This is a genomic window from Mycobacterium hackensackense (genome assembly GCF_025822555.1).
Classification (GTDB): Bacteria; Actinomycetota; Actinomycetes; order Mycobacteriales; family Mycobacteriaceae; genus Mycobacterium; species Mycobacterium fluoranthenivorans.
In genome coordinates this window covers 55,206-111,581 of sequence record NZ_JACKUC010000038.1, presented here as the reverse complement: position 1 = coordinate 111,581, position 56,376 = coordinate 55,206, and the positions used below count along the sequence as shown (strand labels likewise).

Annotated in this window: 56 protein-coding genes and 2 pseudogenes (1 of these 58 cut by a window edge); 29 read left to right on the top strand and 29 right to left on the bottom strand. The window is 65.2% G+C overall.

What is annotated here, in order from left to right; genetic code table 11:
* The first annotated feature begins 83 nt into the window (after positions 1–83).
* The 3 genes from H7J86_RS29235 to H7J86_RS29225 all read left to right on the top strand — a co-directional run bounded on the left by H7J86_RS29235 (position 84) and on the right by H7J86_RS29225 (position 3,020).
* A complete protein-coding gene (locus H7J86_RS29235) occupies positions 84–944 on the top strand; it encodes an SAM-dependent methyltransferase (protein ID WP_267295218.1) in 861 nt (286 codons plus the stop codon).
* Positions 945–1,004: 60 nt separating this feature from the next.
* Positions 1,005–1,859, top strand: coding sequence for an SDR family NAD(P)-dependent oxidoreductase (locus H7J86_RS29230; RefSeq protein WP_267295217.1), 855 nt, complete (start codon positions 1,005–1,007; stop codon positions 1,857–1,859).
* A 450-nt stretch (positions 1,860–2,309) separates the two neighbouring features.
* The gene (locus H7J86_RS29225; RefSeq protein ID WP_267295215.1) at positions 2,310–3,020 is read left to right on the top strand and encodes a sulfite exporter TauE/SafE family protein; all 711 of its coding nucleotides are present in this window, start codon (positions 2,310–2,312) and stop codon (positions 3,018–3,020) included.
* Between the two features lie 371 nt (positions 3,021–3,391).
* Here H7J86_RS29225 and H7J86_RS29220 read toward each other — a convergent pair whose 3' ends face one another.
* The 7 genes from H7J86_RS29220 to H7J86_RS29195 all read right to left on the bottom strand — a co-directional run bounded on the left by H7J86_RS29220 (position 3,392) and on the right by H7J86_RS29195 (position 11,601).
* Positions 3,392–4,534: an S-methyl thiohydantoin desulfurase family protein gene (locus tag H7J86_RS29220; protein WP_267295760.1), complete on the bottom strand. Its 1,143-nt coding sequence runs from the start codon at positions 4,532–4,534 to the stop codon at positions 3,392–3,394.
* Positions 4,535–4,539: 5 nt separating this feature from the next.
* The gene (locus H7J86_RS29215; RefSeq protein ID WP_267295213.1) at positions 4,540–6,108 is read right to left on the bottom strand and encodes a hydantoinase/oxoprolinase N-terminal domain-containing protein; all 1,569 of its coding nucleotides are present in this window, start codon (positions 6,106–6,108) and stop codon (positions 4,540–4,542) included.
* Positions 6,105–7,442 carry a purine-cytosine permease family protein gene (locus H7J86_RS29210; RefSeq protein WP_267295211.1) on the bottom strand — a complete coding sequence of 446 codons (1,338 nt, stop codon included), beginning with the start codon at positions 7,440–7,442 and terminating at the stop codon, positions 6,105–6,107. Before H7J86_RS29210 ends, H7J86_RS29215 begins: the two co-directional genes overlap by 4 nt.
* A 122-nt stretch (positions 7,443–7,564) precedes the next feature.
* The gene (locus H7J86_RS33475; protein ID WP_267295209.1) at positions 7,565–9,007 is read right to left on the bottom strand and encodes a helix-turn-helix domain-containing protein; all 1,443 of its coding nucleotides are present in this window, start codon (positions 9,005–9,007) and stop codon (positions 7,565–7,567) included.
* Positions 9,000–10,043: a DUF917 domain-containing protein gene (locus H7J86_RS29200; protein WP_267295207.1), complete on the bottom strand. Its 1,044-nt coding sequence runs from the start codon at positions 10,041–10,043 to the stop codon at positions 9,000–9,002. Before H7J86_RS29200 ends, H7J86_RS33475 begins: the two co-directional genes overlap by 8 nt.
* Before the next feature lie 230 nt (positions 10,044–10,273).
* Positions 10,274–10,477 carry an MBL fold metallo-hydrolase gene (locus tag H7J86_RS33660; protein ID WP_372517348.1) on the bottom strand — a complete coding sequence of 68 codons (204 nt, stop codon included), beginning with the start codon at positions 10,475–10,477 and terminating at the stop codon, positions 10,274–10,276.
* A gap of 101 nt (positions 10,478–10,578) precedes the next feature.
* The gene (locus H7J86_RS29195; RefSeq protein WP_267295206.1) at positions 10,579–11,601 is read right to left on the bottom strand and encodes an LLM class flavin-dependent oxidoreductase; all 1,023 of its coding nucleotides are present in this window, start codon (positions 11,599–11,601) and stop codon (positions 10,579–10,581) included.
* A 210-nt stretch (positions 11,602–11,811) separates the two neighbouring features.
* On the opposite strand from H7J86_RS29195, the pseudogene H7J86_RS33655 reads away from it, so the two are divergent.
* Both H7J86_RS33655 and H7J86_RS29185 read left to right on the top strand, forming a co-directional pair.
* Positions 11,812–11,913 (top strand): annotated as a pseudogene (locus H7J86_RS33655) (L-serine ammonia-lyase, iron-sulfur-dependent, subunit alpha); the annotation flags it as partial.
* 81 nt (positions 11,914–11,994) lie between these two features.
* On the top strand, positions 11,995–12,582 hold the full coding sequence (locus H7J86_RS29185; RefSeq protein ID WP_267295204.1) for a cysteine hydrolase family protein: 588 nt from the start codon (positions 11,995–11,997) through the stop codon (positions 12,580–12,582).
* Between the two features lie 7 nt (positions 12,583–12,589).
* Here H7J86_RS29185 and H7J86_RS29180 read toward each other — a convergent pair whose 3' ends face one another.
* The 3 genes from H7J86_RS29180 to H7J86_RS29170 form a co-directional block, all read right to left on the bottom strand.
* Positions 12,590–13,009 carry a hypothetical protein gene (locus tag H7J86_RS29180; protein ID WP_267295202.1) on the bottom strand — a complete coding sequence of 140 codons (420 nt, stop codon included), beginning with the start codon at positions 13,007–13,009 and terminating at the stop codon, positions 12,590–12,592.
* 246 nt (positions 13,010–13,255) lie between these two features.
* Positions 13,256–14,131 (bottom strand): ROK family protein, encoded by an 876-nt coding sequence (locus H7J86_RS29175; RefSeq protein ID WP_267295200.1) that lies wholly within the window; start codon positions 14,129–14,131, stop codon positions 13,256–13,258.
* Between the two features lie 533 nt (positions 14,132–14,664).
* Positions 14,665–15,777, bottom strand: a complete 1,113-nt coding sequence (locus H7J86_RS29170) for a glycosyltransferase (RefSeq protein ID WP_267295198.1) — start codon at positions 15,775–15,777, stop codon at positions 14,665–14,667.
* Positions 15,778–15,979: 202 nt separating this feature from the next.
* On the opposite strand from H7J86_RS29170, the pseudogene H7J86_RS33650 reads away from it, so the two are divergent.
* Positions 15,980–16,258, top strand: a pseudogene (locus H7J86_RS33650) (class I SAM-dependent methyltransferase); the annotation flags it as partial.
* 9 nt (positions 16,259–16,267) lie between these two features.
* Here the strand turns inward: H7J86_RS33650 and H7J86_RS29165 are convergent.
* Entirely contained in the window at positions 16,268–16,702 is a 435-nt protein-coding gene (locus tag H7J86_RS29165; protein WP_187095563.1) for a cellulose-binding domain-containing protein, read from the bottom strand.
* Between the two features lie 227 nt (positions 16,703–16,929).
* Here H7J86_RS29165 and H7J86_RS29160 point away from each other — a divergent pair, with 227 nt between their 5' ends.
* Entirely contained in the window at positions 16,930–17,412 is a 483-nt protein-coding gene (locus tag H7J86_RS29160; RefSeq protein ID WP_267295196.1) for a hypothetical protein, read from the top strand.
* Between the two features lie 121 nt (positions 17,413–17,533).
* On the opposite strand, the gene H7J86_RS29155 is transcribed toward H7J86_RS29160, so the two are convergent.
* The 3 genes from H7J86_RS29155 to H7J86_RS29145 all read right to left on the bottom strand — a co-directional run bounded on the left by H7J86_RS29155 (position 17,534) and on the right by H7J86_RS29145 (position 20,319).
* Complete coding sequence (locus tag H7J86_RS29155; RefSeq protein WP_267295194.1) at positions 17,534–18,805, bottom strand: threonine/serine exporter family protein; 1,272 nt, start codon at positions 18,803–18,805, stop codon at positions 17,534–17,536.
* 88 nt (positions 18,806–18,893) lie between these two features.
* Positions 18,894–19,421, bottom strand: coding sequence for a nuclear transport factor 2 family protein (locus H7J86_RS29150; protein ID WP_267295192.1), 528 nt, complete (start codon positions 19,419–19,421; stop codon positions 18,894–18,896).
* 184 nt (positions 19,422–19,605) lie between these two features.
* Positions 19,606–20,319, bottom strand: coding sequence for an SDR family NAD(P)-dependent oxidoreductase (locus H7J86_RS29145; protein ID WP_267295190.1), 714 nt, complete (start codon positions 20,317–20,319; stop codon positions 19,606–19,608).
* Positions 20,320–20,428: 109 nt separating this feature from the next.
* Between H7J86_RS29145 and H7J86_RS29140 the strand changes: the two genes are divergently transcribed.
* Positions 20,429–21,031, top strand: coding sequence for a TetR/AcrR family transcriptional regulator (locus H7J86_RS29140; RefSeq protein WP_267295188.1), 603 nt, complete (start codon positions 20,429–20,431; stop codon positions 21,029–21,031).
* Between the two features lie 37 nt (positions 21,032–21,068).
* Here H7J86_RS29140 and H7J86_RS29135 read toward each other — a convergent pair whose 3' ends face one another.
* Positions 21,069–21,392 carry an aldo/keto reductase gene (locus H7J86_RS29135; RefSeq protein ID WP_267295186.1) on the bottom strand — a complete coding sequence of 108 codons (324 nt, stop codon included), beginning with the start codon at positions 21,390–21,392 and terminating at the stop codon, positions 21,069–21,071.
* A gap of 22 nt (positions 21,393–21,414) precedes the next feature.
* On the opposite strand from H7J86_RS29135, the gene H7J86_RS29130 reads away from it, so the two are divergent.
* From H7J86_RS29130 to H7J86_RS29120, 3 genes are all read left to right on the top strand, one after another.
* Positions 21,415–21,783 (top strand): MmyB family transcriptional regulator, encoded by a 369-nt coding sequence (locus tag H7J86_RS29130; RefSeq protein WP_267295184.1) that lies wholly within the window; start codon positions 21,415–21,417, stop codon positions 21,781–21,783.
* 45 nt (positions 21,784–21,828) lie between these two features.
* Positions 21,829–22,677 carry a bifunctional hydroxymethylpyrimidine kinase/phosphomethylpyrimidine kinase gene (gene thiD, locus H7J86_RS29125; protein WP_267295182.1) on the top strand — a complete coding sequence of 283 codons (849 nt, stop codon included), beginning with the start codon at positions 21,829–21,831 and terminating at the stop codon, positions 22,675–22,677.
* A gap of 306 nt (positions 22,678–22,983) precedes the next feature.
* Positions 22,984–23,793, top strand: a complete 810-nt coding sequence (locus H7J86_RS29120; RefSeq protein WP_267295180.1) for an LLM class F420-dependent oxidoreductase — start codon at positions 22,984–22,986, stop codon at positions 23,791–23,793.
* Positions 23,794–24,085: 292 nt separating this feature from the next.
* Here H7J86_RS29120 and H7J86_RS29115 read toward each other — a convergent pair whose 3' ends face one another.
* Positions 24,086–24,460, bottom strand: a complete 375-nt coding sequence (locus H7J86_RS29115; RefSeq protein ID WP_187095572.1) for a darcynin family protein — start codon at positions 24,458–24,460, stop codon at positions 24,086–24,088.
* Positions 24,461–25,061: 601 nt separating this feature from the next.
* Between H7J86_RS29115 and H7J86_RS29110 the strand changes: the two genes are divergently transcribed.
* Complete coding sequence (locus H7J86_RS29110) at positions 25,062–26,498, top strand: MFS transporter (protein WP_267295178.1); 1,437 nt, start codon at positions 25,062–25,064, stop codon at positions 26,496–26,498.
* Positions 26,499–26,719: 221 nt separating this feature from the next.
* Here the strand turns inward: H7J86_RS29110 and H7J86_RS29105 are convergent, their stop codons facing one another.
* Positions 26,720–27,364: a TetR/AcrR family transcriptional regulator gene (locus tag H7J86_RS29105; RefSeq protein WP_090357482.1), complete on the bottom strand. Its 645-nt coding sequence runs from the start codon at positions 27,362–27,364 to the stop codon at positions 26,720–26,722.
* 410 nt (positions 27,365–27,774) lie between these two features.
* Here H7J86_RS29105 and H7J86_RS29100 point away from each other — a divergent pair, with 410 nt between their 5' ends.
* The 6 genes from H7J86_RS29100 (at position 27,775) to H7J86_RS29075 (ending at position 33,603) form a co-directional block, all read left to right on the top strand.
* Positions 27,775–28,971 carry an LLM class flavin-dependent oxidoreductase gene (locus H7J86_RS29100; RefSeq protein ID WP_267295176.1) on the top strand — a complete coding sequence of 399 codons (1,197 nt, stop codon included), beginning with the start codon at positions 27,775–27,777 and terminating at the stop codon, positions 28,969–28,971.
* The gene (locus tag H7J86_RS29095) at positions 28,971–29,828 is read left to right on the top strand and encodes an enoyl-CoA hydratase-related protein (protein WP_187095574.1); all 858 of its coding nucleotides are present in this window, start codon (positions 28,971–28,973) and stop codon (positions 29,826–29,828) included. The genes H7J86_RS29100 and H7J86_RS29095 overlap by 1 nt, the downstream gene beginning before the upstream one ends.
* Positions 29,825–30,631 carry an enoyl-CoA hydratase/isomerase family protein gene (locus H7J86_RS29090; RefSeq protein WP_267295174.1) on the top strand — a complete coding sequence of 269 codons (807 nt, stop codon included), beginning with the start codon at positions 29,825–29,827 and terminating at the stop codon, positions 30,629–30,631. Before H7J86_RS29095 ends, H7J86_RS29090 begins: the two co-directional genes overlap by 4 nt.
* Before the next feature lie 164 nt (positions 30,632–30,795).
* Positions 30,796–31,644: a creatininase family protein gene (locus tag H7J86_RS29085; protein WP_235632835.1), complete on the top strand. Its 849-nt coding sequence runs from the start codon at positions 30,796–30,798 to the stop codon at positions 31,642–31,644.
* Entirely contained in the window at positions 31,641–32,165 is a 525-nt protein-coding gene (locus H7J86_RS29080) for a flavin reductase family protein (protein ID WP_090357476.1), read from the top strand. Before H7J86_RS29085 ends, H7J86_RS29080 begins: the two co-directional genes overlap by 4 nt.
* Complete coding sequence (locus H7J86_RS29075; RefSeq protein WP_267295172.1) at positions 32,149–33,603, top strand: MmgE/PrpD family protein; 1,455 nt, start codon at positions 32,149–32,151, stop codon at positions 33,601–33,603. Before H7J86_RS29080 ends, H7J86_RS29075 begins: the two co-directional genes overlap by 17 nt.
* Positions 33,604–33,628: 25 nt before the next feature.
* On the opposite strand, the gene H7J86_RS29070 is transcribed toward H7J86_RS29075, so the two are convergent.
* Positions 33,629–35,518, bottom strand: coding sequence for an AMP-dependent synthetase/ligase (locus H7J86_RS29070; RefSeq protein ID WP_267295170.1), 1,890 nt, complete (start codon positions 35,516–35,518; stop codon positions 33,629–33,631).
* Positions 35,519–35,960: 442 nt separating this feature from the next.
* On the opposite strand from H7J86_RS29070, the gene H7J86_RS29065 reads away from it, so the two are divergent.
* A complete protein-coding gene (locus tag H7J86_RS29065; protein ID WP_267295168.1) occupies positions 35,961–36,554 on the top strand; it encodes a TetR/AcrR family transcriptional regulator in 594 nt (197 codons plus the stop codon).
* Positions 36,555–36,560: 6 nt separating this feature from the next.
* Here the strand turns inward: H7J86_RS29065 and H7J86_RS29060 are convergent, their stop codons facing one another.
* From H7J86_RS29060 to H7J86_RS29050, 3 genes are read right to left on the bottom strand one after another with little or no spacing between them, the layout of a single operon-like run.
* Positions 36,561–37,715, bottom strand: coding sequence for an acyl-CoA dehydrogenase family protein (locus tag H7J86_RS29060; RefSeq protein WP_267295166.1), 1,155 nt, complete (start codon positions 37,713–37,715; stop codon positions 36,561–36,563).
* An 11-nt stretch (positions 37,716–37,726) separates the two neighbouring features.
* A complete protein-coding gene (locus H7J86_RS29055) occupies positions 37,727–38,881 on the bottom strand; it encodes a 2-oxo acid dehydrogenase subunit E2 (protein ID WP_267295165.1) in 1,155 nt (384 codons plus the stop codon).
* A gap of 1 nt (position 38,882) precedes the next feature.
* Positions 38,883–41,222 carry a thiamine pyrophosphate-binding protein gene (locus tag H7J86_RS29050; protein ID WP_267295163.1) on the bottom strand — a complete coding sequence of 780 codons (2,340 nt, stop codon included), beginning with the start codon at positions 41,220–41,222 and terminating at the stop codon, positions 38,883–38,885.
* A gap of 252 nt (positions 41,223–41,474) precedes the next feature.
* Here H7J86_RS29050 and H7J86_RS29045 point away from each other — a divergent pair, with 252 nt between their 5' ends.
* The 4 genes from H7J86_RS29045 (at position 41,475) to H7J86_RS29030 (ending at position 45,365) form a co-directional block, all read left to right on the top strand.
* Positions 41,475–41,972: an Lrp/AsnC family transcriptional regulator gene (locus H7J86_RS29045; protein ID WP_090357466.1), complete on the top strand. Its 498-nt coding sequence runs from the start codon at positions 41,475–41,477 to the stop codon at positions 41,970–41,972.
* A gap of 221 nt (positions 41,973–42,193) precedes the next feature.
* A complete protein-coding gene (locus H7J86_RS29040; protein WP_308204882.1) occupies positions 42,194–43,789 on the top strand; it encodes an AMP-binding protein in 1,596 nt (531 codons plus the stop codon).
* Positions 43,790–44,014: 225 nt separating this feature from the next.
* Complete coding sequence (locus tag H7J86_RS29035) at positions 44,015–44,410, top strand: hypothetical protein (protein ID WP_139169949.1); 396 nt, start codon at positions 44,015–44,017, stop codon at positions 44,408–44,410.
* 385 nt (positions 44,411–44,795) lie between these two features.
* Positions 44,796–45,365, top strand: coding sequence for a sigma-70 family RNA polymerase sigma factor (locus H7J86_RS29030; protein WP_267295161.1), 570 nt, complete (start codon positions 44,796–44,798; stop codon positions 45,363–45,365).
* An 84-nt stretch (positions 45,366–45,449) separates the two neighbouring features.
* Here the strand turns inward: H7J86_RS29030 and H7J86_RS29025 are convergent, their stop codons facing one another.
* Positions 45,450–46,034, bottom strand: coding sequence for a TetR/AcrR family transcriptional regulator (locus H7J86_RS29025; protein ID WP_187095579.1), 585 nt, complete (start codon positions 46,032–46,034; stop codon positions 45,450–45,452).
* A 103-nt stretch (positions 46,035–46,137) separates the two neighbouring features.
* Here H7J86_RS29025 and H7J86_RS29020 point away from each other — a divergent pair, with 103 nt between their 5' ends.
* Positions 46,138–46,983, top strand: coding sequence for an alpha/beta hydrolase (locus H7J86_RS29020; protein ID WP_267295159.1), 846 nt, complete (start codon positions 46,138–46,140; stop codon positions 46,981–46,983).
* Positions 46,984–47,019: 36 nt separating this feature from the next.
* Here the strand turns inward: H7J86_RS29020 and H7J86_RS29015 are convergent, their stop codons facing one another.
* The gene (locus H7J86_RS29015) at positions 47,020–47,712 is read right to left on the bottom strand and encodes a helix-turn-helix transcriptional regulator (RefSeq protein ID WP_267295156.1); all 693 of its coding nucleotides are present in this window, start codon (positions 47,710–47,712) and stop codon (positions 47,020–47,022) included.
* Between the two features lie 21 nt (positions 47,713–47,733).
* The gene (locus H7J86_RS29010; protein WP_267295154.1) at positions 47,734–48,138 is read right to left on the bottom strand and encodes a nuclear transport factor 2 family protein; all 405 of its coding nucleotides are present in this window, start codon (positions 48,136–48,138) and stop codon (positions 47,734–47,736) included.
* Between the two features lie 127 nt (positions 48,139–48,265).
* Here H7J86_RS29010 and H7J86_RS29005 point away from each other — a divergent pair, with 127 nt between their 5' ends.
* Together H7J86_RS29005 and H7J86_RS29000 are read left to right on the top strand one after the other, a co-directional pair.
* The gene (locus tag H7J86_RS29005; RefSeq protein WP_443677666.1) at positions 48,266–49,963 is read left to right on the top strand and encodes a GMC family oxidoreductase; all 1,698 of its coding nucleotides are present in this window, start codon (positions 48,266–48,268) and stop codon (positions 49,961–49,963) included.
* Positions 49,964–49,998: 35 nt separating this feature from the next.
* Entirely contained in the window at positions 49,999–51,030 is a 1,032-nt protein-coding gene (locus H7J86_RS29000) for a phosphotriesterase family protein (protein WP_267295150.1), read from the top strand.
* Between the two features lie 58 nt (positions 51,031–51,088).
* On the opposite strand, the gene H7J86_RS28995 is transcribed toward H7J86_RS29000, so the two are convergent.
* Together H7J86_RS28995 and H7J86_RS28990 are read right to left on the bottom strand one after the other, a co-directional pair.
* Entirely contained in the window at positions 51,089–51,406 is a 318-nt protein-coding gene (locus tag H7J86_RS28995) for an NIPSNAP family protein (RefSeq protein ID WP_187095585.1), read from the bottom strand.
* A 339-nt stretch (positions 51,407–51,745) separates the two neighbouring features.
* A complete protein-coding gene (locus tag H7J86_RS28990; RefSeq protein WP_267295148.1) occupies positions 51,746–52,228 on the bottom strand; it encodes a flavodoxin domain-containing protein in 483 nt (160 codons plus the stop codon).
* A gap of 230 nt (positions 52,229–52,458) precedes the next feature.
* Between H7J86_RS28990 and H7J86_RS28985 the strand changes: the two genes are divergently transcribed.
* Positions 52,459–53,079: a carbonic anhydrase gene (locus H7J86_RS28985; protein WP_267295146.1), complete on the top strand. Its 621-nt coding sequence runs from the start codon at positions 52,459–52,461 to the stop codon at positions 53,077–53,079.
* Positions 53,080–53,102: 23 nt separating this feature from the next.
* Here H7J86_RS28985 and H7J86_RS28980 read toward each other — a convergent pair whose 3' ends face one another.
* The 3 genes from H7J86_RS28980 to H7J86_RS28970 form a co-directional block, all read right to left on the bottom strand.
* Positions 53,103–54,110: a serine hydrolase domain-containing protein gene (locus H7J86_RS28980; RefSeq protein WP_267295144.1), complete on the bottom strand. Its 1,008-nt coding sequence runs from the start codon at positions 54,108–54,110 to the stop codon at positions 53,103–53,105.
* Positions 54,111–54,231: 121 nt separating this feature from the next.
* Positions 54,232–55,209 (bottom strand): prolyl aminopeptidase, encoded by a 978-nt coding sequence (gene pip, locus H7J86_RS28975; RefSeq protein ID WP_090357440.1) that lies wholly within the window; start codon positions 55,207–55,209, stop codon positions 54,232–54,234.
* Between the two features lie 14 nt (positions 55,210–55,223).
* Positions 55,224–55,598, bottom strand: coding sequence for a hypothetical protein (locus H7J86_RS28970; RefSeq protein WP_267295142.1), 375 nt, complete (start codon positions 55,596–55,598; stop codon positions 55,224–55,226).
* Between the two features lie 175 nt (positions 55,599–55,773).
* On the opposite strand from H7J86_RS28970, the gene H7J86_RS28965 reads away from it, so the two are divergent.
* Together H7J86_RS28965 and H7J86_RS28960 are read left to right on the top strand one after the other, a co-directional pair.
* The gene (locus H7J86_RS28965) at positions 55,774–56,163 is read left to right on the top strand and encodes a PPOX class F420-dependent oxidoreductase (RefSeq protein ID WP_090357436.1); all 390 of its coding nucleotides are present in this window, start codon (positions 55,774–55,776) and stop codon (positions 56,161–56,163) included.
* 6 nt (positions 56,164–56,169) lie between these two features.
* Positions 56,170–56,376: the 5' portion of a thiamine-binding protein gene (locus H7J86_RS28960; RefSeq protein ID WP_187095590.1), read on the top strand. It continues 93 nt past the right edge of the window; the window shows 207 of its 300 coding nt (coding positions 1–207); its start codon is at positions 56,170–56,172; its stop codon lies beyond the right edge, outside the window.

Below are 56,376 nucleotides of genomic sequence, written 5' to 3'. Positions count from 1 at the left end.
AGCCATGCAACGAATGGAGTTCGACAGTGCGTACAGAAGAGGATTCGTGGAGCCCCGCAACCAGTGTCGGAGCGACTGCGACGATGGCTGCCGCAGCTCGGGCGGTGGCGACCAGAGCCCCCCAAGCGATCATCAACGACCCGTTCGCCGAGCCACTCGTACGCGCGGTCGGCACCGACTTCTTCACGCGTCTCGCTAGCGGTGACCTGGAACTGGCAGACGACGAACCCACAGCACTGCGACGGCTCACCGATGGAATAGCCGTGCGCACATGGTTTTTCGACGATTTTCTCCTGCGCGGCGGTGAGGGCGGAATTCGGCAGGTCGTCGTTCTTGCCTCGGGTTTGGACACCCGCGCCTACCGGCTGCCGCTGCCCCCAGCTACCACCGTGTTCGAGATCGACCAACCCGACGTCGTGGCATTCAAAACCCAGGCACTGCGCTCTCTCGGCGCCACCCCCACTGTCGATCACCGCCCGCTGGGTGTTGACCTGCGCAACAACTGGCCCCAAGCTTTGAGCGACGCGGGCTACGACCCGTCCCGGCCCACTGCCTGGATCGCCGAAGGCTTGCTCGGCTATCTCCCCCCTGAGGCCCAGGATCAGCTGCTGGATGCGGTCACCGCGAACAGCGCCCCTGGCAGTCGATTCGCCACCGACGGCCTGCCGAACTTCACCACGATGACCGCTCAGGACATCCAGGCGATGACCCGGACGCTGACCGAACGTTGGAGGCCCCTGGGTTTCGACATCGATCTCAGTGAGTTGGTCTACCTCGGCGACCGCCACCGCATCGAGCCCTACCTGACAGCGCGGGGATGGACCGTTGAAGCGGTGAGCACCGCCGAACTGCTCCCGACATGCGGGCTGGCACCACTAGGCCACGGCGAGGTGCCCTTCGGAGACGTCATCTACCTGAACGCCACGCGACCGGAAACGCGGTAACACCTCGTGACAACCTCCTCGAACTCCCCAGAAAATGCCGCCCCCTCCCCACCAGTCATCGTGATCACCGGCGCCACCAGCGGAATCGGCGAACTCGCCGCCATCGAACTCGCCCGCCGAGGCGCCCATCTCGTCCTCACCGCAAGAAATCCCGAACGCGCCGAGCAGACCATCGCCCGCATCCGGCAGGTCGCCTCGACCGCCATCATTGATGTCATCAATGCCGACTTCACCAGCCTGGCCAGCACCCACAGCGCCGGAAAGGCGATCAACGACCGCCATGCGCGCATCGACGTACTGATCAACAACGCCGGCGTACACACCATGAGTCAACGCACCACCGTCGACGGGCTCCCCGAGATGATCACCGTCAACTACCTCGCCCCATGGCTACTCACCGGCACCGTCCTACCCGCCCTGAAACGCGCCCCCGCCGCCCGCATCGTCACCGTGGCCTCCCAGGCCTCTCGCCGCCACGGCAGCCTACGGATACCCGCAGATCTCAACGACACAGAACCATTCAATCCCCTGCAATCGGCACCGCTCTACGGCAAAACGAAACTGCTCGACATCATGTTCAGCCTCGAACTAGCCACTCGAGTTAGCGAAACATCCGTCAAAGCAATGTGCCTCAACCCTGGCTTCAACACCACCGGGCTGGGCCGCGAATTACGCTTCGCTGCACCACTGGAACGCATCCTGCGCACACTACGCATCGGTGACCCCCACAACGGCGCTAACCTCATCACACGCATTGCCACCGAAACCGACCTGCAATCGGGGTTCTACTACACCGGCAAGAATGCCCGGCCTATCACACCCGTAGCACCCGCCGATGACCCGGGCGCCCGACACCAACTGTGGAACGCCACCGCCCAACTCCTCAGCAGCAAGGGCTACCACGACATCTACTAACAGCCCGCGCACTCTCCAAGCGCAGCCTGAGGTCGTCGTCTCGCGATCACCGACCACTAGAGCACACCAGTTCTTCGGGTGCACACCTGACGAACACGGCGGAATCGAATATGGCGGGTCACCGGCAAAGTGCGCCGCGCGCTACCGATTGCCCATACCGATCGCCGTGGACGCCTCGCTATGTGCAGTTCGCCGATCACGGCACGGGATAGATCCGCGTTTTCGGGTCGTCGATCGGCTGACACCTGGACGATCCGGTTGTGGTCACCACAGCGCTGGTATGTTCTTTTCCGACAGCGTCTAGGGTTCCGACGTCCGCGTGCCTGGTCCGAGCGACGCCACCGCGACTCCCGATGTGCCGCGGTCATCTTAAAGGACAAAAGCCTGGAGGATCTCCCGGCGGTGCACCCTGCGCCGCCGAGAAGGTCCAGCATGCTTACTCTTTTCGGTTTGTTTCTCATCGCAGTCGGCGCGGGCGCGCTGGGCGGTGTGGTCGGCACCGGCTCGTCCTTGATCTTGTTGCCAATTCTGGTAATGGCCGATGGTCCCCGCACCGCCGTTCCCGTGATGGCCATCGCCTCGATCGCAGGCAACGTGGCCAAGGTTGCAGCGTGGCGGAACGTGATCCAGTGGCGCCCGGTGCTGGTTTACGCGATACCGGGTACTCCTGCGGCGGTGTTCGGTGCTCACACGCTGATGACTGTTCCACCACGCCTCGTCGACGGGCTTTTAGTGGTCTTCTTCCTCGCGATGATCCCGCTTCGACGGTTGGCGGCGGCTCGTCAGTGGCGTGTCCGGCTGTGGCAGATGGCCTTTGCGGGGGCCGCGGTCGGATTCTTGACCGGGCTGATTCTGTCCACCGGACCGATGAGCGTTCCGATCTTCACCGGCTACGGCCTCAGCGGTGGTGCGTTTCTAGGCTCGGAGGCCGCGGCAGCGGTCGTGCTGTACATCGGCAAGACAGCGACGTTCGGAGAGATGAACGCGCTCGACGCCACGATGATCGTTCACGGTCTGGTCATCGGAACTGCAATGGCGATAGGGCCTTTCATGGTCCGTGGCCTCGTGCGGCGTGCGAACCCGAGGACGTACGCCTTGCTCATTGACGCCGTGCTGGTGGCCGCCGCTTGTGGCATGCTGGTCTCGGCGGTGACGTACTGAGCATTCGGGATGCGGTAGAACACGCCCAGCGCGCCGACGGGCATCCGCAAAATGACCCTTGATCCGAACTCTTATCCACACCTGGAGAGGTCGACGATGTCAAGAATCCGCCGGGTCCGGGTGAGCATCGAAGGCGACGTGGCGTTGGCCTTTCCTGTTGCAGGCGGACAGCACCTCCCCTGCCCTCCTCTACCCATCACCACCCCTTAGTCGTCGTGCGCTCCTCGTATCGTCCTCGGCTTGCGTCGTCTCCATTGGGATTCGTTGCGTTGCATCTGTCAGGTTCGTGTCGCTGCTACCTCGACCTGTTGGACGATGCCGTGTTTCAAGAGGCCCCAGGGACCCGAGCGTCGGACGTGGACGCTCGAGGCTTAGCGCGACGGTGGCGCGGGTATCGAGGTGAGCTGGCCGTCGCGGGGCGTCGGATGGGCGGTCAGTTCCTCCAGCGGTACCCAGGGGTGGTCCACGCCGAATGCATGTGGGCCCCACACCGCCAATGCCTCCGGCGTGCGCATGATCTGCGGGGTGGAGATGCCGACGACCCGTACCCGCTGACCGAAACGTAACGCTTCGCTGGTGATCGCCGTGCAGGTCTCGAGGTCGAGCACCGTGATCAAGTCGGGAACGACCGCGACGACGCGCTCACCGCGGCGCGCGACGACGTTCTCGTTACGGAAGTCGATGGTGAGAAGTTCACCCCCGTCGAACGGAGCCAACGTGACGCGGCCCTGGGTGAAACCCCCGACCACCGACCGCTCGACATCGACGATCTTGCCTTCCAACAGCGACGTCGCGTAACCGTAGATCGAGTCGCGGACCGCGGCGACCAACGCCGCGAACGGGTCAGCATGCGCTACCCGTGCCTCCCGGATCGCGCGGCCGATCTGCGCTGCCAGCGACAGCGTGCGCGGGATGCCCGTCCGCTTGAGGTCCGCACCACTCATCGGATACTCGGCGATGAACGACGCACCGCCCATCTCGATAGTGACCACTCGGGCCAAGCGCTCCATCCGGACGTTGTCGTCGCCGGTGTCGACGAGGACGGTGTCCCCTTTCTCGTCGGCGATCACCAGCGGTGACCCGGCAATGCCGTAGACGCCGAACGTCTCCATCTGCAGCTCGGGGAATGCCCGGCCCATCCCGTCGGCGTCGACCACCGGGATACCGGCCCGGGCGGCCACCAGCAGCGGGATCATCGAGTTCAGCCCGCCGCACTCCATCGGCACCGTCGCGTCTGCGGTCCGACCGAGATGCGCCTCCAGCGTCCGCAACGACGTCACCGCCTCGCTGCCATTCGACAGCTTCTCGACGACCACGCTGGGGGCGCCCATCATCGCGGTCGAGATGACGAAGTCGTCGTCGTCCAACTCGTCCGGGTCGACGATCTCGACCGTCAGTCCCTCGTCGAGGGCCTGCTGTACCAACAACCGGCCCACCAGGGGGTCTCCCCCGCCGCCGGTCGCCATGATCGCCGCACCGGCCGCCATGTCCGCCAACATCTCCGGCGTCAGCATGCGGCTCACGTCTGGGCTCCCATCGGCAGATCACCGACGGCCTTGACGCGGATCCGCACCGCGTTGCCCGGCAAGTAGGCCAACGGCACCTCGTCCACCTCCACGATCTGGATGGACGCCGGGGCCGCACCCGCCGCCATCGCCCGGTCTACTGCCTCCTGTTTGGCGGTGTCGAGCACCGCCTCGCGTTGGCCGGCAGGCACGCTGAAAATTCGGTCGACCTCGCCGCCGACCTGCGCGATGGCCGCGCCGATGGCGTTGGCGACCGCGAAGTTCTCCGGCCGGTGCACGCTGCGCGCGCAATCCAGTTGCGTGGGAACGAGAATCGAGCCACCGCCGACAGCCACCACATCGACCGGGTCGGCGGAGGTCCGCATCCGGTCGACGGTGTCGGTCAGGATCCGCCGCACCGCGGCCAGCGCCGCCCGGATCTGTGCATCGCCGACACCGGCGACCAGCGTCGCGTCACCGATGTCGGCCAGCCCGGCGGCGACCACGATGTCGGTGGCCGTCAACGTCGAACCTCCGAACACCATCGCTTCGGTGCCGATGCGGTAGCCAACCGAATCCGGGCCCACCGTGACACCGTCAGGGACACCGTGACCGCCCTCGCGTACCCGCGACCCGCCGCCCAGCCCGACCGAAAGAACGTCCGGCATCCGGAAATTCGTGCGGATTCCCTCGACCTCGACCTCGAGCGCGGCTTCCCGCGGATAGCCGTTCTGCAATACCCCGACGTCGGTGGTGGTGCCGCCGACATCGACGACGACGCATTCGGCGAGCCCGGACAGGAACGCCGCACCGCGCATCGAGTTGGTCGGCCCGGAGGCGAACGTGTTCACCGGATAGCGGCGGGTGAAGTCCAGGTCCATCACCGTGCCGTCGTTCTGCGAGACGAACAGTGGCGCATCGATGCCCAGATCGTGCATGGCCTTCGTCAACGCAGCGCTGATGTCACGCGCCAGGCCGCGCAACGCGGCGTTGATGACCGCGGCGTTCTCCCGCTCCAGCAGCCCCAGCCGGCCGATCTGATGGGACAGGGTGACCGGCACGCCAGGATGTTTCTGAGCGATCAGATCCTCGGCGAGCAACTCGAACTCCGCATTGACCGGCGAGTAGATCGACGAAATCGCAATGCTCTGGGCGCCGTTGGACAGCGCTTTGTCGACCGCGTCGAGCAGTTCGTTCGGGCGCAGGGCGCTGATGACCCGGCCGTCGAATTCGTGGCCACCGTGCACCATGTAGGCCTGACCGGCGATCGCACCGACCATCCGCGCCGGCCAGCCCACCAGCGGCGGCAGACCGGAGCCGGCGGGCAGGCCCAGCCGGATAACCGCGGTCGGACTCAGCCGCTGACCCTCGACGAGCGCGTTGACAAAGTGGGTGGTGCCGATCATCACCGCGGTGGCGGTGCCGACATCCGCACCGGAGAGCTCCCGTAACCGGCCCACGGCGGCCGTGATACCCGAGGTGACATCGGCGGTGGTCGGGGTCTTCGTGCCAGCGATCACCACGCCGTCGTCGAGCAGGACAGCGTCGGTGTTGGTGCCGCCGACGTCGATGCCGATGATCACGCGGCGACCCCGAATCGCGACGGCTGAATCGACAGGGGTTTCAGCAGACCGACTTTGGCGAACAGGAAATAGCCCACCATCGCCACGACCAACGAGTTGAGCGACGAGATACCCCAGGTGACGTAATAGCCAACGGCGGCGGCGAGCAACCACACCACCAGCGTCCCGATGACCAGGGTCGGCTCCTGGGCGGGCAGGCCGGCGGCGCTGCGGTCGAGTTCGGCACGCCACGTCCGCACCAGGAAGTACTCGGTGGCCATGATGCCGGCGATCGGCGGGATGACCACGCCCAGCACGGTGAGGAAGTCGATGAAGTGGTCGAGGATGCCGAGCGCTGCGAGCACCGATCCGGCGATCCCGACGATGATCGTGACGATGCGACGGTTCACCACCACGCCGAAGGACGTCTGCAGGGCGTTGACGATCCCGAGTGTCGACGAGTAGAGATTCCAGTCGTTGATCTTGAGTGTGCCAGAGATGATGATCAGTGTGCCGACGAAACCCGAACTGCTGGTGACGATGTCGACCACACTGTCGGTGCGCAGCGCATGTGCGAGCAGCACGCCGGCCAGGCACATGACCAGCTCGCCCAGCGTCACGCCGAGCAGGGTTTGCTTCACCACGTCGCGGGCGCTGCGGTTGAACCGTGTCATGTCCGGGGTGGTGACCATGCCGACGATGAAGCCGCCGGCCACCAGGGTCGCGCCGGCGCCCAGCGACAGCACCGGCCCGGCCGGCTGACCTGAGACCAGCGAATCGAGGTCGTACTCGGTGAGTTTCGCGATCACCAGATAGCCTGCCAACAGGATGAACGCCGGCACGGTCACGTACGCCACCCACGCCATCGAGTTGAACCCATAGACCACGATGGCGGTGACGGCCAGCCCGAACAACAGCGACCACAGCCAGATCGGCCCCACCGGGATGATGGTCTTCAGGCTTTCCGCCGAGACCGCGGTCTGCACTCCGAACCAGCCGGTGAGGCTGAGCGCGATGACAATACCGATGAGCCCCGAGCCCCAGCGGCCGAAACCCGTCCAGCGGGCGATGACCGACGTCGACAAGCCTTCGCGCTGCCCGATGATGCCGGTGAAGACGCCGACGACTTCGAGGATGACCGCGCCGAGCACCACGGCCAGGATCGCGTTGGTGAAGGTCATCCCGAAGCCGAGCGCGGCGCCGAGCATGAACTGCGATAGGCAGGACAGCTGCCCGAAGCGCTGGATGCACACACTGAACCAGTGATGGCGCGCCTCGGCGGGCACGCGGGTGAGCGCATAGTCGTCACCGTGCTCCGACACGGGTGCGACGACCGAGGTGTTTTCGGTGGTCATGACGGCTGAGGCTACGACGCCGGAGCGGTGCCGTCAGTGGGCACAGTGCACACCCGGCGTGCAGTTCTGAGTGCGGGTCGGACGTGGCGCGTTACCCGCGGTGACGTCGGCATTGCCGGGAATCACAGGGCCCGGCAGGCGATGCGAAGGGCCAGCCGGGTGTCGTCGTCGTCGAGGTCGACGCCGAGCAGCGACCGGATGCGGTCGAGCCGCTTGAGCACCGAGTTGCGGTGCACACCCAGCCGTCGCGCCGCCGCCGCCGTGGAGCATTCCGACAGCAGGTACACGTTGAGCGTGTCGAGCAGGGCATCGTCGGCCGCCGACCGCAGCGGCTCCAGTAGCAACTGCGCGCGCTGCCGGGCCTGCTCATCGGTGACCGCGGTCAGCAGGTACTGGCGCGGGTTCGCGTCGCTGGCCGTCTCGACCGGACGCCGGCCCGGAGCATGCCCGGCGATCCGGCACAGACGTGCCGCATCGTCGATGGCGCGCACCAGCCCGGCAATGCCGTAGTCCGCACCGGCCACACCCGCCGCGATGTCGTGCTCGGCGAGGTCGGCGACGATCTGGCGAACCTCGTTGGCCCGCAACGCCTGCTGCGCATCAGTGGGCCGAGCCGGGGTGCTGGTCCACCAGACCCAGCCCTCGGCCAGCGGCACCGCGGGCACCGTCAAACCGACGGCGACGAGCGCGTTCTGCAGCGCGGTCAGGACCAGGGAGCGGTCGACCCGGCCGTGTTCGGGTCGCACCATGACCGCGGTATGGAACCCTTCCAGCTGCCAACCCAGCGCGACCGCCTGCTCAGCGCGGGGGCCGTCGAGGGTCCCGGTGGTGAGCAGGTGAGTGAGCAGCGCGCCCTGGCTCGCCTGGTCCCAGGCCGCCGACAACGACGACCGGGCCGCCCAGGCCGACAACCGCAGCAGTCCGAGACCGGCGACCGCCCGGATGGTCTCGACGTGGCCGTCGGACAGGCCACTCGGTGCATGTACCGCGCAGGTGAGCCGTGCACCGGCTTCTCGACCCGGCGGAGTAGACGCGGTGATGGTGCCGTTCGGTGCGCCGCCCGGTCCGGCGAGCACGACGTCCGACGGACCCAGCACACTGACTGGGTGACCGAGCACGCCGGACAGTGTCTTCGCCACGCTCGACGGGGTGTCGGCCAGCGCCAACCGCGCCGCCGCCTCCGCGCACTTGAGGCCCCGCTCGGCCAGCGGCCGGCGCAGGTGGACGCGGACGGCGAGCGCGGTTTCCCAGCGGTCGGCCGGCAGTCGTACCAGCGGTAAGCCGAACCGATCGGCCAGCCAGCGGGTGGAGACCAACACGTCGTGCTCGACGATGACGGCGGCCGTTTGGCGTTCGGCGAGGCCGGGCAGCGACAGCTCGGTGGCGAGGCTGTCGCCGGAGGTGAGGAACGCGACGCTGTGCTCGGGCACCGTGCGCTCAGCGCGTGGGGCGATGATGTGGGCATCGTGAGCGGGCCGGTCCAATCCGTTTGCGCCGCCGAGTATCTCGGCACCGGCGAGGTCGGGTAGGGCGAGCACGTCTCGCACGGTGGCGATGTCAGACACCAATGACCCCGAAGGCCGCCGGTGTCACCTTGTGGTGGAACCGCGGCTCCCGCCAGCGCGGCGGGGCGGGCAGCACCACGACGTCGACCTCGGTCCCGGTGGCCAGCACCGTCTCGGCCTGCAGCGGACGACCGTCCCTGGTGCGCATCAGACAAATGATCTCCGGTGTGCTGGCGACGATTTCGCCATCGACCACGACGATCAGGAACTCGTTGCGCGCCTCCACGCGTACCACCGCGGCATCGCCGGAGCCCCGGATCACCACCGAGCCGATACCGCCGTCGCTGATCCGGCGCCAGCGGGCGTCGGCAACGCGACCGGTGGCGACGCGGCGAGCGCCGTGCTGGTCGATCAGGGCGTCGACGACGACGCGCGGTTCGGCGTCGGCGACCGTGCGGCCCAGTGCCAGTGCCCGGCGCAGGGTGCCCGGGATGCCGGCGGTGCGCAGCCGCTCAAGCGTCGCCGGATAGCCGGCGAACGCGCACCAGCCGCCCATGGACACCGCTGCGGCGCGAATGAATTCCTCGGCGGTGCGCCCCCGGACGTCTTCGTAGAGCACGGTGCGCCCATAGCTGTCGGTGCACACGAACGGCGCGATGGACACGCCGTCGACGTCATAGGTCGTCTGATCCAGCCAGGACAGCGCCCGGCCCATGCCGTCGCAGTCGACCAGCGGCAGCGCACCGGCAACCGCAACCACCAGGGCGGCGAAGATGTTGGCGCCCGCGCTCTCGTAGTTGGTGACACACGCTGGCATATCCGGGAATTCGCGACGGACCCGGTCGACGGCCCGGGTGAACTCGGTGCCCTGAGGTGAGCGTTCGTGGAACGACAGCAGCGATCCGACCAAGCCGGTGGCGATGGCGAGCGCGTCGGCGGGCAGGTCATCGATGTCGTGCACCGGCAGCTCCTCACGCTCACCGAAGGCATGGGCCGCCAACGCCCGGAACCAGTACGGCTGGCCGCCGCCGCCCGAACCCAGCAGCGCGGCGCCGGTGGCGAGGGTGTCCAGATCGTCCCGCCTCAGGTGCCACATGGTTTCCGCCCGATCAGTTCTCCGCGACGGTCAGCCGCAGCGTGACCATGTCGCCGTCGTCGATGCCCCAACCGTAGGCGACCCCGATGGCGCCGTCCTGCAGAACACGGCCTGGGCCGTTCCGGTGTGAGCCGGTTCGAGCATAGTCTGGCGGCCACCGTGAAATCCCGATCCATCTACGAGGCCAGGGATAAAGCCGGGGTCGTGACCGAGAACACTGTGGCCCCTGGTCACGTAGGGCCCGGAGGGTCCTCAGCGACTGACGGTATGAACTCCTCAACTTCGTAGGCAAAGTCGTCTGGCGAGTGCGCGAACGCCCATTCCTCCCGCTGCACGACGACCTTCGCGTTCGGCATCGAGACGTTGCCGGCGGCGTGGCCGGAGTGCAAATGCGAGTTCACCACGTGGCGGATCTCGCCGGGGTCGACCTCCAAAGCCCGCAGTCGAGCGTCAACGCAGACGGCGCAGCCGATGCCTCAGGTGCCGAATCAGTCGGCGCAAGAAGAGCTCGCCGCGTGCGGGGCTTCAGCACGCGTCATCGCCAACCCAACTCCGGCGCGACATGCTTCAGCAGGCTCTCGATCACGTGAGCGTTGTAGTCGACACCGAGTTGGTTGGGGACTGTCAGCAGCAGGGTGTCGGCTGCGGCGATGGCTTCGTCCTCCGCAAGTTGCGCAATGAGCTTGTCAGGCTCCCCCGCATAGGTCTTGCCGAAGCGAGCTGTTCCGCCGTCGAGAAAGCCGACCTGGTCGGTACTGTTCTGGTTGTGCCGGAACAGCTGCTTATCCAGGTCGCTTACGATCGGAAAGACGCTGCGACTCACCGAGACTCGCGGCGCGTGCTCGTGACCAGCTGCCCTCCAGGTGTCACGGAAACGCTGGATCTGCTCGGCCTGCAGTTGATGGAAAGGCACGCCGGTGTCTTCGGTGAGCAACGTGGAACTCATCAGGTTCATGCCTTGCTGCGCCGCCCATTCGGCGGTAGCACGGCTGCCCGCGCCCCACCAGATCCTCTCGCGCAGCCCCGGAGAGTGAGGCTCGATCCTCAACAAGCCGGGCGGGTTGGGGAACATCGGGCGAGGGTTGGGCTGTGCAAAGCCCTCCCCCTTCAGCACATCGAGAAACAGCCGTGTGTGTTCCCGTGCCATCGTCCCGCCGTCGGCGTCGTCCGCGCTGGGCGCGTAGCCGAAGTATCGGTATCCCCCAATCACCTGCTCCGGCGATCCGCGGCTGATGCCCAGCTGCAGTCGGCCACCCGAGATCAAGTCCGCCGCACCCGCGGTTTCTGCCATGTAGAACGGGTTCTCGTAGCGCATGTCGATGATTCCGGTTCCGAGCTCGATGCGGCGAGTGCGCGCGGCCGCCGCGGACAGCAACGGGAACGGCGAGCCGAGTTGCTGGGCGAAGTGGTGCACGCGAAAATAGGCCCCGTCAGCACCGAGCTCCTCCGCGGCGACGGCGAGTTCGATCGACTGCAGCAGGGCATCCGCCGCAGAGCGGACCCGCGAATGCGGACTGTCCGACCAATGCCCGAACGAGAGGAAACCTATGTTCTTCACGGGTGTTAGTAACCAGCCGCAGCAAAGATGAATTCCTCACCCGAACATGCCTGCTCCCGTGCACTGAGGGTTTCGCTGTCAACGTGAAAGCTCCGCCGCGGCGGCCCGCGTTGCCGCCGGTCTCTGATGTTGCGGGTCCCTGAAGCTGCTGATCTCGTTGACGATTCGGCAAACATGCCCTGCTCGGCGGTGATGATGAGCTTGCCCCCTGTCAACGTCTGGGCGACGGCAGTCGACGAGGAGAACGCGACTGGATCGCGCGTGGTGACGGCTCCGACCAACGGAACCGAGCGCATCATTCCGGCGGTCCTATGCTGAATTTCACTCGCGGCCCGCAACGACGGGCGCACCGAGCACCTTTTCATGCAGCGATAGAAACGGAGACTGCTGAGCGTGAGCACACTCGAAGGACGCCAGGGCTCGGCACTGGTCGTTATCGATTTACAGAATGACGTTGTGGCCAAAGCGCATGCGCGCGAGGCTGTGCTCGCCAATGTCGTTCGCCTGATCGAGCGGGCACGACGTGAGTCAGTCCCGGTGATCTGGATCCAGCATCACGACGACGACGTGCTGCGCGGAACACCAGGGTGGGAGTTGGTACCCGAGTTGACCCGAAGCCAGGGTGAACCCCTGGTGGAGAAGAGCCATGGCGATTCTTTCGAAGGTACCGCGCTCAGCACCGTTCTTGCTCAGCTCGGTGTGGGGCATCTCGTGGTGGTGGGTGCCCAGACAGATTTCTGCATAAGGTCGACGCTGCACGGGGCGTTCACTCGTGGCTATGACGTCACACTGGTCGGTGACGCGCACACCACAGACGATTCCACAGCATCAGGCACTCCACCGCCTGACCAGCTCATCAACCACACAAACCTATACTGGGATCAGCAAACTGCCCCCGGCCGCAGCGCAGACGTAGTCCAGACAGCGCAGGTCACGTTCACACCCGCGCCGAAGAACCGTCTCAGCGGTCACGGTGCCTGAGCGTCGCTCACGCGGGAGTGAACGTGAACCGCGTCTCGCCCACCGGGCCGCTGTTTCCACAGGGATCGGGGCCGTTGAGCGTGTAGAGCCCGCTCGCACCGTCGAGGTCGAAGGTGTAGCGCGTGACCACGTCGACCGGACGCCCGTCGGTGCAGAACGCGCCAGCGGGAACGAACTGGTCGAGCACGTACTGGTTGCCCTGAATGTGCGCCTGCCCCTGGTCGGTGTTCAGCGTGAGGTTGAAGACCGAGATGCAGCCGGGGCCACAGCTCGTCACCCGCACCAGGTTGTCCGTGACAGTCCCATTGGCCATGACGCTGCGGTAGTGGTATTCGCCCGGACCGAGTTCCGCATTGGCCGGTGCCGCCGTGGCGAGGCCGACCGCGGCCGAGCCTGCCGCGACCGCGCCGATGATGATGTTCTTCATGGCGTGAAGTGAATACCGTCAAAGCGCCTACCGGTCCCAACTTCGCAGAACCGACCGGCGTTGATCGGTAGGCGTGCTGCGCCTCTCCCCTGCCACATTCCTGCACACCGCCCGCGCTTCGGCGTCAGTGGTCTCACCGTTGCCAAGCCCCCCGAGTGCGACGCCCGAGCGAGCCGCCTGTTGGACGTCCTCGTAGACGGGCTCCCCGCCACACCCTGATCACCCGGCCGCCAAACCGGGACGTCGTCACCGCACCGCCCCCACGAGTGCATCGATCGAGTCGGCTGCGAGCACATGCTCTGTGGTCATCATGGCCGCGCCCGTGATACCCGCTCGGTCGGCCAACCGAGATCGGGTCACCTCAAGGTCGCGGGTACCGAGCGGCAGCGAGCGGGCGTAGATGGTTTCGCGGACACCGGCAAGCAGGTATTGGCCTGCGTCGGCGATCTGGCCGCCGAGGACGATCACGGCGGGATTGATCGTGCTCACCAATCCGGCGAGTACGCCCCCGATCTCTCGACCGGCGTTGCGGACAGCGCGGACGGCCGCCGCGTCACCGGCCAGCACCCGGTCGACGACATCGCCGTTCGTACGGGCTCCAGACTCACGCAGGTTCGCAACCAAGGCCTTGCCGCCGGCGACGGCCTCTAGGCAGCCGACATTGCCGCACCAGCACACGACGTCCTGGTGATCCGCGACGCGGATGTGCCCGATATCACCAGCGGCACCGTGCGCCCCGTGGAAAACCCTTCCACCGGTGATGATTCCGCATCCGATGCCAGTCCCGACCTTGACGAAGGCCAGGGGCGAGACGTGCGGGTAGGCAGTGGCCGCCTCACCGAGTGCCATCAGGTTGACGTCGTTGTCCACGAGTACCGGGACTGGGAATGTCTGCTGCAGGTAGTGCGGGACGTCGAAGCCGTCCCAGCCCGGCATGATCGGCGGAGCGACCGGTTTGCCGGTGGCGTGTTCGACCGGACCCGGCAGGCCGATGCCGATCGCCAATACGCGGTGCGCCTGGTCGCCAACGGTCATCAGCAATTCGGTGAATCGTGCAGCGAGCCAATCCAATACCGCCACGGGACCATCGGCGATGTTCAGGTCGGAGACCTCCTCGGCCACCACATTCAAACCCAGGTCTACGGCGGCCGCTCAGCGGACCATGGCCAGCACGTCGCGTACCAGTCGTCGTGCGTACTCGTCGTCGACTTCCAGGGCGAACACCAGCGGCACGATCGTGACGATCGACGGTGGACTCGCCTATCAGAGTGAGCTCGCTTAGCTGCCGCCGCTCGAGCTGACGGCCTCGCGCGCTGCGGCGGACGCCACGTAGCGTCGCATCTCCTCCGACGAATCAGCCCCAGCCAACGCGGTTCGCGCACAATAGCATCCGACGCCACGGAGGTCCGATGCCGGAATGAGCTCGATCGCCGAATACGACTTCGACGTCGACCTTCTAGGCGGTTTAAACCCCCGACCGACCCACCGCCCTTGACACTTGACCACTCACGCCTGCAGATCCGATTGACACCGCGGTAGCGCACACCTCCAGCGGAACCTCTCCCCTGTCGCGTCTCGACCGAATCGCTGATTCGTATCGTGGCGCTTCGGGAGGTCTCATTGCCCGGCGACTTGGTCGACGCGAACCGGTGCGGTCAAGCACGGACGGTGTCGGCACTGCCGAGCACGCCGGCGACTCGCGCCCCGGCATCGCGCCAGGTGCCGTAGCGTGCGACCCAATCCCGGAGTTGTTCTTGGTCGCTGTCGCGCGCGGAGTCCCGGGCGGCGGCGAGACCTGCCGCGAGGTCATCGACGGTCTGCTCAGCCGCATACAGTCGAGGTGGGCCCGAGAGATCGGCCAAATGATGTAGCGGCGGGCCCACCACCGGGCATCCCATGCTCAGCGCCAGGACGGCACTGCCGGAGGTGAAGAACGCTCGGTGCGCGATCACCGCGGCATCGGCCGCGCCGAAGTAAAGGGGAACCTCGCTGTCCGGAATCTTCTTGGCGCGCAGAATGATTCTCGGATCTTCTTCTGCCGCTTCTAATTCCGCTGATATATCGCCCTGTCGAGGTCCGGCGATGACGAGACGGTCGTGTTCGCCGGCGATGCGCTGGAAGGCCTCGATTGCGACACCCAGGCCTTTGTAGGGACGGATTCGCCCAAACGCCAAGGCGATGAATCCGTCCGCCGGCAGACCGAGCTGGGCGCGAGCTTCGGCCCGAGGTGGTGGAGCCGGGTAGTCCTGGATGTAGTGCGGATGGTGCACCGTGGTGCACGGTCCGTGGTACCCGAAGGCATCGGCCAGTTCGACACGGGCTCCGTCGAAATGGACGAAGACGTGGTCGGTGATGGACAGGAGTTCTCGCCGGGCCCGGCGACCCAGATCAGGGTGCGGGTCGTCATGCGGAACCAGGTTGTGTGCAGTCCAGGCAATCCGGACCCCGCGCCGCTTGAGCGCGTGCAGTTGAATCCGGACCGATGCCGCGTGCAGTCGGTACAGCAGCCGGGACCGGTGCAGGTGTGCCTCACCCGGCCAATGCAGATGTATCCAGTCGCCGGCGCGCAGGCGACAAGCGCCGAGGTAGAGCGAGGTCGAGGAGCTGGCCTCGACCCCGGACATGCGCAGTGACGCGATCAGGTTGGGCAGGTAGGGGTTGTCGAACCAGCGTGGCCACAGGTGCACACGCAGTGCCCGCCTGGCCGGGGCCGCCGAGGACTCCGTTGCTGCGCGCCGCGGTACATGTGCATTCGGTGACGTGTTCATCGATGATCGGCCTCCGGCCGAGTCCCCCTCGAGCATGGGGCACAGTAGCAAAGCTGAATGCCAGCCAGCTGTCAGCTTCTTGACTATCGGCGGCCGCTGACCCAGTCGGCGGATAGGCGCGAAGGAGGCCGTCACGGCGGAATCGAATGGGGCGGGTTACCAGTGACCTATGCCGTTGCCCGGCTAGCACGACATCCACACCATGCACACCATGGCATCGGTGTTGCTCCCCGAGGAAACACCTGCAGACGCCCATCTCCTGGCGTTGGGGGCCGGAGGCAGCCTGGAGATCAAGGCCTTCGCCACAGCGCACCCGCGGTGGAGGTTCCTGGCGGTTGACCCGTCCGCACCGATGATCGACCTCGCCAAGGACACCCTCGGGCCGCTCGCCGCACGCATGGACGTGCACGAAGGATACGTCGACGACGCCCCCGAAGGGCCGTTCGACGCTGCGACGGCGCTGCTGCTACTGCACTTGATCGAACCGGAGCTAAACGCAATACGATTGACCATTGAGGACACAGTTCACCGGTGGCGAGTAGGTGCCGCTGAGCACGCCCCGGAAGCCTCCTGTTGCCGAACCACCCGGCGGGATGATCCGATTCCAGTTGGCCGGCCCAAACACGTAATGAGTGCCGTATTGGGTAAAGGCGCTGTTCCAGCTGTGCCACACGGATTCCCCGATCGGCAAGTCGAATTCAAGCCTCCAGTCCGTCAAAGGCACTGCGGTCGGGTTGGTGATGACGAAGCGTGCGATGAAACCGGTCTGCCACGTTGATGTCACCGACAGTCTGGCCATGGCAGCGTCGGCGTGAGCGATTGGGGCTGGAGATAGCCCGAGCGCCACCACCAACACCACCACAGCCGATGCCGCCGCGTGAAGAGCTACACGCCGGCGCTTCACCTTCGCATCCGATGTGGCCACGATCGCCAAGCCTAAATCGGCTCCGGCGGAGCCGAACCCTACGCCACGGCACAGCTACCAACCTTTGCGGAACCGAGACCGTCGTGAGATCCCGGAAGACCCACGGCGAGATCGAGCGAGGCCCGAGCCGCGGGACCGCCCATCCAATGAAGTTTCCGGCAGCGAACCCTCAGCTTCTCCTCAGTCGGCGGGAGTAGTTCGGAAAGGAGAGACGAAAGGATTCGCTGATGAACACCGAGACCGTGGACCGGCAGTTCGCCGCATTGCAATCGCAGGCGGACCAGACCGCCACGTTGATCCGGACGCTGGGCGACAAGCTGTCGGCCGCAGCCGCCGCCGGCGATACCAATGCGCGCGAGTGGGGGCTGGATCTGAAGGAGATCGCTCTCGCGATCAGGGATGAGCAGACCACGACAACCGAACTCCTGCAAGCCATTCACGGACTCGTCGATGATCATGTCACTTCGGCGGCGCAACCGGCCGCACCGCAAGAGGCCTACTCCGCTCCCGCCACTTATGCCGCGCCGCTGCAGTACCCACAGGCGTCTCAATACCAGCAACCGCCGCAGTACCAGCGGTATCAGCAGTCCGCGTCCAGTGGCGGCACCCTGCAACGATTCCTCAGCGGCCGGTTCGGGCAGGCGATGGTCACCGGCGCGGGCATCGGCATCGGCGATGACATCGTCAACTCGATCTTCGATCGATTCTGACGGAGACGGGAGCGCGTAAGAGATCGCCGTGGTCGGTGCGCAAGCGCACACTGGCGCAAAAGCGTCTGGCATCGAACAGGTTCGGTCAATGACGATGCCGGCGTCCGGTGCTTCCGGTGGGTCAGCGCAACAGGCTGCGGCCCAGCCGTCCTCGTCGACCCCGCGGTTCGCGGCGCCGTAACCTGGCCACGGCGCCACCGAAGGACCGGGCGACCGCGGCGCCGACTAACAGTCCCACCGCGATCGCGCAGACCACCGTCACCACGTCGATCGCATTTGCCGCCTCCCCGGCGGGATGGGTGATCAGCGTGGTGGTGGACAGCAACCCGAGGCTACCGGGAACCAGCAGCCAGAAGGCCGGCATGAACACCACGAGCCGCGGCAGATCGGGACGCACGGCCTCAACGAGGGAGGAACCCAGGGTGGCGGCGACGGCGCCGAGGAAGCTGCCGAGCGCGGCTCCCCCGACATGTTGCCCGAAGCTCTGGGACGCGAAGGCGAGGACCAGCACCAGCATGATCCACGGCAGCAACCGGAGCGGCGGGCTCTCCAGCACCCCGATCCCGAGGCTGATCAGGATCAGCCCCAGCGGCGCCGCCCACCAGCCCAAGGTGTCGACACGGAGGTTGGTCAATTCAGCTGCGGGCACGGCGATCAGGTGGCTGGCCGCGACGATGCCCAGGGTGAACAGCAGCAGCTGGACCAGCCCGAAGATCAGCCGTGATGCGCCAGCCACCATGTCACCGGCGGCGAGCTCGAACATCGCCGTCACAATCAGCGCACCGGGCAGCAGGACCGCCAGCGGAGGCAACAGGGTGCGCAGCGGACCCTCCAGCAGATCGGCGTTGGCTGCGGCGAAGACGCCGCAGGCAAGGAGGAAGGCGGCCAGTGTGGGCAGCAGCGTGGCGATCAGGCCGAACCGCTGCCCCAGGCGAAAGAGCGCCACCACCACGACCGCACCCCCGGCGGCAAAGACCACGTTGGCACCGCCGGGCTGCAGGATCAGCGCGATACCGGTGGCGATGCCGATCCAACCGAGGTTGGCCATCCACAGCGGATAACGCGGTGGGCGGTCGCGTAGGGCGCGCAGCTCCTCGGTGGCCTCGGCCGCCGTGAGGACCGACCGCACCAATCGGTGCCGGATGAGTCGGACCTCGGCAGCCTGGTCGAGGCGCAGTCCGCCCTGGACTGCCTCGAACGTGACGGGGGCACCACTGGCCAGGGTGACAAGGATGCCGGTCGGCGAGGCCGCGATCTGAACGTCGGGATGTCCCAGCGCGATGCTCACCTCAGCCAGCTCGTCCTCCACGTCGCCCACCGGTTGCCCGGTCGCGACCATTGCGGCACCCAAGTACGCCAGCAGTGTTCGGACAGTGTCGTCGTGTTCGGACACGGGTGTCACTCTGCCAGGTCAGGCGGGTATCGGATACTTCACGCGGGTTCGCGACCCGGCCGTCGCGAGGCCCTTGCCAGGGGCGCAGTCATTGCGGCGGTACTCGTTCCAGCAGATCGTTCAGCGCGACAAAGTCGAGGTATGCCGATGCACGTACCACTCGTTCATCGCGCATGGTCATCACCCACGTGTAGCTGTTGACGTATGGAAGACCGTCGCGTGCAGTCGCGGTACCGTCCCAAACCGCCACCACCACATCGTTATCGGTGATCAGCTGTTGTACGTTCGCCTGGATCGGACCGTTGAGCCTCGACTGGATAGGCGTTACGCCTTCGCGCAGAAACTCGGATCGGCTGGTGTACGTCCTAGGATCTTCCGCCCTGGCGACCGTCCACTGCACGTCCTCGGCCAAGACCGAAAAGAAACTCGTCTCGTCGCCCACACCCCGCGCAAAGGCGTCGCGCACCAGTTCAGCGTTGCGCTGCTCCCGTACGGTTCGGTCGACATCTTCGGCGTTACTCGTCGCGCTGACACCCACCGTCGCCCCTACCACCACCAAGGTGGCGACCACCACGATCGTCGCCCTCAACCGCCGTCGCCAGCCTCTGGATGCCATAGCAACGACCGTAAGCGCCGCGGTTACGCGCCAACCAGGGCGCAGTGCTCCTAGGAGGGAATCCGAGCGCCCGCGCGGCGTGGAAAGTCCTCGCAGGGTCGGCAGCGACCTCGAAGGCAAGGGACCTAACGCCCCTTCCGTCCAGTTCGGGTGGGCACGCTGCTAGTCGGGAGCCGACAGGGTGTCAGAGGGCAAAGGCTTGCGGTGGCCCCGCCAGGGTGGCTTTGGCTCGAAGTCCGATCGCATCGGCGATCTCGATCTCGTCTGCCTCCAGCCCGTCGAGGGCCAGCTCGACGAGTGCGGCCGGCTCGATGACCGCACCCTCGGGAAACTCGATACCGGCCGTGCGTGCGAACTCGAAAAGCGTCTCGGTGCCGATGAGCCCGGGCATGAGGCCGACGACATGTGTTCCCTGCTGGGCCAATTCGAGGCGCACGCCGTTGGTGAGGCCCCATTCGGCTGACTTGGCCGCGGCGTAGGCGGTGTTGCCCTCCACCGTGAGCCACGCTGCTGCCGACAGCACGTTGACGATGGCACCACCGCCGTTGCGCGCGAGAATCGGCGCGAACGCCCGGATGACATTCAGCGTGCCGAAGTAATTCGACTCCATCACGTGCCGGATGGCCACCAGATCGCCGGTCACCAAACTGCCGCCCGCGGTGTCGGCCGCATTGTTGATCAGGATGTCGACGTCACCGGCGATCTCGGCGCCGGCCTGGACCGACTCCGGATCGGTGATATCCAGGCGGAGCACCTCGGCCCCCGGGATGTCGACGAGCTCGGGCCGTCGCGCCGTGGCGTACACCTTCGCCCCGCGCCGCAGGAGTTCCGTCGCAAAATGCATGCCGATACCGCGATTGGAGCCGGTGACCAAAGCCGTGGCGCCTGCCAATTCCATTTGTCCTCCACAGTGTTCCGGATCGACGCCAAAGGTGACCATACGGTCACCTTTCTCGGCACACTGTAGGCAGAAGATGACCATACGGTCAACTTGGTAGCATGCGGTGGTGCCGTCCTCCCCTCGCACCCTGCGTGCCGACGCTGCGCGCAACCGCGAATCGCTCCTGGCCGCCGCCGAGGAGGTGTTCGCCGAGCGCGGCATGGAGGCCTCGGTTGCCGATATCGCCCGTCGTGCAGGGGTGGCCAAGGGCACGGTGTTCCGGCATTTCGCCTGTAAAGACGATCTGATCGCCGCCCTGGTCTGCGAACGCCTGGTCACCCTCACCGACGCCGCGCACACATTGGCGGATGCCCCAGACCCCGGTATGGCGCTGCTGGAATTCCTGACCATCGCCGCCGATCAGCGACGCCAGCACGATCTGACCTACCTGCAGACATACAGCGCGAGCGATGCCAGGGTGGTAGCGATCCGCGATGAGGTGCATGCCGGCGTCGAGACGCTCGTGGCCAACGCCCGCGCCGCCGGCGCAATCCGCCCTGATGTCACCGGAACCGATGTCTTCCTGCTGATGTGCGCACCGGTGCACGTGATGGAGGGTCTCCCCGATCCGCCCCCCGATTTGTGGCGGCGCTATCTGGCGATCATCTTCGACGGGTTGCGCCCGGAAGGCGCGAGCGCGCTACCGCAACCTGCTCCCGAATTGCCCTGAGCAGTTTGGATTCTCGCTCGTAGGGCACCTCAGCTTCTCAGCGCACGCCGTGATCGGCGTAACGTCCGCCCTTGACCATGTCACTGAGGGGTTGCAACTGCGCGAGCGCGTCGTCATCCAGCTCAACATCGAGAGAGGCGGCGTTCTCGTCGAGCCGGTTGGCGTGGCGGGTTCCGGAGATCGGCACCACCGAAACGCCCAACCGCGGCGCTTGCGCATACACCCAGGCCAGGGCAACCTGCGCCGGTAGCACGCCGAGGCGCCCCGCAACCGTGCGGACGGTGTCGGCGATGACCTGATTCTGCCGGCTCGCGTCACCGGTGAACCTCGGATTACGCGCGCGGAAATCACTTGGGTCCAACTACTCCAAGAAGTTGATGCACGTGATCTTCACCGAACCCGACGCTCAGACCTTCTACTGCAACTGGTCGGTTGTCGCCGAGGACGCGGTGGCCAGTTTCCGGCATGGTTTCGGGCTGGCGCCCAACGACGTACGCCTTCGAACGGTACGCGACGAACTGCTGGAAGCCAGTCCTGCCTTCGCGCAATTGCGGACTCGCCACGACGCTCGGCGAAAATCTCTGCAGCAAAAGAGCTTTCGGCACCCGATGGTCGGGATCATGACGTTGACGATGCAGACATTCGACGTACGCTCAAGCCCTGGTCAGGAATTGGTCGTTTACCACGCAGACGCGGGTTCTCCGAGCGCCGAGGCGCTGTCGTTGTTGTGCTCGTGGGCCGCAACAGAATGACAGTTACCTGAGTCAGCTTTCAAACAACCCTGGATACAATGAGCCATGGCCGACGCTCACGTCCTTCCGCTGCCCCGGCAGGGACAGACTCCCCGTCGCGTCATGACGATCGCGGGGTCCGATTCCGGCGGCAGCGCAGGCCTGCAGGCTGACCTGCGCGCCTTTGCGATGCTGGGTGTTCATGGGTGTGCGGCTGTCACCGCTGTCACTGTTCAGAACACCTTGGGTGTCAAGAAGTTCCACGAGATTCCCGTCGATGTGGTCGCCGGACAGATCAGCGCAGTAGCTTCTGATATCGGTATCGAGGCGGCCAAAACCGGGATGCTCGCGTCCAGCGAGATCATCAGGACCGTCGTGGCGACCTGGAGGTCCGAAGGTCTCGACGAAAACGTCCCCTTGGTGGTCGATCCGGTGTGCGCGTCCAATGTCGGTGAGCCACTTCTGCACCCCAGTGCCCTGGACGCCATCCGCGACGAACTGATCCCCTTGGCCACGTTGGTGACGCCCAACCTCGACGAAGTACGACTACTTGTCGGCATCGATGTCGTCGACGACGACAGCCAACACGACGCGGCTCGGGCGCTGCACGCGTTGGGACCGCGGTGGGCTCTCGTCAAGGGTGGTCACCTGCGCGCCTCGCGGACCAGTTCCGATCTTCTCTTCGACGGCTCCGAGTTTCATGAGTTCACCGCCACTCGAGTCGAAACCCCGCATGATCACGGCGCCGGAGACAACCTTGCCGCGGCGATCACCGCAGCGCTGGCACACGGCTACTCCGTGCCGGAGGCGGTCCGGTTCGGGAAGCTCTGGGTCACCGACTGCATCCGCGCCGCCTATCCCCTGGGACGGGGCCACGGTCCGGTCAATGGCATGGCGAGGCTGTCACTCGCGTGAGCCCGGCCACCGGCGACGACCGCTGGCGCTGGGTGGCTCTGAGGGGCCCGGCGAGACACTGACCAGCTACAAGCAGCTGGAAGACTACTTCGGCGGAGTCGACGAGTGGCACCATGCCGGTGGGGAGATCCGTGTCGAGCGGCCGCGTGCGCATGGCCTAAGCGGACCCGCCGGCGAGCGGACCACGCGCGCAATCCTGGATAGGTCGGCGCACACACCGAGCACTCCCCCAGACCGATCCGGAATAAACTCCGCCGCCGGTGAACTTGCCCCAAGAGTCGTCCCTTCCCCGACCCAGGAGCTTCCATGACCCGTCCCGTCCGCGTCGCTGTACAGATCCAGCCGGGAGGCACGCCCGATTACCGCACCTGGCGCGACGCCGTCCTGGCCGCCGACGACCTGGGCGTCGACGTGATCTTCGGCTACGACCACTTCCACCGCCCGGCGATGGAAGCCATCGTTGACGGCAAGCCCATCCTGTCGGACGAGCAGCCCGACGTCGCCAACTTCGAGGGCTGGACCGCGCTCGCGTCCTGGGGTGAGATCACCTCACACGCTGAGATCGGACTCCTCGTCACCGGCGTCGGATATCGCAACGCGGACCTCCTCGCCGATATGGCGCGCACCGTCGACCACATCAGCGGCGGCCGGCTCATCCTGGGCCTCGGCGCGGGGTGGTACGAAAAGGATTACACCACCTACGGTTACGACTTCGGCACCTTCGGCTCTCGCTTCGATCTGTTCGACGAGAGCCTCATCCGCATCGAGAATCGGCTCGCCGCACTGATTCCGCCGCCCGTGCGAAAGCTACCGATCCTCATTGGCGGCACCGGACCCAAGCGCTCGCTGCCGGCCGTCGCAAGACACGCCGATATCTGGCACGCGTTCCAGGATCTGGACGCATTCCGCAGGTCCAGCGACCGTGTCGATGAGTTGGCAGCGACGTTCGGCCGCAATGGTGCTGATATCGAGCGCTCGACCCTGTGGGAGAACCCCGACAGCGCCGATGCCTTCCGCGACGCAGGAGTGACGCTTTTTCAGACCGAGCTCACCGCGGACAACGGTTACGACCTGACGTCTCTCAAGCAGGTCGTCGCATGGCGGGACCACGGGTGAGATCGGTACCTACATGCTCTGGCCGCTGGACGCTTCGATGCGTTGAGCGGTGATCCCACCGGCGGACTCGGCGGTGATGGCGCAGATCGCGCCTGCCGCCGCCGAGTCCGTCGCCGTCGCCCCTGGCGCAAGGGCACCGACGGTGGCGTGTCCGAACGGCGTTCGACCGTCGAACCCAGCTTGTTGACCAAGATCTCGAATCTCGCCTATGACTCAGCGCCATGAGCGGGTTGTCGAAGAACTCGCCAAAGGTCACCTCCCGTGATGAGTACAGCTCGCCTCATAGTGTCCTCTACTTCTCGGGTGAGTGCCGGCCGATTGCGTTCCTGCCATAATTGTCGGCATAGGCATTCAGCACGCCGGGGATGATCTCAACGATACTGAAATAGCGGTCCCACAACGGTGTTTCGCGGAGTTCCTCCACCACGAGCTCGTACTCATGGGCATCGGACATATCCCACATCCACGTGTCCGTCACCCGTGCGCTGTAGAACTCCGTGTCATACCAACGCAACTGGACGGAAGGGTGCCGGTCGAGTGCCGGCTGCAGATACTTGAGCATCTCGGCGTAACGCTGCTCCACCGGCAGCGCCAACCACTCCGGGTTGGTTTTCACCAGCATGAACACCGTCAATGCCGACTTTGGCTCGGCTAGTTTCTCAGACATGGTCTCGCTCTCTTCATCGACTGTTCCGACATCGAAGAGAAACGAGAACAGGCCAACGAATCTCTTCGCTGACCTGTGAGGTTGTCACCACCGCACGCGTTATTGCATGCACAGTCAAGGTAACCCGTGGGTTTGGCGGCCGTCAACCCCGACAGTGCGGCGCTGGACGGTGCGGGGATCGTTCCGATGATCAGGGCGCTCCGCCCGTCTGGATACGTTAATCAATATTCACATATAGGAAACGACTACGACTCCCGGTGAAGGTCAACTGGTGAGGGTTCACAGGACACCGATAGCGGCAAGATCTGTTATGCACAGGCACTTCTAGCCACATCCCGCGCTCGCAGCCATCGCTGTCGGCGACAAACTGTTGACAAGATCACATCACAGCCATAAGTTAATGATCAGTCACATCTGGAGAGGCTCATCCTTGGCAGGGCGATTTCCCAACGACTCGCCGCCGGCTCTGCCGCTTCGCGGTCCGCGGGCTGGCATTGCCTCGTCAGCCACGGCACCGGTGACACTTGACGGTCGTCGCGCGGAGTCGGCTCTTCGTCGCACACCCGGGTTATCTGTTCATCACCGAGGGAGGAACAGCTCTATGTCCCTACGCGATTCCCGTGTCTCGGGTGTTACACCCGCTGACCAACGCGCACGCGCGGGTGCAATTCTTGCCGCGGTGATCTCATGCGTTGCCGCGTTCAAGGGCCTGAACGAATCAGTAACGCCGCCTGCACTTCCGATCTTGCAGGAGCAATTCCAAGTCCCCGGATCGACGATCTCCTGGGTCCTCACGGGCATGCTCCTCACCGGCACCATCGCGACGCCCATCGCGAGCCGGCTGGGTGAGGTATGGGACAAACGCCGCACTCTGCTATGCATACTCGCCATCGTGGCGACCGGAACTCTGATGTCGGCGCTATCGATGTCCATCGAGATGCTGATCATCGGGCAACTGCTGCAAGGTGTAGGTCTGAGCACCGTCCCACTGGCCATCGGCATCATCAGGGACACCCAGAGCGAGGCCCGGACGAAATCGGCGAACGGCATTCTGGTCGGCGCCATCTACGGCAGCACCGCGGTCGGAACAATGGTCGCTGGACCGATCGCAGACCACCTCTCGTACCGGTGGTTGTTCTGGGTGCCGTTCATCGCGCTGGCCGGCTGTATGGCGGCGGTGTGGTGCTTCGTGCCCCGCTCCTTGCGCACCAGCGGCGATAGACCGAGTATCGATGTCGCCGGCAGCGTCCTGCTGGCCATCGCTCTGGCATGCATTCTGCTGGCGCTGACGTTCGCGCCCGGATGGGAGTGGCGGTCACCGCAACTGCTGCTGCTGTTCGCAACTGGACTGGTGGCCATCATCGCCTTCGTACGCGTCGAACTCACCGGCAACGAGCCGCTGGTCGATCTGCGGGTCATGCGCAGTTTCACCGTCATCGCGTCGTCAGGCCTGATGTTCCTCGCCGGATACTGCATCAACGCCACACTGATCAACGTCCCCATTCAGACGCAGTTGCCGGCCTCCACCGGTTACGGCCTTGGTGGATCAGCGACCGTCACCTCCGTCATCCTGGTGACCACCACCTTGATCGGGCTCACCGCACCGTTGATTTCGGTGCTGGACAGATTGATCGGGTCCCGGTTCGCCTCGTCGATCGGACCGATCTCGATCCTGGGCGGCGCGGTACTGATGGTGGCAGCCGGGCACCGGGGCAGTATCGCGATCGTCTTCCTGGCGACATTGTTCGTCATTTTCGGCCTGACGGTGTCCATGACTCAATCACTGAACCTTGTGGTCACCGGTGTCCCGGCGAACAAGGTGACCGAGTTCAATGGTCTCAACTTCGCGATCCAGGCGGTGGCGGGAACGATCGGCGCCCAGGTGTCCGGCGCCGCCCTCACCGTCGACGGAGGTGATCCCGGCGCACCACCTCCGTGGAGCGGATTCGCCATCTCCTGGGGACTGTCCGGTGTGATCGCCCTTGCCGCCCTCGTCCTCGTGCTGGCTGTCCGAACCTCGAAAGTGTCGGCAGCGTAGTCAGGTCCGCCGGATCCGGGGGCGGTCCTATCGCTGATACCACAGTTCTTCCCGCACCGTCAGGTGATGGTGAGACCACCGTCCACCAGATCCAGACCAAGAGAACGGGTCGGCGACATCGGCCCCGCTTCGGCGAATGCCTGCGCGAGGGCCTCCCCGAGACTCATCATGGCTCTCACAGTTGGTGAAGGCCGGGCTTCCAGCTTGTCCGTGTCGGACAGTCAGCCCGCCGGCCCGGTGGACCTGAGGCAGGTCAGGGCTTGCATGGCCGCGGTCGACATCGTCGCGACGATCTCTTCTTGGTCCAGCCCCTTGTTGAGCGTGGCCACGGAGTTGAGCATCGAGAACACCGCCTGCGTCAACAGCCGGACCTGCGGTTCTGATAGATCTGGGCGGAGCTGAAGGACAACCAGAACCCATTCCTGCGCATACTGATTCATCTCACGGCGAATGCGGCGCCGATCGGATTCCGGAAGTGCGTGCTCGTTCTTCAGGAAGATGAGAGTCCTCGGCGGATCGGCGATCACGGATCTCACATGGAAGTCGACCATTGCCGTCAGCGCGGCACGTGGATCTGGTTCGGAGTCGACGGTGGCCCGAGCGAACTGATGTAGCTCCTGCAGCCCTTCTTCGACGACCGCGATCAGCAGCGCCTGCTTGTTCTGAAAGTGGCGGTACAGGCCCGGACCAGAGATCCCCGCTTCGGTGGCGACCATGCCGACCGTCACCGAGTCGTACGGGTGGTGCAGGAACAGATCGGCGGCGGCATCCAGGAGCAGTTTCCGCCGCGAGCCACGGGGCTGTGGTTCACTCTTCCGCCCGACCGCGACCTCTGCCCCGATAGACGCTGTCCCCGACGATGCCATAAGGGTCCACCATACCCCGCATCGGATTCACATCTGCGGCAACGGACGACATCGCGCCGCGAAGCCCGTACCGTCGCCTTCGCGCAGGTGACGACACCATTGCGCGCACCCCACCCTGCGACACAGCTGTTAGCGATGATTCACCAGCTCGGGTCAGCACCACCGTCTCCGGCCCATCTACACCGAGAACTGATGGGTGCACCGCCATTCCGACCGGAGCATTCTCTTTACGCAGAAGCGGTTGTGATTAACATCGTTACGTAACCGAGAGCATCGCGTCGCCTCGGTACGTCTAGCGCAATCTGCCTGTACACCAGTCTTATTGACGGCAATCTGCGGTTGCATCTTGACAGTGCGCCTCGCTGGCCATAGGTTAATGAGCATTCACATTGGAGGAGATGGAGAAGGGCATGAGATTCATATTCATGAGCGAGGGCGAGACTGCCCCCGGCGCCTCGTACGAGCACCGCTATCGCGAACTCATCGATGAGGTGCTCCTGGCCGAAGAGGTGGGTTTCGATGCGTTCGGCACCTCGGAACAGCATCTGGCCATCGGTACTGCCACGACGTCCGCGCCCGAGGTGCTGTACCCGTACCTGATGGCCCTGACCAACAGGATTCGATTCGTTCACTTGGTCACCTTGCTTCCCACCCGGATCAACCACGCCCTCCGCGTCGCCGAGCGGTTGGCCACCGAGGATCTGCTGTCTCACGGTCGGGTCGAACTCGGCGTCGGGCGAGGCAACACCACGCTCGCATTGCGTGCTTTCGAGGTCTCACCCTCGGAGAACAAGTCCCAGCAGCTCGAGGGAATCGAAGTCATCCGCCGCGCTCTGCACAACGACGTGTTCTCCTTCGTCGGCGAGCACTACAAGATCCCACCCCGCAGCCTGGTTCCCAGAAGCATCCAAACGCCCTACCCCCCTATCCACATGGCGACCGGGAGTCCGGAATCTGTCCGGGCAGCCGCCGGCCTCGGCATCGGCGCCATCGTGGGTGGCTTCTACCTCGGCTTCGATTTCGTCGAGAACATGATCCGTCTCTACGACGATGCACTGGCCTCGGCAACGCACACCTATCCGGTACAGGCCGAGCGACTCGTGGCGATCGGCGGAGGCATGCACTGTGCGGAGACCCGCGAGGAGGCCCGCACGGGGGCCCGCGGTCTCAAGGAGACGGTCGGCCTGTCCACCGATGCCTATGAGCGACTGTCGAAGCTGTCCAGCGACTACCAGTACATGGGCGCGGTGAAACATCTGGACTTCGACGACGAGCGTTACATGTTCGAAGACTCGTCCGGATTCATCGTCGGCGATCCCGACGATTGCATCGCCCAGGTTCAGCGTTTCGCCGATCTCGGAGTCGATTCACTGGTCATGCGTATCGACGGCCTACCACACAAAGAGCTCATGAAGTCGATCGAACTCTTCGGAAAGTACGTCATCCCGAAGTTCAAGAACCCGCGTGGCGTGGCACGCACCCCGGAGGCCGTCCTGGCCGATATCCGCGCCGCGCGTCCCGCGCACTATGCCGAACGAGAAGCCTTTGAGGAGAACATGAACCAGAAGCAACCAGCAGTCAGTGGCGTGGGCGCGGGTGAGGCGTGATGAGCACCCTCAACGGCGACGACATCTTCGCACGCTATCCGGAAGAGATCCTCATCGAACGCAAACCCAACGGCGTTGTCCTGATCACCCTGAACAGGCCAGAACACCTCAACGCGCTCACCATGCCGATGTTCGAGATGATGGGGAGCCTGCTGCTCGACATCGACCGCGACCCACAGACCCGGGTCGCCGTCATCACCGGCGCGGGCCGCGGCTTCTGCACGGGTATGGATGTCGCCCAACCCGATCCATCGCTGGAAGACGCGATCGCGCTCATGGAGACCGAACGCAAGCGCATCCTGGCGACGCTGAACATGGACAAGCCGATCATCACGGCGATCAACGGACCGGCCGTCGGTTGGGGTCTGTCGCTGGGACTGCTCGCCGACATCAGCATCGCCGCCGAGGACGCTGTTCTCATGGACGGGCACACCCGTGTCGGCGTGGTCGCCGGCGACCACTCATCGCTGATCTGGCCGCTGCTCGTCGGCATGGCCAAGGCCAAGTACTACCAGCTCACCTCCGCTCGCTTGACGGGAATCGAAGCCGAACGGATCGGGCTGGTCAGCCTGGTGGAGCCCAGAGACAAGGTGCTCGAACGTGCACTGGCGATCGCCGACGATCTCGCGCTGGGCTCGCAACGCGCCATCCAGTGGACCAAACGGTCGCTGAACACCGGTTGGCTGACCAACGCGATTCCGCAGCAGGAGCTCTCGGCCGCTTTGGAAACACTCAATTTCGCCGGTGCCGATTACCTCGAGGCGCGGAAAGCCTTCCGGGAGAAGCGCCCCACGCGTTTTCCCTCTGCGCACGGCGATCCTGCCGCACCGTCACCGGAGACGGTCAGCCAGGCATGACTGATATCGCCAACGCTGCGCTCCCCGGGCTGACGTGGGCCGACCACTCCGGTGTCCTCGTGGTCACCATGGACCGACCGCCGGCGAATGCGTTGAACCACAGCCTGGTGGCCAGCCTTCGCACGTTCTTCGCCGAGTTGGCTCCCCAAGCCGCACCGGCACCGGTGGTCCTCACCGGTGCCGGTGCGCGCTTCTTCACCGCCGGGGGCGACATCAAGGAGCTCGAGGGCACTGGGCCGGCGGAGATCGAGGGACGGATGCGGGACTTCCACGCACTGCTCGTCGCACTGGATCGGTTTCCCCGGCCTCTCGTCGCGGCAGTCAACGGGCACTGTGTCGGGGGCGGAATGGAACTGGTGCTCTTCGCCGATACCGTCTTTGCGACCCCGAACGCGAAGTTCGGATTCCCGGAGATCAACCACGGTCTGCTGCCGGCGGACAAGGGGATCCAGCGCGCCGAGCGCATCATCGGGGCCCGCGCGGTCCGGTCGATGGTGTTGTCCGGGGACCTGTTCTCGGCCGAGCAGGCCGTCAGGATCGGATTGGTCGAACACCTCGAAGAGCCCGACACCCTGCTTGGTTCGGCCATCGTGGCGGCGCGCACCGCCGGGGCAAAGGCTCCGGTTCTGTACGGCGCGCTCAAGCGCAGCGTCAACGATCCCGACGACGCCCGGGATGAACGGTCGTTGGCCGACACGATCGCTGCCGCGAACGCTTACTTCGTGGATCCCGTGGCCGCGGGGCTGCGCGCCGGCTGGAATCGGGACAAGGTGTTCACCAGCCGCCAACCGACAGACCGATAGCACCAACGAGCTCGCCGAGGACGAAGGCAGACAATGGTCGTAGAGAGAACTTTCCGAACAGCCAGGTCGATGCCGGCGCGGCATGCGGCCCTGAGCGCGTGGGATGAACGAAGCACGCGATCAGGATCAGATCGCCGGCCGAGCTCGCCTGTCGGGGCGGGGCAATGAGTGAGTCGGCGTCCGTGGGCGACGCCGGCCATGAACTGCGGATCGAGCGGATGACCAGCGACGAGGTTGCGGCTGCGATTGCGCAGGGCGCACGCACCGCAATCCTCCCCCTGGCCGCCGTGGAGCAGCACGGTCCGCATCTGCCGCTGTCGATGGACGCCGATCATGCCGACGAGCTCGCGATACGCGTGGCGCGCAAGCTCGGGGATGCACTGGTCCTGCCGACGGTGCGGGTCGGGTACTCACCGCACCACCTCGGTTTCCCGGGAACCCTGTCGCTGCGCGCCTCCACGCTGGAAGCAATCTGCGAGGACTACGGCGTGAACTTGGCAGATTCGGGCTTCAGCACCCTGGTGCTGTTCTCCGGGCACATTGGGAACTATCCGGTGATGCGCGAATTCGAGGCCCGGCTCACCGCCAAACTGGCACCTCTGTCGGTGATCGTCTTCACCGGCAGTCAGGCGATCCTCGACGCGTGGCGTGCCGCAGCAGAACCGTCTGGGCGCGGCGACAGTGTCGGCGGGCACGCCGATATCGCCGAAACGTCGATCATGCTCGCGCTGCATCCCGAACGCGTGCGGGTCGATCGACTGGTTCCCGGCTACCAGGTGACCACCGACGACGCCTTTCTCACCCGTGTGCTCGACGAAGGTCTCAAAGCCTTCTCCCCCAATGGCATTCTCGGCAATCCCATCGGAGCCGCTCCCGCGATCGGTCGCGCTTGCCTGGACGCGGTCACCGGGCTGATCACCGACTACGTCCGCAGCCGGGAAGCGCCAGTTCGTCCATCGAGCCAATCCCTCGCCGCACTGCACGCCGCGTCCACTGAGGAAGACGAAACATGAACACTTTCACCGCGATCGGCTCCGGTGCCGCCGCCCATGACATGTCGCGGCTTCGCAGGCTGTACGGCCGGTATCCGACCGGCGTGGCCGCCATCTGCGCTGTGCGCGACGGTCAACCGGTGGGGATCGTGGCCACGTCGTTCACCCCGGTATCCATGGAGCCCGCCTTGGTATCGATCTGCGTACAGCACACATCGACGACGTGGCCGCAGCTGTCGCGAGAAGACCATGTCGGGATCTCGGTGCTCGCCGAAGGACACGGGCAGCTGTCGCGTCAATTGGCGGCCAAGAACGCCGATCGCTTTGCCGGGCTGACCTGGTTCGCCAACCCTTCCTCCGCTGTCTTTCTCGCCGACGCCGCGGCCTGGCTCGACTGTCGGATCAGTACGTCGATCACCGCGGGCGATCACGATGTCGTGCTGATGGAGGTCATCAGTGCCGCCGACGACGAGACCGTATCGCCACTGATTTTCCACGACAGCCGTTTCCGGACGATGGTCACCGATGACAAGCCCCAGTAAGGTCCGACCGCACGCCGAGTTCCTGCCCCGCGCCGACCAACCGGCCTGGAAGATCGCGGAGCTCGCCGCGGATCCCGCCGCGGTGCCGGCCGAGACCAGGGCCATGGTGATCAACCGCATCATCGACAACGCCGCTGTTGCCGCCGCCGCCTCGAGTCGGCATTCCATCACACTGGCGCGCGCCCAGGCCCGGGCACACCGGACCACGCCAGGCGCCGCGATCTTCGGCATCGACGGCGCCTACTCCGCCGAGTGGGCCGCCTTCGCCAACGGTGTCGCGGCCCACGAGCTTGAGCTGCACGACGTGTTCCCGGCCGCCGATGACGCGCACCCCGGCACCACCATTCCGGCGCTGACGGCCGTGGCCCAGCAGACGGGGCTTCGCGGCACCGATCTGGTCAACGGCATCGCGACCGCCTACGAGGTGTACATCGCCCTGATTCAGCGAACTCACCCGGCGCAGAGAGCGGTCGGTCATCCCGGACAGGTGAGCACCGCGGTGGCGGCCGGCCTGGGCACCATGCTCCGGCTCTCCCCCGAGACCATCTACAGCGCCATCACCGACACGGTCCAGTTGACTGCCGCCGGCCGCTGGCGCCGGCGGAGTCCGGAGGCCGGCAGCAACGGCTACGCACCCTCCTACGCAGGCAAGGTGGCGATCGAAGCTGTTGACCGCGCCATGCACGGCGAACGCCACCCGCGTCAACAAGAGGTCACCGGCGACGGCGGGTACGACTGGCTGTTGACCGAATACGACTCCGGGGCACGGTTACCCGCGCCGGGCGAACCGAGGACGGCCATTCTCGACAGCTTCCCCCGAAAGCACTCCGCCGCCTACCACTGCCAAGCCTGGATCGATCTGGCCCTGGCGATGCGGGACCGGATCGGCCGGGTCGAGACCATCAAGTCCATCGTCTTGCACACCCGGCAAGACGCTCACGTGACAGCCGGCGCCGGAGATCCGCGTGTGTTCAACTCCCAGCCGGCGCGGGATGCACTCGCCCACTCGGTGCCGTACGTGTTCGCCGTTGCGCTGCAAGACGGTGCCTGGCATCACGAACAGTCCTACACACCCGAGCGGTCGCAGCGGGCGGACACGATGGCCCTGTGCCAACAGATCTCCACCATCGGGAGTCCGGCAGAAATGGTGCTGGGTGCACGGGCCACGATCACGATGAAGTCCGGCGCGGTGATCACCGATGAACTCGCCGCCCCCGACGCACACCCGTCGGGTGCCCGCCCCTTCCAGCGCAGCGATTACATCGCCAAGTTCACCGAACTTGCCGAGGGGGTCATCGACAGGCGAGAGCAACAGCGCTTCCTGGACGTGGTGACCTGCCTGAGCGACCTGAAACGGGGAATGCTGGGCATGCTGAATCCTGTTATCAGCCAACATATCCTGGATGAAGCACCCATCACGCACGGAATCTTCCCCTGAGCGCACGTGCCCGCCGACACGTGACCTACCGCCTCCGGTTCGGCCCTACATAACGCGCCTCGCGCGCGATGGCGTCGAGATCTCCGGCGTCATACATCTCCTCGACGAGATCGCCGAACGCTGCCAAGATGGCGGCCCGCCGAATGGTGCCTTTGGCCGTGAGTTCGCCGGCTGCCACCGACAGCTCCCGCGGAAGAACCCGGTACTTCTTCAGCTGATAGGGGCGTGCGAACTCGGCGTTCACCTCGTCGAGCCACGCGCTCACCGCGTCGTCGCGGTCCCGCGCCGTCAGCTTCTCGGCCTCTTGGCTCATGCTCAACAACACCGAGAGGTACTTTCGTCCGTCGCCCACGACGATGGCCTCGTCGATGAGCGGGCTGGCCTTGAGACGCAGTTCGATCGGTTGCGGGTTCACCATCTTGCCGCCGCTGGTTTTCAGGACATCCTTCAACCGGCCGATGATCTTCACTTCGCCGTCGGGTGCGAGCTCCACCAGATCCCCGGTGCGGTACCAGCCGTCCGACATCGCCGCCGCGGAGGCCTCGGGATTCCCCCAGTAGCCGACGAACAGCGAGGGACTGCGTAACTGCAATTCCCCTTCCGCGGAAACCCGCAGCTGCCAGCGCGGGTCCGGCAGACACTTGCCGATGGTGCCGGGTGCCGGAAAGGACCGGTCCCATTGTGCCAGTACCGTTCCGCAGGTTTCGGTGGTGCCGAACAGCTCTCGGAGGTCAAGGCCCCACATGTGCCAGAGCGCGGCCACAGCGGGGGTCATGCTTCCCGATGCCGTCCAGGTCACCTGGATGCGATCCATACCCACCTTGGCGAGCAGCGGGACGAACACCAACTTGCGGGCTACCGAGTCGGCGGCACGCAAGTACCCGGGCAGTACGCGTTGCTGCCAGCGCCGCGCACTGACCCGCCGGGCCACCGTCATCGCCAGGCGGTAGCGGAATCGGAACACCCTGCCCGATCCGGCCAGTGCCTGCAGAGCCTCGGCGGCCAGCTTCTCGTGCATCCGCGGGGGCCACAGCACCGCGGTGGGTCGGACTCCGATCAGCGCCGCGAGTCGCTCCTCGATGCTGCAGTGGGTGATGACCAGTCGGGTCATGATCGGTGCGTACACCGCGATGAGAGCCGGGGCGACGTGCGACAGGCCGAGGAAGCCGACGAGATCGTGACGTGTGCGCCCGAGTTCGGGATAGGACATCGCGAAACCGAGGACGGAATACTGGATCGTCCGGTGGGTGTGCGTCACCCCCTTGGGCGCACCCGTGGAGCCCGAGGTGTAGAACAGGCCCGCCGGTTGATCGACATCACCCGCCTCGACCAGCTTCTCGAAAAGCGCAGGGTCTGCGGCAGCCAGCCGGCGGCCGTCGGCACACATTTGCTGCCAGGTCTGAACCTCGACACCGCCGGCCAGACCCGACGGGCGGATATCGAGCCCGACGGCGATCCGCAGCCGATCGAGGTCAGCGCTCAGCGCGGTCACCTTGTCCGCATCGTCCGCGGTTTCGACGAAAATCGCAGTGGCCCCGCTGTTTTCCAACACGTGTCGAACCTCTGGGCGGGAACTGGTCTGGTGAACACCCACCGGGATGCCTCCGACGCTCAGAATCGCCAGCGCCGCGACCACCCATTCGGGGCGGGGCCCGGCCAGGATCGCCACGCGGTCACCCGCCGCGATGCCCGATCGGTGCAGGGCGAGCGCAATCGCGCGGACTTCATCGAGATAGGCACGCCAGGATGTCGGGCGTATCGCGCCGGCAGACCAGCTCTGGAATGCGACGGTATCCGGCTCGGACCGCTCCCGGTCGCAGAGCATCTGTGGAAATGTCCGATCGACGGCCTCGAAGGCCGTCAGGGCCGAAAGCACCGGCCCACTGCCACTTTTACCGGCACCCAACGGCGTCATAGCGGAATTCTCACCCATCAGCTCAGTACCTCATTGAGGTTTCGACAGTTTGCGGCGCAAGCCTCGGACTCGTCCCAGCGCCGAGGCGGGCAGCGGCGAAGACCGGCAGAGACCCCACCGCGTCGACCATGGCACCCCGAACCGCTGGAGCGATCATTGTGTGAACAGATATTAACCTAATCGTGTCTCGTACATCTTGTCAACGGTCACCCGACCGCGGTCCGATCCCCCTGCCCAAGCCCGGGTAGATATCCACGTCATCACCTATTTTTACGGTGGGGACAGCCGGCGCGAGCCGAACCCCGCGCCGCCCGTGGCCGACAATGGCCGACAATGGCCTGATGTTAATGATCGATAACTACACATGGGTCATCCGCTCGTCCGAGTGGCACCGACCCGCACACCGCCGAACGGTGCGGGCGAGCGGGATATCGTGACGGGCATGACTGAAGACCGCCCATCCGCCAGAGGTTCTCGGCGCGAGCTCTTGTTGAAGGTCGCCGCGGACCTCTTCATGGAGCATCCCTACGATTCCGTGACCGTCGGAATGGTGTGTGCGAAAGCAGGCATCTCCGCACCAGGTCTCTACCGTCACTTCCAGAACAAGCAGGCCCTGCTGATCGCCGTCGTGGAGAATCCGATCGGCTCACTGCACGAGTTCGCCCGCAAGGTCGCCGAGGAGCAGGATGATCCGCACGCAGCGCTGACGGCCATGGTCGACTTCCATATTCGAAGTGTCGTGGAAGGACCGCCGACTCCTCTGATCTTTCTCAAGAACGAGCATGCATTTCCCGAAGCCGACCGACGACGGATTCGACGTGCGATGAATCTCTATGCCGAAGAATGGATCTCGGTCGTGTCGATCCTCCGCCCCGATCTATCGGATCCTGCCGTGCGCCTGCTGACCCAGACCGTTTTCTCGATGCTCAACGCCGCCGCAACGCTGCACAAGGGACTCGACCACGAGACGATCGTCACCACCATGTCCACCGCCGCCTATCACGCGCTGACGGCCTCTTCCCGGCCACACGTCTGATCCGGGCTACTTCAGGAGGGCCCGGCTCATCACCACCCGCTGGATCTGATTCGTTCCCTCGTAGATCTGCGTGATCTTGGCATCACGCATCATTCGCTCGACCGGAAAGTCGACCGTGTAACCGGCACCGCCGAACAGTTGGACCGCATCGGTGGTGACCTCCATCGCGATGTCGGAGGCAAAGCACTTCGATGCCGCCGAGATGAAGCCGAGGTCACCCTCGCCCCGCTCGGCGCGGGCTGCGGCGTTGTACACCATCAACCGTGCTGCCTCGACCTTCATCGCCATGTCAGCGAGCATGAACTGCACGCCTTGAAAATCACTGATCGCCCGCCCGAACTGTCTGCGGCCCCTTGTGTATCCGATCGCCGCATCCAGGGCACCTTGAGCGATACCGACCGCTTGTGCTCCGATGGTCGGACGGGTGTGGTCCAACGTCGCCAACGCCGTCTTGAAACCGGAGCCCGGCTCGCCGATGATCCGGTCCCCCGGAATCCGGCAGTGCTCGAAGTACAACTCGACGGTCGGCGAACCCTTGATGCCGAGCTTGCGTTCCGCGGCGCCGACGGTGAAGCCCTCATCCTCGATATGGACCGCGAATGCCGAGATCCCGTTGGCGCCCTTGTCGGGGTCGGTCACCGCCATCACGGTGTACCAGGTTGATTTACCGCCGTTGGTGATCCACGCTTTGGTGCCGTCGAGAATCCAGTCTTCGCCGTCAGCTCTTGCGCGCGTTCGCATGCCGGCTGCGTCGCTGCCCGCCTCACGTTCGGACAGCGCGTAAGAGGCCAGCTGCCCACCCACAAGATCCGGTAACACCCGCTTTTTGAGGTCTTCCGAGCCGCGCAGGATCAACCCCATGGTGCCCAGCTTGTTGACGGCCGGGATCAGCGACGCCGATGCGTCGACCCGGGCCACCTCTTCGATCACGATGCAGGTGGCCACCGAATCGGCGCCCTGACCGCCGTACAGCTCGGGCACGTGGACCGCGTTGAAGCTCGAGGCGTTCAGCGCCTCCAGCGCCTCTTGCGGGAATCGCGAGCTCTCGTCGACATCCGCTGCGTGCGGCGCGATCTCCTTCTCGGCGAGCGCACGGATTGCAGCACGCAGTTCCTGGTGTTCCTCCGGCAGACAGAAGAGGTCGAACGACGATTGCACCATGGGTTCTCCTCTTAGCGATGGGTGGCTGTGCTGGCTTCCGATGGGGAAACGCCGGCGTCGGCCGGCGCTCCCCTGGGCCACGACTCCAATCGGGTCCGGACCGAGGTCAGGTAGCGGGCCGCATCGGCACCGTCGATGAGCCGATGGTCGTAGGTCAGCGACAGGTACACCATGGGCCGGGTGCGGATGAGCAGCGAACCACCGGTGTCACGTTCGGGCACAAGCCGTTCCGTCGCGGCACCGATGCCCAGGATGGCGGATTGGGGCTGGTTGATGATCGGAGTGTCGAACAGTGCCCCTCGACTTCCGGTATTGGTGATTGTGAACGTGCCACCGCTCAGGTCGTCGGGTCGTATCGAGCCGTCGCGTACGGCCGCGGCCGCCGATGCGATGGCCGTACCCATCGCCACGACATCTCGGTGCTGCGCATCACGGATCACCGGCACCATGAGGCCCTTCGGACCGTCCACGGCCACCCCCAGGTGCACTGAGCCGTGGTAGGTCACCTCAGAACAGTCGCTGTCGACCGTCGCGTTGATGATGGGATGCTCGGCCAACGCATCGACCGCGGCCACCGCGACGAAGGGCAGATAGGACAGCCGGAAACCGGTTCGGTCTTGAAACTGCTGTTTCATCTGCGCACGCCGAGTCGCGACGGACGTGAAGTCGGCTTCGACGACAGTGGTCAGTTGTGCTGCGGTGTGAAGAGATTCGACCATCCGGCGCGCGATCGTCCGACGGATACGCGGGAGCTTCTCCACCCGGTCGATTCCGGCATCAGGGTCCGGCTGCGCAGCCGGCGGCGGCGCGCATTCGGACGTGGGGTTGACCGCGGCCATGGCGAGCGGTGCCGGCGCGGGTTCGGGTTCCGGTAGTGGTGGCTCCGGCAGGTCCGGGGCTTTGCTCGCCGGTGCAGCGATGCTGAGCCTCGCGACGACGGCACCCACCATCACCAGGGCGTCCTCAGGTTCTGTGATCTGCACCAGGATGCCGGCTGCGGGAGCCGGAATCTCGGTGTCGACCTTGTCGGTGGACACCTCGAGCAGCGCTTCGTCTTGTTCGACCGGATCACCCACCGTCTTGAGCCACCGGGTGATGGTCGCCTCGGTGACACCTTCGCCAAGACTGGGCAGCGTCACCGAGATCTCACTTTCGGCAGTGGTCATGTCACACCGTCCCGACGAGATCGAGCGCCGCACCGACGATGCTGTCGGTGTCGATGCCGTGATACCGGTACACGTCCTCCAACGAGCCGACCTGACCGAACCGGCTGACACCGAGCTGAATTCCCGGGACACCGTTGACTGCCGGGAGAAAGGCCAGGGTGTGCGGATGGCCGTCGAGGACGGTCACCATCGGCGCGGCGCGGCCCGCCGGGAAGAGCTGATCCAGAATCCACGTCGGTCCGTCGCCGCGTCCCTGCCGGGCCTGCAATGCCTCGAACAGCAGTCCCGCACTGGTGACACAGACGACGTCGGCGTCGACGCCGTGGCGGGCGAGCTGGTCTGCTGCGGCCACGGTCTCGGTCATCAGGGCGCCCATCCCGACCAGAGTCAGCGACGGGTGTGCGGCCCTGCGCAGCACGTATCCTCCGGCCAAGACATGCCGGCGGCGGCGCTCCCGTCCCGCAGCATCCTCCGGAACTGCCGCCAGCAACTGGTCCACCGGTCGCGTGGACAACCGGATGTAGGCCGATGTTCCGTCGGGACGGCCGAGACGGCCGATGCACGACAGCAGTGTCCATTCGACGTCGATGGCGAAAGCCGGTTCGTAGCTGACGCATCCCGGCTGTTCCAGACCGATCGACGGTGTCTTGATGGACTGGTGGGCACCGCCTTCCGCGGCCAAGGTGACACCGGACGGGGTGCCGATCAGGATCGACTGTCCACCGGCATAGATCCCGTACGACCACGGTTCCAGCGCGCGCTCGACGAACGGGTCGTACAGCACGCCGATGGGTAGCAGCGGTTGTCCCCACCGACTCCAGGTCGCGCCGAGCTCCCCCATCAGCCCGACCAGATTGGTCTCGGCGATCCCAAGTTCCATGTGTTGACCGCTCGGCCGTTCACGCCAGTGCATGATGGTCTCCGGATCGTCGTCGAACCAGTTGCGGCGCTCGCTCGGGGACCAGACACCGACCTTGTTCAGCCAACCGGCCAGGTTCGTCGTCGAGCTCACGTCGGGGCTGACGGTCACCACCCGTTTGGCCGCCTCCGGCGCCTGTCGGCTCAAATCGAGCAGCGCGCGGCCCAGCGCGGCTTGCGTGGTCGCCGTACCCGAAGGGGTACGTCCGAGATCGGCCGGTATCGGCGGAGGGGGCATCATCTGCACGGGTTCGCGTTCGAGGCGTTGCGCCGTCTGCGCGCAGAGCCGGCCCGCCGCGGTATCAGGCTCGAATCGTGGCCAGGGATCGTCGACGTTCATGCCGAGTTCCCTAGCCAGCTGCTCGTACTGCTCCGTGGTGAGCAACGACGAGTGATTCTGCGGATGTCCCTGGGTCGGTAGCCCCCGGCCCTTGATCGTGTAGGCGATGATGACCGTCGGGCGCGCGTCGTCGATCTGCCCGTACGCCGCGCGCAGCGCAGAAAGATCGTGGCCACCGAGATTGCGGATCGCTTGGAGCAGTTCCGCATCCTCCAACTCGGCCACCAGAGCGGCGATGGCCGACGCCTCCGGGCCGGATCCGGGTAGTCGTTGACGGAGTTCCTCTGCGGGGCAGCGCAAGAGGCGTTGATACTCCGGATTGGGCATATCGAGAATCCTGTTGCGAAGGGCGGAACCACCCGGACGGGCGAACAGCGATTCCAACAGGGCGCCGAACTTGACAATGATGACCTGCCAGCCCGCCGCAGTGAACATGGCCTCCAACCGCCCGGCGGCGATGTTCGGCACCACCCGGTCCAGCGACTGCCTGTTCAGGTCGATGATCCAGACGATCTCACCCAAGTCGGCAACCGAAGGGTCAAGGATCGCCTCCCATACCGCGCCTTCATCCAACTCTGCGTCGCCGACCAGCGAATACTGCCTGCCCTTGCCGATGGTGCTGATCTGAGTGTCGACATATCGGCGCGCGATCGCGCCCCAGATCGGCGCAGTGGCACCGATTCCCACTGATCCGGTCGAGTAGTCGACCGGATCGGGGTCCTTGGTGCGGCTCGGGTAGGACTGCAGCCCGCCGAACTCGCGCAGCCTGGGCAGATAGGACGCGTCGAGTTCACCGATGAGGTAGTTGATGGCGTGGAGGACCGGTGAAGCGTGCGGCTTGACCGAGACCCGGTCGCCGGGCTGCAACTGCTCGAACCACAGGGACGTCATGATCGACACCATGGAGGCACTGGAAGCCTGGTGACCGCCGACCTTCAGGCCACTGGTGTTCGGTCGAATCCTATTGGCATGGTGAACAATCGCGGTCGACAACCACAGGACCCGCTGTTCGATCTCGTGAAGCGGCGTCGTGGTCGTGTCGATTTCGTGGGCAGTGTCGCGCACTGCGGCGTGGCCAGGCATCGAGCATCCTTGTCGGTGAGCGAGGTGTGGAAGCGGCGCCTCTGCACTGGACTCAGATCATGAGTCTGCGGCCCTCCTCGTGCAGGGCCCCTCGATAAGGGGACCCGACATCGCGGTGACGCATCGTCAGCCGAGGTACGGTTCGCTCGTGCAAAAAGTCATGCTCAGTGGACCACCGGCTCAATGTCTGCGCAATACGCATCCGCATTCGTGTGCAATCTGCTCATCTAGATCGACTCGCATCTTCTCAGGATGGGCATCGTGACAAACAAACCGCGCGTTGACGCGATCGATGCCAGGATCATCAAGGCGCTCAGCGATGATCCGCGAGCCACCGTGATCGCGCTCGCCGACGCCACCAAACTGTCCCGCAATACCGTCCAGGCACGCCTGAGCAAGTTGGAAAGCCATGGCGTGCTTCGATCACTCGAACGCCGGATCGATCCCGCCGCAATCGGATACCCGATCACCGCGTTCATCCTGACCCGAGTGACACAGCGCAAACTTGGACAGATCGCCGCTTCTCTCCAGCAGATTCCCGAGGTGATCGAAGTCCACGGATTGGGCGGAGTCACCGACTTGATGATCCATGTGGTGGCGCGCGAAGCCGACGACCTCTACCGGATAGCCGGACAAATTCTGGATATCGACGGTGTCGAGCAGACAACCACATCGCTGGTGATGCGCAAGCTGGTCGATTACCGGATCACTCCGCTGCTCGACGACCTCATTCACCAGCCCAGAGATTGATCGATCTGCCCACGGAGGGACGTCCCGGCACGCACTTGTATTGGCAGAATGCGCGATATCGCCGATACGCGTTGTGTGACGGACTACCGCAGTGTTCACTCGGTGGCACTCTCCCGACACGATCGGTACCTCGTCCGAGGCGGCGCAACGTCATGGAAGTTTACCGAGCCGGCACACCGCTGGCCGGTTCCAGCACAATCGACCCGAGGAGGGACGCCGGGATGAATACCAACGGCCAATCAGCGCAACGCACGTCGATGGCTTACGAACCGTTGACGCCCGTGGCTTACCTCGAGCGGGCGGCCAGCTGTCATGGGGACCGACGGGCCGTGGTCGACGGTGAGAACGAATGGACCTACCAAGAACTGCACCAACGGTCCGCGCAGCTCGCTGGGGCGTTGGCACAGGTGTCATCGGGCCGGCCCGTAGCGGTGATGGCTCCGAACTCGCATGTTCTGCTGGAATCCCATTTCGGCGTCCCGTGGTCCGGCTCGCCGTTGATCGCACTCAACACACGCCTCTCGGCAGCCGAGATTTCCTACATGCTCAGCCATTCGGAGGCCTCCGTACTCATCTACGACGCGGATCATGCGGAGGTCGTCGAACGCGTGCGCACACAGATGAGCACTCCGCCCCTCCTGGTGCAGGCAGACGATGACCCGCAGGGCGACTATGAGCAGATGTTGACGGCGGCCTCGCCGGTACGGCGCACACCGAAGGACGAACTGGGGTTGCTGTCCGTCAATTACACCTCGGGGACCACGGGAAAACCCAAGGGCGTGATGTACTCTCACCGCGGCGCCTATCTGCAGGCACTGGCCATGGTCGGTCACACAGGCTTGTCACCATCGGCGGTCTACCTCTGGACACTTCCGATGTTCCACTGCAACGGGTGGTGTTTCCCGTGGGCAGTCACAGCCGCGGCCGGCACACATGTGTGCTTGCGCAAAGTCGACCCCTCGGAGGTCTGGCGACTGATCCGCACACAGCGCGTCACGCACCTCAACGGCGCTCCGACCGTGCTGTCGATGATCGCGTACGCAGATGAGGCGGACACCATCGAAGGCACACCTGTGCGGGTCGCCACCGGCGGCGCACCGCCCTCGCCGGCCATCCTGCGGCGCATGACGGCACTCGGATTCGACGTCACCCATCTGTACGGATTGACCGAAACCTATGGGCCCGCCGCGATCTGTGATTGGCGTCCAGAGTGGGACGAACTCGATCTTGATTCGCGTGCGAAGAGGAAAGCCCGGCAGGGCGTCGCGAACATGATCTCCTGCGATATTCGCGTACTCGCCGACAGCGGCGCCGACGTGCCTTCGGACGGCATGAGCACCGGTGAGATCGCTCTGCGCGGCAACAACGTGATGCTTGGGTATCTCCATGACCCGGAAGCCACCGCGTCGGCGGCACCGGACGGCTGGTTCAGAACCGGCGACCTGGGTGTGCGCCATCCCGACGGCTACATCGAATTACGCGACCGCAGCAAAGACGTGATCATCTCGGGCGGAGAGAACATCGCCTCGGTAGAGATCGAGCAAGCGATCATGGAGCACCCGGCCGTTCTCGAGGTTGCGGTCATCGCCGTACCCGACACTCAGTGGGGTGAAGTTCCGGCCGCCCACGTCGCACTCAAGCCCGGCTGCGACGCGACTGCCGACGACATCATCGATCACGTGCGCTCGACCATCGCGCGATTCAAGGCGCCCAAACACGTCATTTTCGGTGACCTACCGAAGACATCCACGGGCAAGACTCAGAAGTACCTTTTACGCGAACGCGCCTGGCAAGGCCGGGAAAATCGCGTTCAGTGATGTCGTGAGGAGCCCGGGAGACCGACCCGCGCGACCTGTGGCGGCAGGATCAGGGCGCCGCATGGCGAACATTCTGCGAAGGGCGCGACTCTCGACACCGAGGCACGTGCGCACTCTGCGCAGCAGCAGCACGTCAGGTTGCCTTCATTGCGCGAAAGATGTTGCGCTAGAGCCATTCCACTGCTGAGACCATGTCGCCTGGTGCACCGCCGGGAAGGATTCGAGATGACAAACTGGACCAATCCGACCGGAGGCACCACGGTAACCGCCGATGACCTGGCTTGGCGGCTGGCCGACCTGCTGCCGGCCGCGTTGCCTGACATGGACCGGCACGCGATCTACGTGGCGCTGGGGTGCCGGCACTTCCGTTCTGCGATCACCCTGTCTCTGCGTGCGCTGATCGAGCAGCGCCTCCGGTTGTCCGACGTTGTCATCGACGATCTGCGTACATGGTTGGCTGCGCTGCACGACGATCGCGAACGCGGTTCCCTCGAGGCGCTGTTGCAGAGGGTGATCCACCGCGAAACCGCGCGCACCATACCCCCGTTGGGACCCGGCCGACGCCCACAGCTCGGCACGACACAGGTTGGTACACGCGCGGAGCGGCACGTCGACCGGTAGTCGGTGATCGCCGCGTACCGCGCGGCACCGGGTTCATCGTCGGGACGCCGAACCCGGAGGCGGCAGTGAAAAGCCTCGACTTGCCTCACCAAAGGCAATGCTGCACAGATTAATTCGCGTACAGATGTCGTACCGAAGGTAAGCAAGGCCACACCACGGACCCCACAGCATTCATCCCATGTTTGAGACACTCATGTGGTGGGCCGACGGTGAGCAGGTATCCGCCGGCGTCCGCATTCGATTGATTGAACCCCATCGACCGTCCCTCGATGGCGCAGCAGAGCAAGGAATGACGATGCCCCCGATAGACGTGGCAGCGGCGACCCCCGTTGCTACCGAGAACCCCCCTGCTGCAAGCACATCGGAGTGCTTCACACGTGAGGTGATGCCGTACGCGCATGCCCTGTTGCGAAAGGCACGCCAGCTGACGCGCAACGACGCCGATGCCGAGGACTTGACGCAGGAGACCCTGCTGCGGGCGTATGCCGGCTTTGGACAGCTGCGCCCCGACAGCAACGTCCGCGCCTGGCTCTATCGCATCCAAACCAACACGTGGATCAGCACCTACCGTGCCCGCAACTGCCGTCCGGCAGAAAGCCTGACCGGCTGCATCACCGATGCTCAGCTGGCCCATGACATGCGCGGCGGCACGGCGGCATGGGCCTCGGCAGAGGTCGCCGCACTAGAGCATCTACCTCACGATCAGATCACGGCCGCGCTGCATCACATCGCCGAAGCGCAGCGTACCGTCGTCTACCTTGCCGACGTGGAAGGCCTGCCCTACAAGATGATTGCCGAGATGACCGGGATGCCACTGGGCACGGTGATGTCGCGAATCCACCGCGGCCGGCGCGCTCTGCGTGGCCTGCTCACCGACTATGCCCACCGTTGCGGCTACCTACGTTCGGCCGAGGCCATCGCGGCCACCGGCGGTGGCGCGGGCACCGCCTCATGAAGGCGGCTTTCACTGGATGCTTCACTGCGCCCCCCCCCCGGGCCCCCCCCCCCCCCCCCCCCCCTGCACACGAACGGTGCTCGGCTACTTCACGACCGCCCCGGAGATGTTGATCATGCGCAGGATCGCCGCGACCGCGTCCTGCGAGTGGACTCCTGGAGTCAGAACTTCTTGCAGAAGCAAGCCACGAAGCGCGGCGATGACGACGGTGGAAATACTCAGGGCTTCCTTCGCTTCGCGCCCTTCGCTTTCCGCCAGCGCGGCGAGCACTCTCGTCAGGTCGTCGAGCGAGTCGATGAACTCACCAAAGTCCCCTGGGCTGTACGCGGCCAGTCCTACGACGTGAAAGAAGCCGCGGACACGCGACCGTTGCGCTGGGCTGCTGTAGGCCCGCCAGATCGCCATGACGAAGTCGTCAAAGGTGCCCCGCTGGGCGGTCTTCAACAGCGCCTCGTTGTCACGTGACCGCTGCACCGTGAGCATGGCCGCCAGGACGCCCGCGAGTGACCCGAAGTGGTACCGCAGCAAGGCGTGGCTGGTCTCGGCCCGGGTGGCGACCTCGCGCAGCGACAACTCCGGCGAGGGAAGGCCGTCCCCGAAGGCGTCGAGAAGCCGAGTCAGCAGGCGGTCGCGGGCATCGCCTTTGCGTTCCGCGCTTGACAGGATCACGCGAACAGTTTATCCATTGGATAAGAGTTTTCCAATGGATAAAATCTGCTGAGGGCGCCGTGCGGCCGGGCCGCCGAGTTGTGAAGGATCTTCGATGAGCTCCATGTGGCAGGGCTGCCTCGCCGACACCGACTATTTCGAGATGCGTTCCAGCGCTGGGCAGGACTACGGCATCTGGATCACCACCCCACCGGGCTATGACCCCGCCACGACGCAAGCGCCCGTCGTATATGTGCTCGACGGCAACTTCGCCGTGGGCCTGACAGCTCCACTCATCGTCACCCAGATGGACCCCATGCAACGGATCCAGCCTTATATCCAAGTCAGCGTCGGCTACGCGGGCGAAGGGGCGCAGGACTGGGATCGGCTGCGCAACAGAGACTTCGTGCCGCCCGGCGAGCCTATCGCCAAGGAACTCGTCGACGCCGTGGAAATGGGACTACGAATGGGCGCGCGGACACGCGAGGAGGCCGACGCCTATCTCGCCGAGTTGCGTGATACCCACGCCGACGTGTTCCTGAATTTTCTTACCGCGGAACTGCATCCGCGGATCGAACACGATTTCGGCACGGCCGCCAGCGGTCACGGCCTTTTCGGCTACTCCTACGGCGGACTTTTCAGTCTCTACACCTGGCTCACCGGCACCACCCTCTTCGAGAGCATCGGAGCGGGCAGTCCCGGCGTCATCGCCGAGGACAGTCTGATCTTCGCCCGACTTCACGAGTTGGGCGACGGCCGACGTGCCGCCAAGCTTCACGTGACCTTCAACGACCGCGAGCTCCTCGGAGACCTGGCGGTCTACCAGAGCCTCGCGCAGAACACGGCCACCGTCCTTCACCGACTCACCTCACGCGGCGAACCGGTCACCAGCGAGCTCCTGCACGAAACGCATGTCACCGGCCTTCAGGCCTCGTTCCTGAGCTACCTCAGGACTTGCCGTCCGCTCTGAGCGCGAACGTCGCCGCCCTTGCCGGCCACGGGTCCGTCACCCCAGCCGCCGGGTGCGCCACCGCGACAGATCCGCGTCCAGTACCGCGGGATCGCGTTCGGGAAACACCTCGTTGGTGATCTCCAGATGCCGGATGCGGTCGAGGTGAAATCCGCGAATGCCTTCGCGCAGCCGACACCATCCCACGAACATCCACGAATCACCCCCGCGCAGCAGACCCATCGCCTCCACGTCACGGGTGGTGTGGGTCTCGCCGTCCTCCGAGGTGTAGTCCAGCCGGATGACCCGGCGCGCGGCGATCGCCTCGGGAATCAGAGGGATCGCCGCCTCGGACGGCGGGTGGGCGTCGATGACGAACATCGACGCCAACGCCTCGTCGACTGGCGCGAGCTGATCCTCGCGGCTGATCGCGAGGATCTTGGCCCGCGCCCGACGCGCCGCCGCACCATACGGCGAGTTCTCCAGCAAACCAAGCCCCGCGAGCACCGCCAGCGACTCCGCTACCGAGAGATTCAGCGGCGGCAGGGAGTGTTCCCGCAGGATCGAATACCCGCCTGCCACCCCGTAGTCGGCGTAGATCGGGACCCCCGCGAGTTGTAGCGACTGGATGTCACGCTCGATCGTGCGCTTGGACACCTCGAACTCCTCGGAGAGCCGAGCGGCCGACCACGGCCGGCGTGCTCCCCGCAGCAGATCGACCAGCGCGTACAACCGCTCGGCTCTCCTCATGAAGGTGAGTCTCCCCCGGTCTCAGGTGAGGTGCGCGCGCGTCCCGGTCACCGACCACACCTCGCGGATCAGCCCATCCTCGGTGAAGTCGAAGACATCGATCCCGCCCGCAGCGTGGTCCCCGTCTCGCACGTTCCACAGCATCCGCCCGTGTGGACCGTCCACGGCCCGCGCGGCCTCGGTGAACACCACGTCCGGATGCTGCTCGCGGTACCGATCCAGGAATCGAGCGAAACTCTGCGCGCCCAGCACGTCGTCGCCCGGATTCGACCCATCGTTGTCGGAGATCAGGAAATGAATCCGGAAATCCGCACTGCAGATCCGAAGAGCGATCTCACTGGTCGTGTTCCACATCTCCAACCACACCGCGAGCGCCGCGTCCGCAGCCACCGAGTTTGTCTCCGACATGTTCGTGCTCTTGTTCATGACACCAGCATCTGAGGTTGCCGCGACAACGGTGTGTCGGTGTTCGTGCGCTCTGTCGAGGGTCACGACGCGTTGCGTCTTGCGACCACCAGGGCCCACGAAGTTCTAGTCTCTCCCGATGCCGGAAATGAGCCCCGCCCCCGACTTCGATGCCGAGTTCGACTTCATCATCGTGGGAGCCGGCAGCGCGGGCTGCCTGCTCGCCAACCGACTCAGCGCCAACCCGGATCACCGGGTGCTCCTGATCGAGGCAGGCGGCCAAGACGACTGGTTCTGGATCAAGGTGCCGGTGGGCTACCTGTACACCATTGCCAATCCCCGCACCGACTGGTGCTTCACGACCGAGGCTGACCCAGGTCTGGCCGGCCGCAGCATTCACTACGCGCGGGGCCGGGTGATCGGTGGCAGCTCGTCGATCAACGCCATGATCCACATGCGCGGACAGGCCAGCGATTACGACCTATGGGCCCAGGCCACCGGTGACGAGCGATGGCGTTGGGGTGGGCAGGACGCCGCCGGCGAGACTCTGGCGATCTACAAAGAGTTGGAGGACTACTTCGGCGGCGCCGACGAATGGCACGGCGCCGGTGGCGAGATCCCCGTCGAGCGGCCGCGGGTGCGCTGGAAAATCCTAGACGCCTGGCAGGCCGCCGCCGCCCAGGTCGGCATCTCCCCCATCGACGAATTCAACCGCGGCGACAACGCCGGCAGCGCCTACTTTCACGTCAACCAACGGCGTGGCCGCCGCTGGTCGATGGCCGATGCCTTCCTTCACCCCGTCGCCCACCGACCCAATCTCACCATCTACACCCAGACCCAGGCCGTGAAGCTGCTGATGGACGACCAGGTCCACCAGTACCAGCGTCGCGGCGCCTGGACCACCGCTGCGCACCGCGCCACCGGTGTGCGGCTGCTCAAAGACGGCCAGATCATCGACGTCCAAGCCCGCCGGGAGGTGATCCTGAGCGCCGGGGCGATCGGGTCGCCGCATCTCATGCAGGCCTCGGGCGTGGGGCCGGCCGGGCTACTCACCCAGCATCAGGTACCGGTGGCCGTCGACCTGCCCGGCGTGGGTGAAAACCTCCAGGACCACCTGCAGCTGCGAACGGTCTTCCAGGTAAGGGGCGCCCGGACCGTCAACACCCTGTACCGCAACTTGATCACCCGGGCCGGCATGGGACTTCAGTACCTGGTGATGCGTTCGGGTCCCATGACCATGCCGCCCTCTACGTTGGGTGCATTCGCCAAGAGTGACCCCACACTGGCCAGTCCCGATCTGGAGTGGCATGTGCAGCCGTTGTCGTTGGCCAAGTTCGGCGAACCGTTGCACCCCTTCGCGGCGATCACACCCTCGGTGTGCAATCTGCGCCCCAGCTCGCGTGGCCACGTACGCCTCGCCAGTGCCGATCCGCTGACCTACCCGAAGATCTCCTGCAATTACCTGTCCACCGAAGCCGATCAGCTGGCTGCGGTACGCGGCCTGCGGATGACCAGGACGATCATGGCGGCACCGGCTTTGGCCCGCTACTGCCCGGACGAGTTGCTTCCCGGGCCCCAGCTGGTGAGCGACGACGATCTGCAGCATGCGGCGGGCGAACTCGGTACGACGATCTTCCATCCGGTGGGCACCTGCACGATGGGGGCTTTCGACGCCCGCGGTGTGCCGCGGTCGGCCGGTACGGTGCTCGACACGGACTGTCGCGTCTACCGCATCGCCGGCCTGCGAGTGGTCGATGCTTCTGCGATGCCCACCATCACGTCCGGGAACACCAACGCGCCGGTCATGCTGATTGCAGAGCGCGCAGCGCGGGCGATCCTGGGATGAGTCGCGACATCATGGACGTTCGGTACCGTCACCCTGTGACATGCATCCAGACCGTTGAAGGAACGATCGAACCATCAACGTTGGGGCGCGTGCTTTTTCACGAGCACCTCCTCATGGTGCTCACCGGCCCCTGGCACCGCGGACGTGTGGTCGACCCTGCTGAGTTCGAACGCCAGCAAGTCGAGGCGGCCGTCACCGCCCTCAGCGGACTTCGCGCGTTCGGATTCGCCACCGTCATCGACTTGAGTCCCTACGGAGACGCCGGCCGCGATGCGCGCGGCCACAACGTGCGGCTTCTGAAGGAAATCGCCCAGCGCTCGGGGCTCAACGTCATCACCGGAACAGCAACGTACCGCAAGGAGTTCAGCCCGCAGTGGGTCCTTGAGGCAAGTCTCGACGAACTCACCGATCGGTTCATCGACGACGCTCACACGGGTATCGCCGAGACCGGCGTCCGCGCCGGCATCATCGGCGAACAACCCACCAGCGAGAACATCATCACCGACCACGACGAACGAGGACTGCGCGCAGCCGCCCGCGCCGCAGCAGCGACCGGACTCGCCTTGACGACCCACACCACCCACGGCACCATGGCCCTCGAACAAATCGACATCATCGCGAGCGAGGGAACAGACCTCACTCGCGTCGTCATCGGACACATGGACAACCACACCGAACTCGACTACCTGCGACGGGTTCTCGACACGGGCGTGTCGATCGGCTTCGATTCCATCGGGAAGCAATTCTGGGACGCTCGTACGCCCTACCGAATCCCTCCAAGCAACGGAGAAACCAACAAGCGCAGCCTCTTTCGCTCAGACGAGACCCGCGCAGACTGGCTCACCACCCTCATCGGCGAAGGCTACCGCGATCAGATCGTGCTATCTCACGACCTCGTCGGAGCGCAGGTCGCCCTCAATCCCGAAACCCATGGGCAGCACGGCTACACCTACATCGGAGCCGTGTTCAGCGAACTCCTCCAGCAACGCGGCGCGACGCCAGCGGACCTCGACGCCTTGCTTCACAGCAACCCAGCCCGTCTATTGCAAGCCGCCACGCGGCCTTAGCTGAATTCGTGAACCATTCCACAGGAATATGTCGACGACAGCCATTCCAGGTTTTGCGTCAGCGGAGCGGCGAGAACGAGGTCGGATCGAGCAGCGTCGCTTCGACTTCGACGATGTCATCGAAGTCGAAGCCGGCCATATCGGCGACGAATTCCGGGCTGGTCATGATCTGGCCGGTGAGGACTTCGGGGTCGGCGCCCGGTGGGTATCGGACCAGCGCGACGAGACGATTGGCATCGTCGCCCGGCTCAGTCCACACGCCGTGGATGACGATCCCGAACTTCGGGAAGGTCGCCAGGTGCCGGGCCCAATGTACCGTCGCGTACCGCTGCAGAGCTTCCGGCGAGCGCAGGGTGTAGATCCTGAGCTGGAACATCGAAATCGACTTCCCTTCAGTTGAATTCGCCTGAACTGCCAGAACGGTACACAGGTTACCTTCTGCCGCCGATGCCGATCACAAGACCTCCGCCCCAATAGGGCCACCCCAGGCTGGGAGTGGCCACGGTGCCGGGCGACGTGACGATCTGTACATTTCCCGGACTCTGACACATGGTCGTCGTTGAACTCACATTCGTACACGAAGGGTTTGCGAACGCGCCCGCCGGCCACACCGTACAGACCAGGCCGATGCCGAGCATGAACGACGCGAACAGCCTCCGCGAAAATTCCTGACCCTGAACCGCGTAAGCGTTCAGCGTGGCGGCTGAGAGCCCGGTCACCGCGCCCTCGGCGACTGCGCCACCCGCTCACGCAGCTGCGTCGCGAAGGCCGCTGCCCGGTCGAGGTCGGCGTCGTCGGGCCGGCCCTTGTTGACACCGCCTACCCACCGCAGCGGGCCGACCGTGTCCAGACCGCGGCACGAGAACGAATCAAGCACCTCAAAACCCTTCGCGGTGAGCCGACGATGCACCGCTCGGCGGTAGCCCAGGAGCGGCAGTTCAGGTCCACCGCTGGTGAAGAACGTGAATGCGTGGGTGCCGTTGCCGCGCGGCAACCGTCGGATCAACCTCCACAGCCTGGGATGCACCGCCATGAAGTAGATGCCGGACCCGAACCCGACGAGGTCGTAGTCTCGAAGGGTATCGACGTCAACCGCTTCGGGCTCAAGGACTTCGGCCCCGAGTACCTCGGCCATTCGGTCTGCTACCCGCCGAGTGCTGCCGTTCGAGACCGAAACGCAGATGACCAGCGATTTCATCAGCCGCCCCCTCCGTACGTTGCCACGTCGACACCGTGCCGGCGTGGGATATGCCGATGGTGCGCCGAGGACCGGGCGTACCGAAAGGGCGGAAAGCACCATGGCCGAAGGGCATTTGGTCACTACTGGACGTGTGGGACTGTTCCCGGTGGCACTCCGCATATGCGGCGCAGTGCGTGCCGAGCTGTCGGGGCATCTTCTCGAACGCGGCGTACGGCAGAATGTGAATCGTGCCGCCCCCATCTCCCGCCACCACCTGGGCAGCCCTTCGGGCGGGTAACGAACGGTTCGTCCTCGGCAAGGCGGCACACCCCGGCCAGAGCAGCGACGATCGCGCACGGTTGACCCACGCGCAGAAGCCCCATGTGGTGCTATTCGGCTGTGCCGACAGCCGCGTGGCCGCCGAGATCATTCTCGACCAGGGTCTGGGCGACATGTTCGTGGTGCGTACCGCCGGCCATGTCATCGACGCCGCGGTGCTTGGCTCCATCGAATACGCCATCACCGTGCTCGATGTTCCGCTGATCGTCGTACTCGGTCATGACAACTGCGGCGCGGTCAAGGCGGCCCTTTCGGCTATCGAGGACGGCGTGGTGCCCAGCGGGTACGTCCGCGAGATCGTCGACCGAGTGACCCCCTCCATCCTGCCGGGATATCACTCTGGAGTAACGCAGGTCGACGCACTGGGTGCGCGGCACGCCGTCGAGACCGCCACCCAACTGCGCATCCGCTCCGTCGTGACCGCCCAGCGGATCTTGGCCGGGACTCTGGCCATCGCCGCCGCCACCTACCATCTCGCTGACGGAAGAATCGTGTTGCGAGCGCACCTGGGTGACATCGGCGAAGACTGACGTCGCGGGTACACCGCCCCCCGTCATATCGCGTCGAGCAGGATGCGGATCGCGATCTCATCAACGGCGACAGCGGTGTTGGCCAGGATGACCACCGCCGCCGCGCGGTACCGATCGAGAGCCAGCATGCTCGTGAAGCCACCCGTTCTGCCGTTGTGCCAGGTGATGTCCACGCCGCCGATGCGATTGGTGAACCACGCGTAGCCCACCCGGCTCCCGTTATCCGCGTCCCAACGCGGTTCGAGCGCGTCGAGGCCCGGCACCCTGCGGTCGAGAAGGGCTTGTGCGTACCGACACATATCGGCCGGGGTTGAGCGCACTCCCCCGGCGGGCGCGTACGCATTCAACGTCCACGCCTGCTCACTCTTGCCGCCGGCGCTCCACCCCGTCGGTGCGCCAGGCGGCAGGTCGCGAGCAGACAGGGGTGTGCTCGACTGCTTCATCCCGAGGCGTCCGAACAGTTGACGGTCCAGCAATTCGGGGTACCCGGTGCCGGCCCGGACCGCGAGCGCCTCGCCCAGTAGCGCGGTACCCAGGTTGGAATACGAAAAAGAGCCTCTCCCAGCGATTCTTGCCGTGCGCGCTTGTGCGAGCAGCGTCGCGGCATCGGCGGTGTACGGGTTGCGGTGTCGCAGGACGGCGAGAAGGGCGGCCACCCGATCCCTCGGGCCCGCGGCGATCCGCGGCAGCCCTGACCGGTGACTGGCCAGTTCCTCGAGTGTCACGTCGGCGATGTGACTGCTGCTGAGATCGAGCAGGTTTCCGAGGGTGCTCTCGGCTGTCAGCTCACCGGATTCGACGGCTTCGGCGAAGAGCAACGAGGTCATGGTTTTCGCAAGAGATCCGATTTCGTAGACCGTGTTGGGGCCCGCGCCGAAATGTGCCTCGGTCGACAGGTGGTCGTTGACATGGATGACGCTGACGCGATCACGAAGGCCGGCTTCCCGTAGGAGCGGTTCGACCCGCGCGATCAGATCGGGGTCGCCATCGGCCGGCCCGAGTCCTGGTGCCCGCGACGCTGAGGCGCTCATCTCACGTCCACCAGGTTTGTTCACTTCCGCCTCGTCGCCACATCAGCCGTCCGGTGCAAAGGTACTGGCATGACAACGTTCGTCGTCGATGCGCAGGTGGTGTGGCCGTGCATCGGGCGGCTCACCACGTATGCGCGTAACGCCCACCGTCGGCAAACCCGGCGATCGCATGCTCGATCGCCTCTCTCATCGCGGGGCTGCCGGTGTGCCCGGAGTCCTCGATCACCACCAGCTCTGCCTCCGGCCATGCTTGGGCGACTTCCCACGCGGTGCGCAGCGGCGCGGACAGGTCGAGGCGCCCGTGGATGAGGACACCGGGAATGCCGGCCAGCCTGCCGGCATCGCGCAGCAGCTGGCCCTCATCGAGCCAGCCATGGTGGGCGAAGAAGTGGGTGCAGATCCGTACGAAGGCGAGCTTGTCATCATCGGGTTGCGCGCTGTATTGCCCGGGTCTGCCCCGTACCTCATGAGCGATCGCCGCGTCCTCCCAGGCGCACCATTCGTATGCCGCGTGCTGCCGCACGTCGGGGTCGGTGTGTTCCATCAGCTGGCGATAGCCTTCGACCAGATTCTCGTCGCGCAGATGCGCCGGGACGACGGCGCGGAACCGTTCCCACTCCTGTGGCAGAAATCGGCGCAGACCGCCATAGAGCCAGTCGATTTCACTCGGTCGTGTCAGGGTGACACCGATGAGGATGACGCCGGCCACCCGCTGCGGGTGGCGCTGGGCGTAGGCCAGGATCAGTGTGGAAGCCCACGATCCGCCGTAGAGCAGCCACCGATCCACACCGAGGTGTTCCCGTAGTTTCTCCATGTCGGCCAGCAGATGATCGGTGGTGTTGACGCTGATATCGGTGGCCGGATCGGCGGCGTGGGGCAGGCTGTCACCGCACCCACGTTGGTCGAATGACACGATCTGAAAGGCGTTCTGGTCAAACGATCTGTGCGCGGTGCGAGACCTGCCGCCACCCGGACCGCCGTGCACGATCAGCACCGTACGCCCAGGTATGTTTCCCCGAGCCTCCCAGAAGATCTGGTTTCCGTCGCCGACATCGAGCCACCCCTGACGGACCGCCGCGTCGGATGCCTGATCCCCCATCAATGGAGCAGAGCTCAGCGCCCGTGGCCGCCGCCACCACCGCCACCGGCGTGGCCGGCCCCAGCGTTGTACCCGGGTGACGCGACTTCGGCCTCGGTCAGCTGGTACGGGGGATCGAACAGACTGGGATTGTTCAGTGACGAAACCACGTCACCGACGTTGCCTTGCGGGAGCCCGAGCGCGGCAGAGCTGTTGTCGGTCGGGGGAACGCAGGTGCCGTCCATCGCCACTTCACCGTTGGAACACGTCAGATCGTCGGCATGCGCGACTGCGATCGGCAGGCCCATCACGGCGAAGGCGACCGACAAGGCCGCCGCCGCCGCCGCAGGCCGTCGAAGGTTTGGTGAGATCGCTGCGCACATGGCACACCCGCTTTCTGGTCCGGTCATCCACCGCCTAGATTATCTCCACCGGCTCTGATTCGGCGGCGACTTGAACTCAATTCCGTCCCAGCCATCGACAACTCTGCACCGCCGCACCACCAGAGATCGCACCGTACTATTAATACTGTTGTTGCACAGTAGTTTTCGTAGACAGCGTCACTGCCGTACCGAGAGGATCACCATGGTCGCCATTCCCGAGGGTTACGAGTCACTTCTGGAACGCCCGCTGTACGGACACCTCGCCACCGTTCGTCCCGACGGCGCGCCCCAGGTCAACGCGATGTGGTTCAGCTGGGACGGCGAACTGTTGCGTTTCACCCACACCACCAAACGGCAGAAATATCGCAACATCACCGCCAATCCCGCGGTGGCGATGTCGATCATCGACCCCGACAACCCCTACCGTTACCTCGAGGTTCGTGGCGTCGTCGAAGAGATCGTGCCCGACCCGACCGGTTCTTTCTACCTCGAACTCAACGACCGGTATGACGGGCCGCTGACCGAACCGCCCGCCGACAAGGCCGACCGCGTGATCCTGGTGGTGCGCCCGACCGCCTTCAGCAAGCAGTAGACGACCATGCTGGTGGCATTCAGTGTCAGCCCGGCGGGCGGCGATGAGGACGGCAGTGTGGGCGCGGCCGTCGCCGAAGCGGTCAGGGTGGTCCGGGCCTCGGGCCTACCCAACGAGACCAATGCCATGTTCACCAACCTCGAAGGTGAGTGGGACGAGGTGATGGCGGTGGTCAAGCAAGCCGTGGATGCCGTCGCGGCGGCCTCCCCCCGG

Bases quoted from the DNA above. Each gene is read 5' to 3' on its own strand.
- H7J86_RS29235 (WP_267295218.1), top strand. From the start codon at position 84: ATGGCTGCCGCAGCTCGGGCGGTGGCGACCAGAGCCCCCCAAGCGATC.
- H7J86_RS29220 (WP_267295760.1), bottom strand. From the start codon at position 4,534: ATGCTGACGCCGGAGATGTTGGCGGACATGGCGGCCGGTGCGGCGATC.
- H7J86_RS29210 (WP_267295211.1), bottom strand. From the start codon at position 7,442: ATGACCACCGAAAACACCTCGGTCGTCGCACCCGTGTCGGAGCACGGT.
- H7J86_RS29200 (WP_267295207.1), bottom strand. From the start codon at position 10,043: ATGTGGCACCTGAGGCGGGACGATCTGGACACCCTCGCCACCGGCGCC.
- H7J86_RS29180 (WP_267295202.1), bottom strand. From the start codon at position 13,009: ATGAAGAACATCATCATCGGCGCGGTCGCGGCAGGCTCGGCCGCGGTC.
- H7J86_RS29170 (WP_267295198.1), bottom strand. From the start codon at position 15,777: ATGAACACGTCACCGAATGCACATGTACCGCGGCGCGCAGCAACGGAG.
- H7J86_RS29160 (WP_267295196.1), top strand. From the start codon at position 16,930: ATGAACACCGAGACCGTGGACCGGCAGTTCGCCGCATTGCAATCGCAG.
- H7J86_RS29150 (WP_267295192.1), bottom strand. From the start codon at position 19,421: ATGGCATCCAGAGGCTGGCGACGGCGGTTGAGGGCGACGATCGTGGTG.
- H7J86_RS29145 (WP_267295190.1), bottom strand. From the start codon at position 20,319: ATGGAATTGGCAGGCGCCACGGCTTTGGTCACCGGCTCCAATCGCGGT.
- thiD (WP_267295182.1), top strand. From the start codon at position 21,829: ATGGCCGACGCTCACGTCCTTCCGCTGCCCCGGCAGGGACAGACTCCC.
- H7J86_RS29120 (WP_267295180.1), top strand. From the start codon at position 22,984: ATGACCCGTCCCGTCCGCGTCGCTGTACAGATCCAGCCGGGAGGCACG.
- H7J86_RS29115 (WP_187095572.1), bottom strand. From the start codon at position 24,460: ATGTCTGAGAAACTAGCCGAGCCAAAGTCGGCATTGACGGTGTTCATG.
- H7J86_RS29110 (WP_267295178.1), top strand. From the start codon at position 25,062: ATGTCCCTACGCGATTCCCGTGTCTCGGGTGTTACACCCGCTGACCAA.
- H7J86_RS29105 (WP_090357482.1), bottom strand. From the start codon at position 27,364: ATGGCATCGTCGGGGACAGCGTCTATCGGGGCAGAGGTCGCGGTCGGG.
- H7J86_RS29100 (WP_267295176.1), top strand. From the start codon at position 27,775: ATGAGATTCATATTCATGAGCGAGGGCGAGACTGCCCCCGGCGCCTCG.
- H7J86_RS29095 (WP_187095574.1), top strand. From the start codon at position 28,971: ATGAGCACCCTCAACGGCGACGACATCTTCGCACGCTATCCGGAAGAG.
- H7J86_RS29090 (WP_267295174.1), top strand. From the start codon at position 29,825: ATGACTGATATCGCCAACGCTGCGCTCCCCGGGCTGACGTGGGCCGAC.
- H7J86_RS29085 (WP_235632835.1), top strand. From the start codon at position 30,796: ATGAGTGAGTCGGCGTCCGTGGGCGACGCCGGCCATGAACTGCGGATC.
- H7J86_RS29080 (WP_090357476.1), top strand. From the start codon at position 31,641: ATGAACACTTTCACCGCGATCGGCTCCGGTGCCGCCGCCCATGACATG.
- H7J86_RS29075 (WP_267295172.1), top strand. From the start codon at position 32,149: ATGACAAGCCCCAGTAAGGTCCGACCGCACGCCGAGTTCCTGCCCCGC.
- H7J86_RS29070 (WP_267295170.1), bottom strand. From the start codon at position 35,518: ATGACGCCGTTGGGTGCCGGTAAAAGTGGCAGTGGGCCGGTGCTTTCG.
- H7J86_RS29065 (WP_267295168.1), top strand. From the start codon at position 35,961: ATGACTGAAGACCGCCCATCCGCCAGAGGTTCTCGGCGCGAGCTCTTG.
- H7J86_RS29060 (WP_267295166.1), bottom strand. From the start codon at position 37,715: ATGGTGCAATCGTCGTTCGACCTCTTCTGTCTGCCGGAGGAACACCAG.
- H7J86_RS29055 (WP_267295165.1), bottom strand. From the start codon at position 38,881: ATGACCACTGCCGAAAGTGAGATCTCGGTGACGCTGCCCAGTCTTGGC.
- H7J86_RS29050 (WP_267295163.1), bottom strand. From the start codon at position 41,222: ATGCCTGGCCACGCCGCAGTGCGCGACACTGCCCACGAAATCGACACG.
- H7J86_RS29045 (WP_090357466.1), top strand. From the start codon at position 41,475: ATGGGCATCGTGACAAACAAACCGCGCGTTGACGCGATCGATGCCAGG.
- H7J86_RS29040 (WP_308204882.1), top strand. From the start codon at position 42,194: ATGAATACCAACGGCCAATCAGCGCAACGCACGTCGATGGCTTACGAA.
- H7J86_RS29035 (WP_139169949.1), top strand. From the start codon at position 44,015: ATGACAAACTGGACCAATCCGACCGGAGGCACCACGGTAACCGCCGAT.
- H7J86_RS29030 (WP_267295161.1), top strand. From the start codon at position 44,796: ATGCCGTACGCGCATGCCCTGTTGCGAAAGGCACGCCAGCTGACGCGC.
- H7J86_RS29020 (WP_267295159.1), top strand. From the start codon at position 46,138: ATGTGGCAGGGCTGCCTCGCCGACACCGACTATTTCGAGATGCGTTCC.
- H7J86_RS29015 (WP_267295156.1), bottom strand. From the start codon at position 47,712: ATGAGGAGAGCCGAGCGGTTGTACGCGCTGGTCGATCTGCTGCGGGGA.
- H7J86_RS29010 (WP_267295154.1), bottom strand. From the start codon at position 48,138: ATGAACAAGAGCACGAACATGTCGGAGACAAACTCGGTGGCTGCGGAC.
- H7J86_RS29005 (WP_443677666.1), top strand. From the start codon at position 48,266: ATGAGCCCCGCCCCCGACTTCGATGCCGAGTTCGACTTCATCATCGTG.
- H7J86_RS28995 (WP_187095585.1), bottom strand. From the start codon at position 51,406: ATGTTCCAGCTCAGGATCTACACCCTGCGCTCGCCGGAAGCTCTGCAG.
- H7J86_RS28990 (WP_267295148.1), bottom strand. From the start codon at position 52,228: ATGAAATCGCTGGTCATCTGCGTTTCGGTCTCGAACGGCAGCACTCGG.
- H7J86_RS28980 (WP_267295144.1), bottom strand. From the start codon at position 54,110: ATGAGCGCCTCAGCGTCGCGGGCACCAGGACTCGGGCCGGCCGATGGC.
- pip (WP_090357440.1), bottom strand. From the start codon at position 55,209: ATGGGGGATCAGGCATCCGACGCGGCGGTCCGTCAGGGGTGGCTCGAT.
- H7J86_RS28970 (WP_267295142.1), bottom strand. From the start codon at position 55,598: ATGACCGGACCAGAAAGCGGGTGTGCCATGTGCGCAGCGATCTCACCA.
- H7J86_RS28965 (WP_090357436.1), top strand. From the start codon at position 55,774: ATGGTCGCCATTCCCGAGGGTTACGAGTCACTTCTGGAACGCCCGCTG.